The following is a 57,671-nucleotide window of genomic DNA, read 5'->3' on the forward strand; positions in this document are numbered from 1 at the left end:
TTGCGCAATACGATTATAATTAGGCGGAAGATTACCCAATGTTGGATGTTTCTCAGGATAGTCATAGAGACCACGCGCCAAACGACGAATATTACCTGAATTTGCTAAGCGCTCCAAAGTTTTATCTACCGTTTTGGGATGGCCTAAATCAAGAAAATTGCTTTTTGTAAAAACCCAACCCCTCTTCTTGCCATATATCCTACTAACTATCTTATTATAAATATATTGTGACATATTTACTCCATCTATCTTGTCGCAAATAATATATACTTTTTGCGACAAAAGTCAAGCAATTTTCAAGACATTCAATAGGAACAAGCACCAAGCAAAATACTAATTTAGCACTTTTTAGTACTAATTAGTATTTAATTAGATCTAAGCACGTCCCTTTCCCCCATTAGAGCTAAAATCCCGGTAGAAATATCAGAAACTGCCTGCGTTTCATTTTTAACGGGATAAAAAGCTTTTTAGCCTATTTTTCAGATATCGCTTTCCTATCCCCTCTCCCCCAAAACTCAGCCATAATCGCAGCGGTGAAGATGCAGGTGAAGACAAAGCAGGCGGCGGGGATTGCAACGCGTTCGTTGAAATGTTTCAATGCCAGCACTGTGCCGAGGCCGGCGTTTTGCATCCCTATTTCTATCGCGAGCGTCCGGCGGCGTGGTATGTTCATTTTAAAAAGTTTTGCAAGTCCGTAGCCGGAAGACATTCCCCAGACATTTAAAATCACAACCGCAAAAATTACCATCATTGTCAGCATCGCGAGGAATTCTTTATTTAAGGCAATCACAAGGGAGCAGATAAATATTATAAACGTGACGGATATCGCCGGGAATACCGGCTCTATTTTCTCTATTGCCTTAGTAAATTTATATTTTATAAATAACCCCAGTAAAAGAGGAAGGATAACCATCTTCATAATACTCCAGAACATCGCAAGAAAATCCACTCTCAGTATCGAGTTGGCAAGAAAATATGTCAGAAGCGGCGTCATTATAGGCGTGAGAAGCGTTGAAACTGTTGTCAGGCTCACGGAATAGGCAACATCGGCCTTGGCGACATAGCTCATCACATTGCTTGCCATAGCGCCGGGAGCCGCGCCCGTAAGAATAAGCCCCAGGGCTATCTCGGGCGGAAGGTTTAAGAGTTTCGCAACGGCAAACGCCCCCAAGGGCATAAGGGTAAACTGCATAACGGAGCCGATGGCCACTATCCAAGGTTGTTTCGCTATTTTTTTGAAATCTTCTATGTTAAGAACACACCCTATCCCAAACATAGTTAGCGCAAAGAAAAGGTCCATTCCCCCTTTCATCGCCACAAACGGCGCCGGATAGAAATAAGCAATGAGCCCGCAAATCCCAACCCAGACTGCCATATATTTAGTATAAATTTTTAAAACCTTAAGCATAAAAATTTAAGAAATCCTTACCTAAAATGGGTACAGACACCTTTTCTACGAGAAAGGAGTCAGTCCCCCATTTTATACAAACCCTAAATCCAAAATCCTAAACACTTGCCCGCCTCTGGCGGGAATCCTAAGCACTAAATCCAAAATTCTAAATAATATTAAAATCCTAATTTCAAAATCCCTGCCTACCGGCAGGCGAAACAAAAACATTTTATTTAATTAGGGACAGACACCTATTTAAATAGGGACTGACACCGCTTTTTTCTAAATCCTAAACTCTAAACCCTAAATCCGAAATACTTGCCCGCCTCGGGCGGGAATACTAAGCAAAAAAACGAAAGACGTGAGACGTGGGACGCCTTTGGAACGAAGGACGAGGGATGAAGGACGCGCAAATGTAAGACGAAGGACGTAGGACGCAAGAATAAATCAAGCATTTACGTTCTCCCGGTTTTCCTTTCGCCGTCCGCGCGGCTTCACCGTCAGGGGCCTGTTAAGCTTGACTTCAAGCATCTTGACAAAATCCACACCTGCCAGCGGCCTACCCCTGCGCGTCTGTTCTTTTATCTGCAAAACATCTTTTGATTTATCAGGATGGGAAAGAAAATCCTGCCACATCTTATGATCCAGTCCGATATATTGAAACAACTGATTAACGTTCAGAGAGTCATTAAGTTCCAAACCGCAATGCGCCCGGGCGCTTGACCACTCCCAACCGCACGCATCCTTAACAATCTTTGCCCGCACAGGATTCCTCTCTATGTAACGGGAACACACTATTGTGTAAACTTCGTCCATAACACACGAATGGAACCGGCTCTGGAACAGGTGTCCGCCCTGCCCCATCCTGGAATTATAATGCCGGGAATATTTCATATTCAGATATTTGAAAACGTTGCCCATAGAATCTTCACGTTCAGGGACAACTATGAAATGGACATGGTTTGTCATCAAACAGTAGGAAAGGATTTTTAAGCCGTACCGTTCACTTTCTTCCGCCAGCATGGAAAGATATTTTCTTCTGTCATGGTCATCGGTAAATATATTCTGCTGATAGTTGCCACGCTGTGTTACGTGGTGAGGATGGTCTAAGGCTACTACTCTGGCTATTCTTGGCATGGAGATATTTTAAGAAAATAGCATATTCAAGTCAAATTAAATAGGTGTCTGTCCCTATTTAAATGTCTGAACTATGACTTCGTAGATGTTGGACCGGCGTATTTTTCTCGTTATAAAAGTACAGTTGCCGTAGTTTATTCTCTCCTCCGCCCGAGGCACTCTGCCGAAAAGCCCGATGAGCCACTGGTTAAGATTTTTCTCGTCCCCGGGCACGCTCCTGCATATTACATTTCCGAGTTTTTTTAAATCCACCCCGCCGCCGGCAACATACCTGTCGTCGGCTATCTTATAAATATAATCGGGCATAATATCGTATTCATCTTCTATATTATCACCCATTACGGCCTCAACTATGTCTTCAAGTGTTATAATACCGGATATTTTACCGGACCTGTCGCGAACCACGGCTATATGCTGATAGCTTTTTTTAAGCTTGCCGAGCACAGACGGAATCGGCTCGTCACTCTCTGTCTCAAGTATAGGCCTGCATATTCCCTTAAGCGACGGGTCCTTGGGATTTGTCTGCAGGGCGCTGACAATATCTTTAAAATTCACATACCCTATCACATCGTCTTCATTGTTCCCGTTAATCAGAGGAAAACGCGTATGATGGTGTATATGGGCTTCGATTAAAGCTTCGCTCAATGACATTTTGGTTGAAAGGACCTTTATTTCCTCTTTAGTAACCATAACATCGCTGACTTTTATGTTAGCCAGATTCACCGTATGGGAAAGAATCCTTTGCTGGTCCCTGTTTATAAGATTGTTGAGCTCCGCGAAACGGGCAAGGACAGATATTTCTTCAGCCGCGGCCGTTTCCGCCTTCCCTCTTTTTTTACCCTCAAACGGCTTGTTCAGAAACTGGACAGCGTTGACAAAAGGGGTAAATACGCGTATAAGATATTTCAGCGGCAGGGCGGTAATTCCCGCCACTTTCCTGTTATACCTTACTCCAAGCGTCTTGGGAAGTATCTCCGTCCACTGTATCATTACCAGCGAGAAAATGACCGAAAACGCTATAATCCATTTCGGCCCGAAAAGCTCTTCGAATTTAGCGCCGGAAAGCGCCGCTCCTATCGTATGAGCGAGAGTATTGATAATAAGTATAACCGTTATCGGCTTTTCTATATTATCCTTGAAGTGTTTCCATATATTCGCCGCCACCGGTTTTTTCTCGGATAAGCGGCCTATGTCAGCAAGCGACACGCTCAAAAGACACGCTTCCATAACCGAACACAAAAATGATATTCCCAAAGCGATAAATACAGTGAACAATAATATCGTCATATTTTTTCTCCTTTAAATAAATACGCAGAGACGAAGGATGTGGGACGCAATTAAATAGGGACAGACACCTATTTAAAGGAAATTCTAAGCACTAAATCCGAAATCCTAAACAAAAAAAATAAAGAACGTGGAAACGTAAAAAACCTATCGTCTATATTCTGTCTTCCTCATCCTTAACCTTATCCTTATCCTCAACCTTAACCTAGTTACTTTATACGCTTTTTCAGGTTTTCGTTCAGTATCTTAAGCCTTGAAGAACGGTCGTTTTTATTTATTTTCACATCGATAACTGTCGGAGATGTTTTATTCTTAAAAGCCGCCTTAAGAGCGCTTACAAATTCTTCTTCTTTTGAAACGGTGAACCCTTTCCCTGCGCCTATAATATCAACTATACCGGCATATTGCCACGGCTGTACATCATTGAAGCAACCGTCCAGCATAGCGCGGAATGTCCCGTAGCCGCCGTTATTTAAAATAATCACAATAGGGCTCAAACCGTAACGGGCCGCGACTGAAAGTTCCATACCCGTCATCTGAAAAGACCCGTCCCCCACAAGCACAAGTGGACGCCTATCGGGAGCGGCAAACTGAATTCCTACCGCGGCGGGAACAGAAAAACCCAAAGAAGCGTAATAGGCGCAGGAAACAAATTCGTTCATAGCGTGCACCCTGAGATCCAAACCCGCAAACAACGGGTCTCCGGGCTCGGCAATCACCGTTGTATCATCCCGCAAATATGTATCTATGCACTCAATAAGCCGTTTCATAGTCATATCTTTATTTTTTACCGGAGTAAACGGAGGAAGAGTGTGCCTGTTTATCTGTTCGGCAGACACTTCAGGCTCGGGCAGCGCGTCAACAATCGCTTTAAGGAAAGATTCCATATCAATACCGGGACACGAAACTTCTCTGTCTATAAGCTTATCCGGCATTAACAGTATTGATTGTTCAGGTTTAATATGGGCCGTAAAAATCCCAGTCGATAAATCCGTAATCAGCGGGCCTACAGAAATAACGCAGTCGGCGCTCTCCACTTCCTCGCGCACATCATCGGGAGTCATCGCCCCGGTATACACACCGACAAACTGTGGGTGGTTCTCCGAAACCACGGATTTTGCGAGCACCCCCGTCACAAAAGGGAAACCTGAATGTTCCAGGAATTTCAAAAACAATTTCTGTATCCCGAAACGATGGATTTCAACACCGGCTATGACAAGCGGCTTTTTAGCGGAATTTATAAAATCCATAACCTTCTTCAAAGGGCTCTTAACAGCAACTTTTTTTGCCTGCAGATGTCTTTTGGCGGGTTTGGGCGGTTTTTTTATTTCAACATCCACCATATCACGGGGCAGTTCGATATACCCCGGGCGTTTTGTCCTGTGAATAGCGTCAATAACACGGTTAATATCGGAAGCTGCTGTCTTCGGGTTATCCAAAACCGCCTGGTCTGAAGTCATTTCACGGAAAACATTAAGCTGTGTCTTAAAAGAACGCACCTTATGATGAAGCAAAGGGTTGCCCTTGCGCTCGGAGAGGCCGGGCGCGCCGCTCACTACAAGGACCGGCGAGAGTTCGGCAAAAGCCTGCGCCGTGCTGTTCGCAAGTTTTAGGCCGCCGGGACCGTATGTCACGCAAACTACTCCGAAACCTGTTATCCTCGCATAAGCATCGGCCGCAAATCCCGCTCCCTGTTCATCACATGTATTAATGACTTTAAGAGGGCTTTTGCAGAGCTGGCTGTAAAAATTCAGGACATAGTCGCCCTGAATGCCGAACACGTGTTTTGTTCCCGTTTCCCGGATTGCCTTAATCAGGTATTCTGCGATTGTCATCTGTTTTCCCCTGTTAAAAAACCAGAAATATTTTTACTGAACTTCAACTGACGCATTTTCATCAAAAGGGTTTGTCCTCATCGCGAGAGAGAAAAGGTAAGGATAATTGGATTTTAAATGCCGCATGTAATCCAGCCATTCCGCTATTAAAAGATGATAAACCCTTTTTATATCTCCCTCCAGATGTTCGTAATCGCGCCCGGGTAATCCATGCAGGGTTTTCCTGTGAATAAGTTCTTCCGTTAAATGAAACACTGCCCAGAGAAGATTTGTGAATGCGTCATGTTCCAGCAGGTTGGGGTTTTCCAGAAGATTCAGCAGAAACTGCCTTTTATCCTTTAAAAATTTCTTAACATGCTCTAAGTCGCCTTTTTTACTGTCAATATTATAACTGTGCTGTTTAACATGTCTGCACATCTTCAAGAATTCCTTTTCAGACCAGTCATTTGTTACCACCAGTTTCTGTGTAATCTTAAAAGCTTCCGTATCAAAAGCGGAAAAAGCTTTAAGCAGTTCCGTTCCGACTTCGCTGAAGAAAGCTCCTATAACCATATTCAGTTTATTAAGCATCGCTTTCTTTTCCCTGTGGTGCAGTAACTGGTGCAAGACCATGGTTACAAGCAAAACTTCAATGAAAACAAACCCTATATCCCCGATAAGATATAAAAAGATATGGTGAGCATCCCTGAAAATCAAAAAATGGGCGTAATAAACAAGCGCGGATAAAACTATCAGCGCAAGCCCTAACAAAACCTGCCAGGTTAAAAGCTTTTTCATTTTAATTCCCTTCTATCCGTCTACTTTAGGCAAACCTCTCAACGATTCCAGCGATTTTTGGATTTCCGAATCGGGAAGGTGGTATTCAGTCAGTTCCCCGTCTAAAAATTTTTTATAACCGGCCAGATCCATTAAACCGTGACCGCTGAAATTCATTAGTATAACTTTTTCTTTTCCCTCTTCTTTGGCTTTCTTCGCTTCATCAATAACGCAGGCCACCGCGTGACTGGTTTCGGGAGCGCATATTATACCCTCGGTTTTAGCCCACGTAATAGCGGATTCGTAACACTTAATCTGGTCAAACGCTCTCGGCTCAAGCAACCCTTCTTTTACCGCATGGCTCACAAGAGGCGCCATGCCGTGGTACCTTAAGCCGCCCGCGTGAATCGGCGGAGGCACAAAATTGTGTCCCAGCGTATACATTGCAAGTAACGGCGTCATGCACGCGGTGTCGCCGTGGTCGTAAGCAAAAGGCCCTTTTGTCAGGGTCGGGCATGCCGTCGGTTCGGTGGGAATCACTGTAATATCCTTGCCGTTGATCTTTTCATAAACAAAAGGAAATGCCAGACCGGCAAAATTACTTCCGCCGCCGGCGCATCCTATAACTATATCGGGCAGTTTTTCGCCCACTTTCTCCAGTTGCTTTTTTGCTTCCAGCCCGATGATCGTCTGGTGCAGCATAACAAAGTTAAGCACGCTTCCCAGAGAATATCTTGTTTCCCCTGTTTTATCCTTCACAGCTTCTTCTATCGCTTCGCTGATAGCTATCCCCAGGCTTCCGGGCGTATCGGGCATTTCTTTTAAAATCTTTCTTCCGAATTCTGTTTCATTGCTCGGGCTGGATACACATTTGCCGCCCCACACCCGCATCATAGTCTTACGCATGGGCTTCTGGTCAAAACTTATTCTGACCATATAAACTTTACATCCGAGGCCGACGATCTTACAGGCAAAAGAAAGCGCGCTTCCCCACTGTCCGGCGCCTGTTTCAGTGGTAAGTTTTTTAATGCCGAACTGTTTGTTATACCACGCCTGGGCAACAGCCGTATTCGGTTTATGGCTTCCCGGAGGGCTGACACTTTCATCTTTGTAATAAATGCGCGCGGGAGTATCCAGATGTTTTTCAAGATAAACAGCTCTTCTTAACGGACTGGGCCTCCACCTGTAAAGAATTTCAAGTATTTCTTCCGGAATATCTATCCAGCGCTTTTCGCTGGCTTCCTGCTCTATCAGATTCATTGGGAACACGGGAGCAAGCATATCCGGAGTTAATGGTTTACCATCCGGACCTACGGGAGGTTTAGGTTTATTAGCGAAATCTCCTATAATGTTGTACCACTGCCGGGGAATATCTTTTTCCTCCAATAAAATCTTTCTGTCAACCATAGTTGCCTCCTTTATATAATGTGTGGATTTAAACTTTTTTAAACAAATAAAGGCATAAAAAAATACATACCATGCTTAGAAGGTTACCCGGATATTTTATCACAGGAAGGAAAAATAATCCTGTTTTTATCGTTCTAAAGTTCCTAAAAACTCACATAATTCGATGCTTTTTGCAGAAGTTTATTCACTTTTCCTATATCTCCCATATGACTGATGCGGTGTTTGTTCGCGCGAAGAGAAAGTATGCGGTTGACGGTAATTTCCCCCAGGCCGGGCACGCGGAGAAGTTCGTATTTGTCGGCTTTGTTGACGTTAACGGGAAACTTATCCATATTACTCAACGCCCAGGCTTCTTTCGGGTCATTCGCAAGGGGAAGATTGCCTTTTGAATCGAACGGAATTTCACCGGATTTAAATCCGTATTTTCTCATCAGCCAATCCGCCTGATAAAGGCGGTGCTCTCTTGTCAGCATCTCGGCGTTGGATAAGGCGGAATTTTCGCCCGATAACGAAGGTTCGCCGAGCCCTCTCTGGTAGGCGCTGAAATATACGCGGTGGAAATTGAGCCGCCTGTAAAGTCCCCACGAATAGGATACAATATCCCTGTCGCTCTCACCCGCCGCGCCGACCACAAACTGTGTGGTCTGTTTTACATGGCTGTAGCGCGAACCTTTCTGAGTCAGGCTGCTTATAAGTTTGATGGGGCGGATAATATCTTTTATATAATTTTTCGCTTTTGAAAGCTCTTTGAAATTTTTTTCGCCGGCGGTTTCTATGTTAAGCGAAACAGCATTTGCAAGCGCCAGCGCCTGGCGAATCGCTTCATCGGACGCGCCGGGCAGTATTTTAAGATGGATATATCCCCTGAAATTTTTTGTCCGGAGCATACGCGCCGTTCCAATAAGCATATCCATCGTCCTGTCGGGTGTGCCTATAACGCCGCTGCTTAAAAAAAGGCCGCTCACTTTTCTCTCGCGGTAATAATCAAAAAAGACACTTACCAGCTCTTCGGGTTTCAGGCGGCAGCGCCGGGGGTCCATCCCCGCTCTCAAAGGACAATATCTGCAGTCGTTAACGCATTCATTGGAGAGAAGGATTTTAAAAAGATAAGTCGTCCGCCCTGCCATAGTCGTTACGGGATAAATCCACCTGTCGTCTTTAGAGCGGACCCTGTGTTCATAGTCGTTTGTCCCGCACGCGCATGCGAGGTCATACTGCGAGTCGCGAGAAAGAATCGAGAGTTTATCGGACAAACTCGGTTGTTTTATGATTGCCGGCAACGTTTTTATCCTGTTTTTTATTTAAGCTCAGATTCATATCTTTTTAAAAAAAGCTTGTCTTTTTCTCTGCCTGCAATCTTTTTCGACAGGAGCAGATCTCTCAAACTTCCGGTTTTTACAGGAATATTTTCTACATTAAAAATTTCAGCGTTGTTATTTATCTCCGAAAAACTTAAACCGCTTATCTGAAGAAGTATCTCAATAACAATTCCATACGGGTCACTTGCCACAATAACCTTTTTATTTCTTATAATATCGCGCAAATCTTTGTCGGCATATTCTTTCATATTGTTTTCATCTTCTTTAACGGATAAATTCATATCTATCCTTTTTAAACACCGGCAGCATTTCTTTACATTCTCTACAACAGGTTCAATAAAAATATCAAGGTCGTTAGTCGCAAAAGAATTTTCCGCGGATTTGGAATAAAAATTTATTCCGAACAGTCCGACTACAACATACCTGACACCTTCCTTATTAAGGTTTTTTAAAGTTTCAAAATATGCATTCATTTCATCCTGCCTTTTTTAACCTTATCAAAAAATTCCCGCCTTGCAAAAAAGACATTAAAGACCCAGGCTTTGTCTTCCTTCTGGTATGGAGCATTCTGTATAAGAGCGATTTTGCGATTCATCTCCGGGTTATCATAGGGTTCCCGATAAGTTTTTGAAGTTGATATAACATCGTTAAAAGAACACCCCAAAAACTTGACTACTCTTTCAAGCTTACTAATTGACAGACTCCTTTTACCTGAATCAATAAGAGATATATTACTCTTATAAAAACCCAGTTTCTTACATAACTCCGCAACCTTATATCCCCTGGAATGACACGCTTCCTTTATCCTGTACTGCATAACTAAACCCGCCTTTTGATATAAAGTTATCATATAGTGATAACTTTGTCAAGAGGATAGAAGAAGACTTATTCCCCTGTTCTTCAGCCCAAACTCTCGGCGCTGTAGCGCGCGATGAGGCCTGTGCGCACCGCGTGTTTATAAGTATGGGTAAAGAACAGGCATGCCGCCAAAATATACACCACAGCGAGGATAACACTGAGCAGCAATGACATCCACGAAACCTGTCCGCCTTCAACAACCGCCCTCATTGCCTCAAAAACATAAGACGGCGGCAGGATTTTTGATACAAGCTGCATCCATCCGGGCAAAATAGAAATGGGATACAAAACACCTACAAACGGCGAGACTATCGCCGGTATCGGCCATATAAACCACTCCGCCGCAGGCCCCATACGCAGTACAAGAGCGCTGGCGGCAACACCCAACGCTATCCCGAACATAAAAAGTATCAGCAGTATCGGTATAATCACTATCCCGTAACTGAAAAATGAAAGCCCGAAAATAACGATTGCCAGGAAAAACATCACTATAATACCCACGGTGCTTGTCGCTATGCTCGATGTAACAAGCCCCGTTACGTATTCATATATAGAGATAGGCGTGGAAAAAATATTGATAAAGTTACGCGACCAGACGTCTTCGAAAAAAGCCATCGTAACGCCCTGCATAATACGTATGAAAAAATCCCACAGCAGGACCGCGCCCAGCAATGCCGGAACAAAATTGAAACCCGCATTCGACACAGAATTAAGGTACCGGGTCAGAAACCCCCAGAGGATAATATCCACCGCCACCCAGATAAACAGGGGGAAAACACGCGTAGTGCTGCTGCGTATCAGGTAAAACTGCCTTAAGACTATTGCGCCTACACGTTGAAAATTCATAAATTACATCCCCTCCAGGGAAAGCGGCTCGCGGGCGACTTTGATAAAAAGGTTCTCCAAGGTATCCTCGCCGTGCTCGCGGGGCAATGTTTTGGGATCGCCCTTCAAAAGGATTTTTCCGCGCGAAAGGAAAAACACACGGTCGCAGACGACTTCGACTTCATACATATTATGGGACGTCCACAACACCCCGCATCCCCTGCCAGCGACAAATTCGCAGATGTTCGAACGGATATCACGGGCAATCGAAGGGTCAAGAGACGCCGTGGGTTCATCCAGCAGAAGCAGGTCCGGGCTGTTTATCATAGCTTTTGCCAGGCTGACACGGGTTTGCTCTCCCGAAGAAAGCACGCCGCATTTGGTGTCGCGGAACTTTTTAAGGTCAAAACGTTCTATAAGCATCTCAACCTGCCGGTCGACATCTTTCACGCCGTATAACATACCGAAAATACGCAGGTTCTGATGAACGGTCATATTGCCGGGCAAAGGGGCGTACACGGCGGCAAAATTAGCGCGTTTCAGGGCTTCCGTGCGATTGGAATTGATATCTATACCGTCTATGGTTATGGAACCGCTTGTGGGCTCGAGCACTCCGAGTATCATATTTATCGTCGTAGTCTTCCCCGCGCCGTTCGGCCCGAGCAGGCCGACAATCTCGTTGCAGTCCACTTTAAACGAAATATCATTTACCGCAAGCGTATCGCCGTAAACTTTCTTTAAATTGCTGACCAGAAGCGCTTCTTCGCCCATAACTATCCTTTATTTCATTATCCTCGGCGTCAGTATTATATCAAGGCTCGAGGATTTGCTCGACTTGAAAAACGTCCCGGAAAAATCCTTATCCTGAATAAGCCCGCCTATGGAAATGCTCTGTCCGTCAACCGCTATCACGGTCGTGGAAAGGCTTTTTACATCTATGATTTGTTTCTTTCTATCTATAACGGCGCTTATCTCGGGCACAAGTTCTATCTCTATATAATTCCCTTTTATTTTAGGCGTGACTTTCAGGCTTGTGCCGACCTTTTTAAATGTTATGTCTTTAGACACTATATACCCGTACCGGTAAAAATAATCTATGTAATAAGTCGCGAACGGGACATCCTCGCCCACCCTGATGGTAGCCGTCAGCCCGTCCGATACCACTACAAACTGCTTTGAATATTTCGAACTTGTCTGGTTGCGCACCACAATCTTATTCTTGGAATACTGTACGCCCCCGCCGGACTCTTTAAACTCCACCTCTATGGAAATATTGCGAGGCAGGGCGTAAGCAGATACACATGAAAAAACCAGGAACAGATATATAAGAAACTTAATTTTTCTCATTTGATTTTTCAGCTTTTACGATTTTAGCTCTTGACAACATTTTCACATATGATATATTTCTATTGAATTACGATAAGAGGCTATCCAAAGGGTTCCGTCCCGCGGTAATGCCTCTTTTTTTATCCCTGACAACCCAATTTATTTCTTAGCCCATTCATAAACAGCATATACGGAGCAAACCTCCTCAGCAAGGATGAGAAACTATATCTATTTGGAATAACAAGTTTCAACAGTTTATCCCGGCTCTTAAGATATTCTATCAAACAGTAGAAATCTCCATCTCCTGAAATTATAACCGCTTTATCATAATTAGGATATTCTATCATAGAATGAAGCACTAGTTCCGCATCTATATTACCTTTGGGTTTTCCATCCGGAAGAATCAATGTCGGCTTAAATATTAAAATATACCCATAGTTCTGCAATCTGGCATAAATGCTCTCATTCGTAACAACATATCCTATGAATATAAATGCTTTTGTGATGTTATATTTATCCTCCATGTATTTTCTAAATCGTTTAAAATCAAGTCTCCAATTCTGTCTCCGAATAGAAAGATTTAAATTCTGGCTGTCAATAAATGCGTAATTATTTCCCTTCTGTTTCACGCGTTTAATTCCCTTTTGCTTTGCGCATTAAATCAAATCACATAGACACAGATATATTACTAATCAGCCTGATTTCTTCTTAGCCACAGCAGAGATAAAGCTTACCGGGCCGTAAACATTTCTCCTGACAATACACACGGCGTTGCAAACCCGGCAAAGCTTATTCTCTTTTTCTGTCCTGGGAATGAAGTAACCATTGTTTCTTAAGTACATACTACCCTCCGTTTTTGGGAGAATAGTAACATACCCAAACGACATCGTAATGTCGCTGGAATAATTATTTTTATTTAAGCTAAAGAAGAGCTATTGAAAAGATAGGACTTAAAACTCCAAGACAACAGGCTCATCTCTGTAGCGCGACTTGCCGAGTATGACTTTATTCTCTGCGGGAAGGAGCGTTACATCGCCGTCGTCTCTGTCTCCCAGGGGGCACGTGCGGACAATTGTCATAAGCAGGCGGTTATATTTTTCCCCTTCAGCGGTATAACCTGTATCCTTATCAAAACGGACAAAGCAAACGTCCTTGAAAACCCCGGAGCCGCTGCCGCCCGAGCCTGTAATAAGCACGTGGATGCCATTATCCAATTTTCCGCACCATTTATAATAAAAATACTCGGGGCTATCAGCATCCTGGCATACGACATAGCCGCTGTCTTCGACCTTAACATCGGAATCATTATACTCATTACTATGCGGGGCGCTTATATCCACGGAAATCGTTGTGGGCAGTCCTCTATCCGAATACCAGCTTTCGAACTCCTGAACCAATCCGGGGTGAATGGGCTTACCCTGATACATAAATCCCGGTTCAATCTCCGCAAAAAGACCGGATGACAAACAGCATAACGCGATTAAATAAAAAATAAATGTCACTTTCACATAAACTCCCGTTTTTTGTTATCCTCTTTTAATTCTTCTGCCGCAGGAAGGACACTCAACCTCATCGTCAAGGAAAAGGCTGGAAGGTATCTCTTCCCCGCAATCAGGGCACTTCATACTGTCCGAACCCATACCTACATCATATTCAAGAAAATCATCCAGTAAATCGTCATCATCCCCAAACATATTATTTCCCCCTTTTTTTGTTTAAAGCCTCTTCAATCATTGCCAGGTCTTTCTGTATTTCCTTTTCATCCGGTTCAAGCTCTATAGCTTTTTTTACACATTGATATGCCTCTTCGTATCTCCCTGTTTTATAAAGCAATTCAGCTTTTGTGCTGATTATAATACCGTTATCAGGACTCAAAGCTATTGCCAGCTCTATCAATTTCAAACCTTCCTCAATGTTTTCACCGGATTTATAATAATTATAGGCCTTTGTATTATAGGCTTTGCTTAAACCATCAGTTACGCGGCTGTCCTGCAGTCCCTTTTCATAAGCAAATTCCAACCGTTCAATTGCCTTATCATTATTATATGTAAGAAAATAAAACATGCCTTCCGCATAAGCAAGCCTCACATTGCCGGGGGAAACTTCATATCCTTTTTTGAACCACTCTAAGGCCTTTCCATACTGAACTTCATCTTTGCTTTTAGCATAAAGGTACATATAGAGGTTAGCTATACTTACATATGTCAATATATAATCCGGATCCAGTTCAAGAGATTTTTTATAGTATTTCATAATTAAACCCAGATTTTTCTCTATATTTGATAAGTCTGCATTCCTTATAGCTCCTGCTAACACTCTATAACCACGTGCATTATCGGGCTCAAGCTTGATGACTTCCTGAAATATTTTTATTACATTGTTTTCATCAGGGACAGCTTCACAAGCCCACAAATAGATTTGATAATAAACATCCATTTCATCCTTATTATTCTGGAGTTCGCTAACCTTTTTGAGTTCACACGCTGCCTCTTTATAATTCTGTTTTAAAATGTTGTAATGAACTGAAAGCCATCTGTTATAAAAATTATCGGAATTTACTTCGTCCGCCCTGTCAAGCCACATTTTCCCTTCGACCATACGGTCGTTAAGCATATAAGTCCTCGCAAGGTTGCCGTAAACTACATCTTTCTCCTCACAATCATCAGGTAAATACGCTACCTGTAACTCCGTCGCCTTTAGCAGATTTTCATAATCCCCAACGTAATCAAAACAATATGCCAGACACTCATAAAGTTCACTGTTATAAGGATCTTCTTCCAACTGATATAAAAGAGCATTGATGGCATCTTCCGGAGTTCTCTCTTCTTCAAAATCAGCTTCCGCAGGTTTATTCGGCCTATCTAATTTCAAATTTGTTTTGGCAATTGAACCAAAACACGGCAGGATTAAAAACACCGCAAGAATGGCTATAACAGCGTTTCTTTTCAAGGATATCCCTTTTTTGAGAATATTAACATGCTCTAACGACAAGGTAATGTCGCTATGATAAAAATTAATAAAAAAACCCTCCGCAGAAGATATCCGCGAAGGGTTCTATTTTTAACTGTCATATTATGCGGACATTCCGCTTTTATTATTACCGGACTCTCTTGCTTTCAGGAAGAGGTTTCGGATGTTCTTCAACAACTGTCGGAAGACCTATCCTGTTCAGTATCTCTATGAACGGGTCAGGGTCGAGCTCTTCCACATTTGCCATAGTCTTCACATCCCACGGGCCTTTCGCTATAAGCATCGCGGCGGCTACCGGCGGGACACCGGCCGTGTAAGAAATCGCCTGAGATTCCACTTCCCTGTAACATTCGGCATGGTCGCAGGTGTTATAAATGAATATTTCCCTGCGCTTGCCGTCTTTCTCCCCTTTAACATAATTGCCTATACAGGTCTTGCCCGTATAGTTGGGCGCGAGAGACGACGGGTCGGGCAGAATCGCCTTAAGCACTTTCAGCGGCACGACTTCGACTCCCTCGGCTGTTTTAATCGGCTTCTCGGAAGTCAGGCCCAGGTTAGTCAGAACGGTAAACACATTTATATAGTGGTCGCCGAACCCCATCCAGAAACGTATGCTGTTCGCGTCAATGTTTTTCGAAAGCGAGTGCAGCTCGTCATGGCCGTTTAAGTAAACCGGCTGTTCCCCGACAACCGGAAAATCATACATCATCTTTATTGAATGGACTTTCTCCATAACCCATTTGCGGTCTATCCATGTCCAGACTTTCTTGAACTCGCGGAAATTGATTTCGGGGTCGAAGTTTGTCGCGAAATATTTCCCGTAACTGCCGGCGTTAACGTCCATTATGTCAATAGTGTCAATCTTATCGAAGTAATGTTTCACCGCGAGCGCGCAGTAAGCGTTGACGACTCCCGGATCGAATCCGGCCCCGAGTATAGCGGTGATATTATTCGCCTTGCATTTATCTTTGCGTTTCCATTCGTAGTTAGCGTACCAGGGCGGGTCTTCGCAGACTTTATTGGGATCTTCATGTATCGCAGTATCCATATAGGCGACTCCCGCCTGAATGCATGCCTCAAGAAGAGACATATTCACATAAGCCTGCGCGAGGTTGATAACGATTTCAGAGCCGGTATCTTTTATCAGTTTTACCGTCGCGGGAATATCAAGGGCGTTTATCTGCTTCGAATACAGTTTTTTTGACTTATCTTTAAGGTGATTTTTCTTTTTTACGCTCTCGATAATCTTATCGCATTTTTCTTTTGTCCTTGAAGCAATACAGATATCGCCGAGAACATCGTTATTCATAGCGCATTTATGGGCAGCCACATGCGCCACTCCGCCCGCTCCCACAATTAAAACATTCTTCTTCATCCCTTATATCTCCTTTACTATCCCGTCATATTCCTTCGGAATGCCGGCGGCGGAACTTCACATTATAAATCATCCACAAAATCTTTATAAGTAAATTTCCTGACCACATCCATTCTGCCGTTAAGCCGCCTGACCACTATAGAAGGCATCTCAAGCCCGTTAAACCAGTTCTTTTTAACCATTGTGTAACCTGCTGTATCAGAAAATGTTATTACACCGCCGATTTTAAGTTTTGATTTGAAGTTGTATGTCCCGAAAACATCACCGGCAAGGCACGAGCGCCCGGCTATCATATATTTATGCTTTCCCGCGCCTGAGTTTTTCACCTTGGCCGGAAGCCTGTAAATGAGCAGATCAAGCATATGGGCCTCGGTTGACGCGTCAACTATCGCGATATCGATTTCGTTACGCACAATATCAACAACTCTCGTAACCAGTTCGGCCGATTGCGTAACAGCGCTTTCGCCGGGTTCAAGATAGACCTGGACGCCGAAGCGTTCCGCAAATTCTTTCAACTTGCGGCAGAACCTGTCAAGAGGGTACCCTTCCTTCGAAAAATAATATCCCCCTCCAAGGCTCACCCATTTGAGTTTTTTAAGCACATCGCCGTACGCGCGGCTTACATAATCAAGATTATCCGAAAAATCCTTAAAACTATCGTTCTCACAGTTGAAATGGAACATAGCGCCGCTCAGAAAACACAGGACGCCGGAAAGCGACTTTTTATCCGACACGCCAAGGCGCGAATACCTGCGGGCCGGGTCGGCCAGGTCGAAACGGGAATAACTGATTTTCGGGTTTATCCTTATGCCTATATCAAGGCCTTTAACATAAGGGCGGAACCTTTTTAACTGCGAGACGGAATTAAAAATTATCTTATCGGAAAATTTTGCCAGCTCTTTTATTTCTCTTTCGTTATAGCCGACGGAATAAGCATGGACTTCCTTCCCGAATTTTTCGCGCCCGAGGCGGGCTTCATAAAGCGAGCTTGAAGTGGTCCCGTCCATATACTTTTTCATCAGGTTAAAGACGCTCCACGTCGAAAAACATTTAAGGGCAAGGACGGATTTCGCGCCGGAACAGTCTCTGATATGCCTTATTATCTTCAGATTTTTAAGCAGTTTTCGTTCATCAATGAGATAGTAGGGAGTCTCAATCATTTCTTCTGATAATATTCTCTCAACAGATTAATATATTAATTTTAAAAAATACCCATATATTAATAATCAATCCTGAATTTGTTTGCAAGTTATTTTTATATTTTTCCGGGTCTGAACGTAAAAAACGGGAAAGCGGCGGCTTCAGGAATTCTTGCGGCTTGTATGCCTGAAGCGCAAATGTGATCTGGCTGATTTAAGTTTTTGAGAAAAAGAACCTTTTTTGAAATCGGCAACCCAGCCTTTTAAAATAAACCAGCCTCCGAACCTTATCAAATGGCTTCTCCAGTAGCGGTACCATCTTCTCCATCCCTGCTTGATATTGTGTAAAAAGAAAATCACCGAAGGGAAAGAGATTATGTGAAGGCCTATCATAAACATATATTTAAACTGGTAAAAAGCCCCCATTATCTTCTTCACGGATTTCTGCATCTCTTCCGCGCTCAACGGGGCGTCGGGCTCGAACAAAGGGAAATTGCCGTCATAAAACTCCCAGCCGACATCTTTCAGCGGATATATCCTGTTCTGTTTTTCAAGCCTTGCCCGGAGTTCCGTTCCCGGGAGAGGAACAGGTATCATAACCTGGATTGTATCAAGCCGGGCTTTTTTAATGAATTTTTTAAATCTCTTTATCCTCTCATCCGAAGACATCCTGAACTGCTCGTTTTCTTTCATAGGGTATCCGAATATAAACATCCCGTGTATCAGAAATCCCATCTTGCGGTATATTCCCGCCAACAACAGCATATCTCCGGGAGTTATGGCTTTGTTCATCGCCTTTAATTCTTCTTCGATAGGCGACTCAAAGCCTATCGCCACGGATGATATACTCGCTTTGCGCATAGCAGACAGGAGTTCCGTGTCTTTCGCCTTATCGAGACGTATCTGGACGGCAAGGTCAAGCCTCTTGCTTATTTTTTTCTGATACTGTTCAAGCATATTACAGAAGCGGATGGTTTCATCGCGCTGCTGGCCGAACAGGTCATCGACAACAAAAAAATTCCTCGCATTCTTTGTTTCGACAAGGGAACTTATCTGTTCCATAAGCCGCTCGGGGGAAGAATACCTTGGCTTACCTTTAACGGTGCAAAACTCGCAGTTCATCCCACAGCCGCGGATTCTCTCAACGGGGTAAAGTGTTATTTTAGCGTAGCGGACAAGAGCAAAATCGGGAACCGGCAATTTGTCGAAATCCGTTATCGGTTCCCTTTCCGGCGTAAAAACCGCCTTACCTTTTTCCAGATAAGCTATGCCTTTGACTTCGCTTAATTTCAACTTTCCCTGTAATGCCAGAAGAAGTTCTTTGATGGTCTCTTCGCCCTCGCCGATAACAACATAATCTATGGAAGAGTTCAGCGCTTCAACAATGTTTTCTCCCGCAAAATGCTGGCCGCCGGCAATTGTCGCCACACCCTGTTTTTTATAAAACTCAGCCAATTCATAGACTCTGGGAATTGTGCTCGTCAGCCCGCCGTAAAAACCCGCGGCATCGGCAAACCTTATATTCTGCAGGAAATCGTGGTCTGCTCCGGTATCCTCGCCTCTGGGGCCGTAGAGCCTGAGATTGTTTTCGTCTATGACCTCGGCATCCCATCCTTCCATCTCATTGACAGCGCTTGCCACCGACACGGGGCCTAAAGCCGTGGTCCTTCTCGCTATGGACGAATAAATATTGAACGCGGGATAAGCCGGAATGACGATCCTTAACCTGTATCTTTTTTTATCTGGGGCTAACATATTTTCCATAAATTACCGTTAATTATAACACATTTGCGGAATTATTCATACCTCAACGCGTCCACAGCGTTAAGCTCGGCGGCCCTTTTGGCGGGCCACAGGCCGAACCCGACTCCGACAATCACAGAAAACGTGCTGGCAAGCACAACAGAATATATTGATACTTTTGTGGTCCAACCGGCAAAAAGCGAAAGCAAAAATGCCGTTCCCGCCCCGATAACTATCCCGAGCAGGCCGCCTGTCAGAGACATAACAATCGCCTCTATAAGGAACTGCATCATTACATCCGCCCTGCGGGCTCCTATCGCCTTGCGAAGTCCTATCTCACGTGTTCTTTCCGTGACGGAAACAAGCATGATGTTCATTATTCCTATGCCTCCGACCAGAAGCGATATGGCGGCAATACACCCCAGCAGCAGGCTCATCGTCCTGGTAGTGCTTGATATCATATCCTGTATCTCGCTCATATTCCGGATATTAAACGAATCTTCATCCTCATACAGGCGGTGCCTCTTTTTTATAATCTCTTCTATCTTTTTCTGGGCTCCATCCATAAGTTCCTGGTCCGAAACTTCAACATAAATCCCCTCAAGATAATTTTTTCCCAGCACCCGGTACATAGCCGTCGTAACGGGAATATATACAATATCATCCTGGTCGCGAAACCCGCCGAAACCTTTCTGCGGCGCTATTCCTATAATACGGAAATTAATCCTGTTTATTTTTATGGTCTTATTGATAGGATTTTCATCGGCGAAAAGTGTTTCAAGGACGGTTATTCCCACAACCGCGACCTTTTCCCTTTTCCTGATTTCTTCTTCGTTAAACCATCTGCCCGTTTCAGGGACAGCGGCTCTCATCTCGGCGTAATCCAGGCCGACACCTTCAATCCTGGTATTCCAGTTTTCGTTCTTATAAACAAGCTGAACACTGCCGCTGATGATACCCGACACTTTACGGACATCGGGTTTCAGCTCTTGAATCGCCTCAACATCATCGAATGTAAACCTTGTTATCGCGCCTGTACCGCTCGCGGCCCCGTGGACCTTGGCCGAACCGGCCCTCACCGAAAGAAGATTCGAGCCAAGGGATTTTAACCTTTCCTGCATAGAACTCGTCGCCCCTTCGCCAAGCGCCAGCATGGCAATTACAGAAGCCACACCGACCAGGATCCCGAGCATGGACAAAAAAGACCTGACTTTATTCGATAAAACGGATTTCACAGCCTGATGGAAATGTCCGAACAATTCGCCGCCCTGCCAGATGGAACGTTTTCCGGAAATAATTTTATTTAAATCATAAACCGCTTTTTCACTTTCGGGCCCGGATTCCTTTTTCTCATCCGAAATTATCTTCCCGTCCCTCATCGAGATAATCCTGCTCGCGTATTCGGATATTTCCTGCTCGTGCGTTACCATAATGATGGTTTTGCCTTTTGCGTTAAGGTCTTTCAGGATATGCATTATCTCGTGTTCGCTCACCGAATCCAGGTTGCCTGTAGGCTCATCGGCGAATATTATCATCGGTTCTTTGACGAGAGCCCGGGCGATGGCAACGCGCTGCTGCTGCCCTCCGGAAAGTTCGTTCGGCCAGTGCGAAGCCCTGTCCTCAAGCCCGACAGAACATATCCTGTCATAAGCGGCTGAGCGTATATTTTTAGCGTCCTTTCCATAAATAAACGGGAGTTTGACATTTTCAAGAGCGCTCACCCTCTTTAACAGATGAAACTGCTGAAAGACAAAACCGACAAGCCGGTTTCTCAAAGCGGCAAGTTCATTGTCGGAAAGGTTGCTTATATTCCTGCCGGAAATGATATATTCGCCTGCATCGGGCCTGTCCAAAAAACCAAGTATATGGAGAAGAGTTGATTTTCCCGAACCGGAAGGGCCCATTATCGCCACAAATTCCCCGCTTTCGATGGAAAGAGAAACATCCCGGAGAGCATGGACCTCGACTTTTCCCATACGGTAAACTTTAGATATATTTTTTAAATCTACTATCGTCGCCAATTATTTTTTCCCTTTTCTCCCGGGCGGCATAAACGGACTGCTGACCGATTTTTTCTGCGGAGGCCGGTAAGAACCGTTTTTGACAAGAACCGTATCATCCTCTTTTAAGCCGGAAAGAACTTCTATGTTTTCGGAATCGCTGAGACCCGCCGAAATGTCTGTTGTCTTGATTTCGCCTGTTTTTTCATTTTTCACCGTCACTGTTTTACGGCTGCCTTCGGCCGTCACGGCTTCCGCGGGAATGAGCATGACATTTTTACGTTCAGCGACTATAACATCCACATTGGCGCTCATGCCGGAACGGAAAACTTCCGGTATGCTTTCAGGAAGTATATCGACTTCATAAATCGTCACATTGTTGACAACTTTTGATTCATAAGATATATGGTCAACAACCGCATTAACCTTTATTTCGGGATACGCGTCAAGGCTGACAACCGCTTTCTGCCCGAGGTTTATTTTCCCGACATCGGTTTCATCAACATCAGCCTGGACGATAAGCCTGTCGGAAAGGACAATCACCGCATCCCCTGTTGTCACCGTCTGTCCGGGTTCAACCGAGCGGACAATGACTTTGCCGTCTATGGGGGCAATCAGGGGCGCCGCTTTGTAAACTTCCTGCCAGTATTCCATTTCCGTTTCGCCTTTCAGCCTCGCGGAATCGAGCAGAGCAGCCCTTTCCGTCGAACTCATAAGAGCCAGGATATCCCCTGTTTTCACGGACTGCCCTTCTTCTACCAGTATCTCGTCCACCCTTCCGGCAATAGGAGGTTTTATCTCAAGCCGGTTCTGGGGTTCCACTACGCCCGTGGTAGATACCGCGACTTTTATATCCCCGTAAAACGGTTTTACAAATTCGGATGTCTTTTCCATGTCCGAATTATTTTCCTTTATGAAACCGGGCAGAAAGAACGCCGCGGCCGCCAACACACCAAGCACAATGATTATCTTCAAAATTTTTCTACTCATAACCCAAAGTTCCCCCTTTGGCCTGAACCCATTCCGCTTCGGCTATTAACATAGAAGCCTGCGCGTTGAGATAAGATTTTTTAATGTTAACGAGATTATCTTCTATTATTATCCAATCATCAAAATTAATTATTCCGGTGGAATATTCCGCTCTCGCGATTTTCGCCCTCTCTTCGGCGGCTAAAAGAAATTTCTCCTGCACGGAAACATTATCAAACGCATCCTGGAAATCGACCCAGGTCCGCTCAAGCGTCACTATAATACTGTCGCGCCCGCTCCTTTCCTCGGCAAGCGCTTCCTTAACCTGCGCTTCCGCCCTGGAAACCTCGGATATTCTCCGGCCGCCTTCGAACAGAGGAAAAGAGACGGAAAAACCCACTGTCCACTCCTCTTCTCTCGGAGGCCACTTAGGGCCGGTCCTGCCGGCGGAAGAACTCAGGTAAACTTCCGGGAAGAAATCCGATTTGGAAGCTTTAAGCCCGTAACGGGCGGCATCCTTTTTCGCGGCAAGTTCTTTCAGGAAAGGGTTATTATCCGCCAGATATTCGAAATCAGGCGTATCATCAATTTTTTCCGATACCCGGAAAAGGCCTTCGACCTCCACGGGTATCCTTTCTTCCCATCCCATCTGTTTAATCAATTTAATCCGGGCAAATGAAATGTTGCGCCTTGCCTGTTTTACTTCAAACTCAGCTTCCGCCAAATCCGCCCGGGCAGTCAAAAGAGAGCCGCGGTGCTCGCGCCCCGCTTCATACCGGAGTTCGACCAGGGAGAGGTTCTGCTTTCTTCTTTCCGCAATTTCTTCGGTAATATAGATAAGTTCCTGGGCCCTGAGAAGCTCGGAGAAAGCCGTTTTCAGATTTAAACGCACATTGGATGAGACAACGGAATAGTCATATTGGTTAGCTATCAGGTTCTGGTTCGCTTCGGCGACATTATTCGAAGTTTTGAACCCGTCAAATACAAGCTGGCTGCCGGTGATGGAATAAGCGAATGTGTCCTTCTTTTCCTGTGTCCCCACAGGTTTGGTTTTCTTTCCGCTCAGGTCCGTGCTTACCTGCGGAAGCATGGGACTTCTTGCTATGCCTTTATCGGCAAGAGATTGTTTTATTTTCGCTTCCGCCGAAAAAAGGTCCGGATTCATGGTAGCGGCTTCCCTCACACAATCTTCCCATGTAAGGCATTCCGCCGGCGCGATACCGCAGGAAAAGATGCAGGGAAAAAGGATAAAAACGAATATAAATATAGACCTCTTCATCGAGAATTATTCCTCAATATCAAGATTTAAGGATTCAGAAAATCAAACTTCTGCTTACTTAGACACAATACAGCCTGTTTTATTCCCTTCAGAAAAATAATTTTCAAAAGAATAATTATTAAGAATGGTATTTTATCACATGTTAAATGGGGGCAGACACCTTTTTTACAAGAAAGGAGTCAGTCCCCCATTTAATACGCGGGCAGAAATATAAATAGAGTTTTTAATTTTTCTCCGACCGGTGCAAAAAATCACGGGCCACACTGATAAATTCACCGGTTTTTTCGCTGATATGGATGTGCGAGGCATCCTCAAATATATGGATTTCAGAACCGGGAAGCAACCTATGGTAATACTCCGTGGCTGAGGGAGAGGCTTCATCATATCGTCCGCAGGTAAATAACACAGGGATACTTATATCTTTAAGTTTATCCGTCACATCAAATCCTTTCAACGTTCCGGTAACCGTGAATTCGCTGGGCCCCCACATATAATTGTAAACATCCGCGCCCATTTTTTCGAAAGTCCTGTTAAGGCACCCGGGCCACGGGTCAAGACGGCATACATGAAGCCTGTAAAAGTTCATCATCGCATCCGCGTATTCTCTGGAATCGTATCTGCCTTTTGCCTCGCTCTCGGCTATCACCGCCCTGTCTTTTTCCGACAGTTCGGATAGATAACTCCGGGCATCGGACGCGAAGCGTTCCGCGTTCAGAGCCGGGCCCGAAAGAATTAAACTTACGACGCCTTCCGGTTTTAAATCAATAATGTAACGGGCCGCAAGCATCGTCCCCCACGACACGCCGAGCAGATGAACTTTTTTGAGCCTCAGCATTTCCCTCACCTGCTTTAACTCTCCGACAAACCTTTCGACCGTCCAGAGAGAATTATTTTTAGGCCGCTCTGAATTGCCGCCCCCCAGCTGGTCATAAAAAATAACGGGCCTCTCATCGGCAAGTTTTTCCAGCGGCTCAAGGTAATCGTGGGTCGCGCCGGGACCGCCGTGAAGGGTTAAGAGAGGAATGCCCTTTTTACCAGCGCCCTCAATCTTATACCAGACTTTACCGCCCTTAACCGATATATAACCTTCAGTTTCCATAAACGTTCCCGAAATATCAACTCAGGATCAGCATTATGCCTTTCCTTATCATCATCACCGCAATCGACGCCAGCAGGAGAGCCATTATCTTCGACAGCGCTTTGCTTCCGGCTACCCCCAGTCTTTCTATAAGAATATCCGAAAGCGAAAATATCAGTCCCGCGAGCAGTATATTAGACAGAATAGATATCAGGCTCGCCAACAGGCCGTATTCCGCGATTATCACCAGCGATGTGGTGAGGACCGCAGGGCCCACTATAAGCGGAGTCCCTATCGGGACAGCTCCCATCTCCTGAGAAGGCACCCGCCGGCGTTTTCCGGAAGTGAGAATATCCATAATCGCTATACAGAAAAGAATGGAACCTCCGGCTATCATAAAATCGGACACCGTAATCCCGAGAAACCTGAAGACGAATTTGCCGAGAAAAACAAAACTTACAGCGAGGCATCCCGCGGTAACCATAGACTGAATAATTATAGATACCCTCTCTTTTCTGTCGATATCCCTCGTCAGCGAAACGAATATCGGAAGGACTCCGATAGCGTCAACAGCTACAAACACCGGAATAAAAGCCAGTAAAATATTTTTCAACATACCAGTATCTCCCCATTTATTCCCTGCATGCCGTTTATTTTAATAGATTTTCGATTTCTTTAACAGCGGAATTTTGCTTAAGGAACACTTTGCCCGAAGGTCGGGAATATGCGCTGTTTTATTTAAACCACCCTTGCGTCTTCAAACATACCTTCACCAGCATCAGCATAACCGGAACTTCAATCAATACCCCGACAACTGTAGCCAACGACGCGCCTGAAGACAGTCCGAAGAGGACAGTCGAAGTGGCAATTGCCACTTCAAAATGGTTACTCGCGCCGATAAGGGCTGAGGGCGCGGCGTCCCGGTACGATAATTTCAGCCATTTAGCCAGGCCGTAAGTAATGGCAAAAATAAGGCATGTCTGGATAAAAAGCGGAACGGCAATAAGAAAAATCACCTGCGGCTGCCTGATAATCAAATCCCCCTTAAATGAAAACAGCAGAACAAGCGTCAGCAATAAAGCGCAGATTGAAACAGGAGTAAGATAATGCAGAAATTTCTCTTCAAACCATTTCAGCCCTTTTTTTGCAATCAACAATTTCCTCGAGTAATACCCCAATAATAACGGCAAGCCGACATAGACCACCACGGACAACACAATCGTCTGCCACGGGATAGGCATCCTGTTCACTCCCAACAGCCAGCCGCCCAGAGGGGCGTAGAGAAACAGCATCGTCAGCGAATTAATCGCCACCATCACCAGCGTATGTCCGTCGTTTCCCCTGGATAAATGTCCCCAGATAAGGACCATAGCCGTGCACGGCGCGATACCCAATAAAATACATCCTGCGATATAAGACCTGAATAATTCTACCTGCGCGCCGCCTTTAACGATTTCCGTTCCCGGAAGCCATCCTTTAAACAATAAGCCGAGGAATAACCACGCAATGGCAAGCATGGTGAATGGTTTTATGCACCAATTCACTATCAGCGTAAGGATAACCGGGCCGGGAGTTTTGCCAGCCTTAACGACTTCCGCGAAATCAATTTTCACCATTATGGGATACATCATAAAGAAAAGGCATATCGCAATCGGAACAGATACCTGATAAATCGAAATCCGGTCAAGCGCGACAGCCGCCTGAGGGAATAATTTCCCGAGTAGAATTCCAAAACAGATGCAGGCAATCACCCAAAACGTAAGGTATTTCTCAAAAAAAGAAAGCTTTTTCTCCTCGTGGACTATCCGTTCCATAACATATTTTCTCCTGAAAAACCGATCTGCGCCGGATTCAATGAACAGCAGATACCGCAATATAAATCGCGGCTATAATAATAAGGACACCGCATATCTTTTTCAAAATATAAGGGCCCTTCGAGCTTTCATTCCATTTAAGGTACCTTTCAACAACTTCCGTGAAAGTGCCTGCAAATACAATTATTGAACAATGCCCTATGCCATACATAGTTAAAAGTAATACCCCGTACAGAACCCGTGTTGATGAGATTGAGAAAGTAATGGCAAGCATCGGCGCCATATACGCAAATGTGCAGGGCCCGAGCGCGATTCCGAAAACCAGGCCTAATATAAACGCCGCAAAAAAACCTTTTCTTTTCATGTCGCCGCTACGGGCTCCGCCTATCAACGGCAAAGGAATAATCCCCAAAAGATGCAGGCCGACAGCCAGAAAAATAAAAGCCACAAAATAATTCCCCCACACGCCTATATCTCCAAGCATTCTCCCCATGCAGGCGGTGATTATTCCTATAGCGGTTATAGTGACAAGAATACCCGCAGAAAAAAGCAATGATAAGATAAAGGCCTTTCTTTTTGATATTTGCCCTCTGTTGCTTATAAACCCTACAATAAGAGGAATGCTCGCGAGATGGCAGGGACTCAACAGGATACTTAAAATGCCCCATATAAATGCCGCGCTTAGCGCGATGACAGGCGCATCCTGTAACGCCCCGGTAAGTAAATCAAAAAGCCGTGTTATCACTTTTTCACTCCCGCGTTTTCAAATATCTTTTCTATTTCTTTCTTAGGGAAGAAACCTTCATGCCGGAATATCTCATTGCCCTGTTTATCAAGAAACACCTGTGTCGGGATGAGCCTGATTTTATATTTGTCAGCATACTGTTTCCCGTCCTTTGTCCAGACATCATAGAACACGACTTTCACTTTTCCTTCATATTCATTTTCAATGGCATTAATGATAGGCTGCATCTGCTTACAGGGAATACAATTAACTGAACCAAGTTCAATAAAAACAACCTGTTCCCCGCCCGCAGGCAAATCACTGTTATTATTTCCCGTAACATCCTGTCCCTGAACACATCCCGCTAACAATACCAGGACACCTATAAATAAAACCGGGTACACTGTTCTTTTTGACTTATTTCCCGTTAAATTTATTTTCCATATCATTTAATTCACCTGTCCTTTAATCCATTTTTCGATTTCGGATACCGGAGGTATTGTACCTGATGTTTTAACCTCTCCGTCAATAACCAAAGCAGGGGTAAGCATAACATTGTAATTGCTGATATCGCTTATTTTCGTAACCTTGACTATTTCCGCGTCAACACCGGACTGTTCAACGGCCTGCCGGACATTTTCATACAGTTTTTGACATTTCGGACAACCGACACCTAATATCTCGATTTTCATTCTATCTCTCCTTTTTTATCTTTTCATCGCCGAAACTTTTATGCTGGTTACCGTTTCCTGAGCGGCATTAAGATTGTCAAACATCGCATCCACCGGATAGCTCGATTCGCTGAGCACTTCAATATTCTGAAACCCGGCGGTTTTTATAAGTTTTAAATAATCGTCTTTTTTTATCGCCCCGGCAAGACAGCCGACATATGCCTCAACCGAATTTTTGATTTCATCCGGCAAGTCCCCGGTAAGCGCCAAATCCGAAACCATCAGTCTCCCGCCGGATCTCAAAACCCTATACGCCTCTTTAAATACCGTTTCCTTGTCAGGCGACAGATTAATAACACAGTTTGATATAATCATATCGATTGAATTGTCCTTTATCGGTAATTTCTCGATCTCACCCAAGCGGAACTCCACATTGCTATAGTTGCCCTTCTTGGCGTTTCCCTGCGCTTTAGCGACCATCTCCGGCGTCATGTCAACGCCGATGACTCTGCCGGTTTTACCGACACACTGAGCCGACAAAAATGCATCGAACCCTGCGCCGCTCCCTAAATCAAGCACGGTATCGCCCTTTTTCAACAAGGCAAGAGCCACCGGATTCCCGCACCCGAAACCTAAATTCGCCCCTTCGGGAACAGCGTTCATCTCAGAGTCGCTATAGCCGACCTTCCTGCTGATATCTTCCGCCCGGCTTGTTCCGCAACAACAAGAACCCGCGGAACAGCAGGATTCTTTTTGTGACAACGCTTTCGCATAGCCGGCTTTGACAATTCTTTTGATTTCTTCAGTATTTTTTTCCATTCCGCAACCTCTCTACTTCGCGATAAAACCGAATACTATACCTGTAATTGTCGCCATAATGACGACAAGGCTGACATACACGACAGTTTTCTTTGTGCCGATAACACCGCGTATCACGAGCATATTAGGCAGGCTCAGCGCCGGGCCGGCAAGCAGTAACGCAAGCGCCGGGCCTTTGCCCATACCTGAGCCGATGAGACCCTGCAGTATGGGAATTTCTGTCAGCGTCGCAAAATACATAAAAGCCCCGACTATCGCCGCGAAAAAGTTCGCCAGGAAAGAATTTCCCCCGACAGCTTTTTCTATTATCCCTGAAGGTATAAAACCTTCATTGCCCGGACGGCCGAGCAGCAGTCCCGCGACAACAACACCGGCCAGCAGAAGCGGCAATATCTGCACGGCAAAAACCCAGGATGCCGAGACCCAGCTCTTAAGTTCATCCTTTTTAAACCACTTTAATATTATCACTGCCAGTAAAACCAAAAACCCGAATGATACATACCATTTAATTCCGTAGATATACGTCCATAAACCCGATGCGCCTTCCTCCGGCTTCGCCCAGTTCGCGAACACCAAAAATCCGACCATAGATGCAAAGTACAGGGCGTTTTTAGACAAAGACCTCTCCTCTTTAGCGGCGGCGCCTGCAGGAAAATCCCCGCCCGCGTGCCGCGCCCGTTCTTCTTTAATGAATATGATGTGCATCAGGAATCCGATAACAACGCTGAATAAAACCGCCCCGACAGCTCGCGCGAGCCCGAGTTCCCATCCGAGTATCCTCGCGGTCATTATAATCGCCAGCACGTTTATAGCGGGACCGGAGTAAAGAAACGCCGTCGCGGGCCCCAGTCCCGCGCCTCTTTTGTATATTCCTGAGAAAAGCGGCAGGACAGTGCAGGAACACACCGCAAGAATCGTCCCCGAAACGGAAGCAACGCTATAAGCAAGGAATTTATTCGCCTTCGCGCCGAAATATTTAATGACAGAGGCCTGGCTTACAAAAACGGAAATCGCACCGGCAATAAAAAAAGCGGGCACCAGACATAAAATAACATGTTCTCTCGCGTACCACCTGACCAAAGCCAGGGCCTCAAAAACAGGGTTCCTGAACGGCAGGAGTTCGACAGGCATATAAAAACAGCCCAAAAATACCGCCGCTATCAATAAAAATTTATTTCTCTCTTTCATTCTTTTTCCTCTTCTGTATTATCTCGCAGCAGCCGCCTTCTATGCGGATTGCCTTAATATTTACCAGGGCATCCGCGACTTTCGCTCGGGCGGATTCAAGTATCCGGGATATTGTGGAACGGTGGACTTTCATCTTATGCGCAACCTGCTCCTGCTCCAACCCCTCAAGATCCGCAAGCCTGACAGCTTCGAACTCGTCTATCGTCAATGTAACGCCTTTCAGCTTATTCAACGGCTTGCACTGCGGCCTGAAACACCTCTCGCCCGGCTCGCATTTGACCCACCTTGTTTTTTTCGGCCTCATATCATCCTCCCATTATGCACATATGTGCATAATACACCGGAGTCCGGAATCTGTCAAGCGTTGATTTTCGGCGGAAATAAAAAACAGCATGGGAAAATAAATGTTTTGTATAATTACCGTTTATTAATTTTAAGCGGACGGGTATGTATACCGCATTCCCCGCCGTGCTTGGCCGTCCCTATCCACCGGCCCGAGCGCTCATCGTCATCCGTGGTTATATGAGAACACGGCGCGCAGCCGAGGGACCTGTACCCCTTTGCGTAAAGAGGGTTGACTTTTACCCCGTAAACCGCCAGATACTGCCACACTTCACGTTCTTTCCAGATAAGGATAGGGTTCAGTTTTATCAGTCCTTCATCCCTTTCCTCAACTTCCTTAAAATCGGTTCTGGTGCGTCCTTCCGTACACCTGAGTCCCGTAACCCAGCAGCTGACTTTCATTTCCTCTATAGCGCGTCTTGTAGGAAGGACTTTCAGCAGGTCACAGCATTGGTCCGGCGCTGTTTTGTAAAGTTCATCCTCAATCTTATCATCATTCTTATATACCTTTAATTCAGGATATCTTTCCAATGTTTCTTTCATAAACAGGGTTGTCTCTTCGGGTTTGAACCTGGTTGTTACAATAAAACCCCGTATCCCGGGATTTACCCTTTTTGCCAGGTCCCACACGCAGACGGAATCTTTTCCGAGACTGTTAGCTACAACTAAACCGTCGCCATATTTCCTGTAAGCTTCCTCAATAAGAGCAAGAGACCTGTCTACTTTTTCCTTAAAATGCAGGTTATCGACAAGAGATTTCAAATCATCGGTGTTTTCCGGCAAACTCATTTGTCCTCCTTTTATTTATTATTCAAAGAGTTTCTCATATTCCCCGTAACCTTCTTTTTCAAGGTCTTCCCTGGGGATAAAACGCAGTGAAGCGGAATTTACGCAGTACCTTAAGCCTGCAGGTTCGGGCCCGTCGGTAAAAACATGTCCAAGATGCGAACCGGCTTCTCTGCTCTGAACTTCCGTCCTCCGCATATTACCGCTGTTATCTTCTTTCTCAACAACATTACCGGGTTCAATAGGTTTTGTAAAACTGGGCCAACCGGTGCCGGAGTCGAATTTATCTTTAGAACTGAAGAGCGCCTCTCCGGAGACAATATCCACATATATTCCCTCTTTTTTGTTATTCCAATATTCATTATCGAACGCCCTCTCAGTAGCGCATTCCTGGGTAACCTGATACTGTAAGGGTGTTAATTTTTTCTTCAGCTCTTTCCTGTCCGCCGCGGGTTTTCCGGCAGGTTTAATATTTTTATCTTTAAACTTCTTTTCCATTTCTTTCACATAAGATGCCCTTCCCGAGCCCTGTTTATACAGGTTATACCTGACGGGATTTTTTTTATAATAATCCTGATGATACTCTTCTGCCTTGTAAAAATCACCCGCTTTAAGGATTTCCACCGACACAGGTTTATCATAGAGGCCCGATTCATCAAGTTTTTGTCTTGATTCTTCGGCGATTTTTTTCTGTTCTTCACTGTGATAATAAACGGCCACTTTATATTGCGAACCCCTGTCTGCAAACTGCCCGCCCGAATCCGTCGGATCGACATTCATCCAGAAAATATCCAGCAGTCCGGCGTACGAAATTTTAGACGGGTCGTATGTTATCCGGGCAACTTCCCTGTGTCCGCTTTTTCCCGAGGAAACTTCCCCGTAAGTCGGGTTTTCTGTTTTGCCTCCCATATAACCCGCCTGCACATCCACAACCCCGTTTAACTTATCAAAAACCGGTTCCATACACCAGAAGCATCCCCCCGCGAATGTCGCCTTTTCATACCGGGCCTGAGCAGACAAACAGGAAGCGGCCATATAAATCACCGGAAATAAAAATAGACTTTTCAATAACGTCATATTCATAAATTTTTCCCTTCCTCTGACAAATGACCTATAGCTTATTTATTAAAATGTTTTTCAACGTAGTTTTTCAGAAGTTTTTCGGCTTCATCCTTACATTGCCCGCAGACAGTTCCCAGTTTAGTATGTTCCTGGAGTTCCAGAAATGTGCGGGCGCCTTCCAGAACGGCATTTTCGATATCGTGGTCGGTAACATTCATACACTGGCAGACAATCCTTGATTTTTCTTTTTGTATTTTATCCCGCATGCCGTTCTTCATATAGTAATCATCTATTGCCGAGCGCAGGGCCTTATCGCCCAGAACGGAACAGTGGATCTTATGTTCGGGCAGTCCGCCCAGTTCTTCCGCTATATCTTTCGGAGAGATATGATAGGCTTTATCCAGGCTCATCCCTATTACAATCTCAGAAAGCAGGGATGTGCTTGCTATAGCGCTCGCGCATCCGTAAGTTTTCCATTTGCAATCTGTTATGATGTTTTTCTCTTTATCTACTTTAATAACCATCATCATCTGATCGCCGCATTTTATATTGCCCACAATTCCCTTTCCGTCGTATTTATATGAAGCCTCATCCTCAAGTATGTTTCTCGGATGAATAAAATGATCTTTTATTTTTTCGGAATATACCCATTCTTTATTTTGAGACATTATTCCCTCCCCTTGAATACACCGAAGACATCTTCCTGATTTTCTTTATAATGCCCGGCAATATATCCAGAACATATTCAACATCTTTTTTATCTGTAGAACGCCCCATGCTGATCCTTATGGAACCATGCGCCAGTTCGGGGCCGATACCCGTGGCAAGCAGGACATGTGAAGGGTCAAGGGAACCGGACGCGCACGCGGAACCCGTTGAAACCGCTATACCCGCAAGATCAAGATAAAGCAGGATAGCTTCCCCTTCGGCGCCTTTGAAAGAAACATTAAGCGTGCCGGCCAGGCAATCTTCGGGATGCCCGTTAAAATGCGCATCGGAAATACTTTTTTCAATTCCCCTCTTCAAAATATCTTTAAATCCCTTCAATCGCTTTTCCTCTTCCTCCATCTCTTTCTTTCTCATCTTTACGGCTTTTCCGAGTCCTATGATTCCCAGTGTATTTTCCGTTCCGGCGCGCCTTCCCATCTCCTGATGCCCGCCCCTGACAAAAGGGCAAAAGGGAGTCCCCTTCCTTACAAACAAGACCCCTATTCCTTTAGGCCCGTAAATCTTGTGTCCCGAAATCGTCAGAAAATCGACATTTAATTTTTTTACGTCAACAGGGATTTTCCCCACAGCCTGAACAGCATCCGTATGCATCAGCGCTCCGTTCTTATGCGCCATATCCGTTATAAGCGCTATATCCTGCAGTGTGCCTATTTCATTATTAGCCATCATCACCGATACAAGCCCGACGTTTTCATCCAACATTGTTTCAAGCTGTTTAATATTTACTTTCCCGAATGAATCTACCCCGAGATACTTAACATCGAAGCCCCTGTCTCTCAGGCACTTCGAGCTTTCGATAATACAGGGGTGTTCAATTGCTGTGGTTATAACCACTCTTTTCATTTCAGAATGGAACATGCATCCTTTTGAAGGGCACGAAAAAATAGACAATACGGTGTTGTTCGCTTCGGAACCGCTGCCGACAAATATGATTTCATCCGTATCCGCGCCTATAAATGAAGCTATCTCACTCCGTGAATCTTCAACATATTTCTTCGCCTCTCTCCCGAAACTGTGCATACTCGACGGGTTGCCGAATTCATCCATCGCCTTACACATCGCTTTTTTCACTTCAGGGTGCAGGGGCGTTGTCGCGTTGTGGTCCAGATATATTTTTGTTTCAGCCATACGGTCTCCTTGGTTCAATCTTTATATTTAAGCATTTTATCAATGCTTTTTCCCGCTTGCAAAAGTATTTTCCGGGGAAGCGCAACCTCATACTCCAGAGTTTCAAGCGACCTGAGGATTTTATCCGGAGTGATAAGTTTCATATTCGGGCATACCGATATCCCGCTTGCCGGCCAGAATCTTTTGGAAGGGTTTTCTTTTCTAAGCCTGTGTATTATTCCCGGCTCGGTGGCGATTATAAATTCTTTTACCCCCGATTTTTTGACGTATTTACACATTCCGTCGGTAGAAAGCACCTTGTCAGCCAAAGATATGACAGGCGACGTGCATTCCGGATGGACAAGTATTTCGGCGCGGGGATGCAGCTTTTTTTCCCTGTCAATATCCTCTTTAAGGATTTTAATATGCGTGGGGCAGTACCCGTTCCACAAAATTAAATTTCTGGCGGTCTGCTTTTGAGCGTAAGAAGCAAGGTATTTATCAGGAATAAATATTATCTCGTCTTTTTCCTTAAAAGCTTTTTCGATAACACTGACCGCGTTGGATGAAGTGCAGCAGATATCGCATTCAGCCTTCACCTCCGCAAAAGTATTCACATAACAGAGTATTTTGGCCTGAGGGTACTGCTTCTTCAGTTCCTTTAATTCCTGAACCGTTATCATATCAGCCATCGGGCAGCCCGCATTTTTGTCGGGAATTATCACCTTCCTGCCGGGAGACAGTATCTTCGCGGTTTCCGCCATAAAATATACGCCGCAGAAGATAATAACATCCGCGCCCGTCTTTGAGGCTTCAATGCTTAAGCCCAGAGAGTCCCCTACATAATCGGCAATATCCTGGACTTCGGGACGCTGGTAGTTATGGGCCAGGATAACCGCGTTTCTCTCTTTTTTAAGATCTCTGATTTTTTCAAATACATCCATTAAAATACGTCTTTCATACCGGTGAATAAATCCGTGCTTAAATACCGTTCACCCGTATCGGGAAATATCACTACGATAAGCTTATCTTTATTTTCCGGTTTTTCCGCCGTTTTCAAAGCCGCCCACGCCGCCGCCCCGCTTGAGATACCCGCTAATATCCCTTCTTCTTTAGCAAGCCTTCTGGCGGTATCTACAGCGTTTTCGCTGCTGACTTTCACGACTTCATCTATTAAATCCGTCCTTAAAACACCGGGAACAAATCCCGCCCCGATACCCTGAATCTTATGCGGGCCCGGCTTCCCGCCCGAAAGAACGGGCGATTCCGCCGGCTCAACAGCTATTGCTTTAAACGAAGGTCTCTTTTTCTTTATTATTTCGGATATTCCGGTAATCGTTCCTCCCGTTCCCACGCCGCTCACCAGTATATCCACCCTGCCTTCCGTATCCCTCCAGATCTCTCTGGCGGTGGTTTTTTTGTGTATTTCGGGATTAGCCGGATTTTCAAACTGCTGGGGCATATAAGAGCCGGGCGTTTTTTCAACCAGCCGTCCGGCCTCTTTTATAGCTCCGGACATTCCTTCGCTTCCGGGAGTGAGCACAATCTCCGCGCCGAGAAAGGCCAGGAGCCTCCTTCTTTCCAAACTCATGGTATCAGGCATTGTAAGTATCAACTTATAACCTTTGGTAGCGCTTACAAAAGCCAATGCTATACCGGTGTTTCCGCTTGTAGGCTCTACAATAGTCATTCCCTTTTTAAGTAATCCTTTTTTTTCCGCCTTTTCAATCATTGAAAGCCCGATCCTGTCTTTCACGCTCGACAGGGGGTTAAAGAACTCAAGTTTGGCAAGGATATCCGTGTTTCCGCCTTTATTCAGGCGGTTTATCCTGACCAGAGGAGTATTCCCGATAGTTTTAGTGATATCTTCAAAAATCCTCATAACATCCCCCTTTAAGGTTTAATTTTATTTAAAGCCTGTTCGATATCGTCAATGATATCATCCGCATTTTCAATCCCGACCGACAGCCGGATGAAATCAGGCGTAACTCCCGCCGCCAGCTGTTCTTCTCCTGACAACTGTTGATGGGTCGTGCTCGCGGGATGAATAGCCAAAGTCTTTGCGTCTCCTATATTGGCAAGATGCGATATCAATTTCAATGAATCAATAAACTTTTTTCCGGCGCAGGCTCCGCCCTGAATGCCGAACCCTATTATGGCGCCGGCTCCTTTCGGCAGATATTTCTGTGATAACCGCCTCTGGCTGCTTGAGCCAAGTCCGGGATAATTAACCCAGTCCACTAATTTATGTTTTTCAAGATAAGCCGCGACTTTAAGGGCGTTTTCAGAATGTCTCGGCATACGAAGATGCAAAGTCTCAATGCCCTGCAGGAATAAAAACGCGTTAAAAGGAGACATCGCCGGGCCTAAATCCCTCAGTAATGTCACCCTTGCTTTGATTATGTAAGCAAGGTTGCCCAGAGGTTTCAGCGCTTCGACAAAATCAATGCCGTGATAACTCGGGTCAGGGCCGGAAATCAAAGGAAACTTCCCGTTTGTCCAGTCAAATTTTCCCGAGTCGACAATAAGCCCTCCGATAGAAGTCCCGTGACCGCCTAAAAATTTTGTGGCGGAATAAACGACAATATCCGCCCCGAAATCAACCGGTTTCAGGAGGTACGGCGCAACAGTATTGTCAATCACAAGAGGGATGCCGTTTTCATGGGCTAAAGCCGACAGTTCCCCGATATCCGTAACATCAAGCTTCGGGTTCCCTATTGACTCCGCGTATACAGCTTTTGTTTTCGGGTTAATCGCTTTTTTAAATCCATTTAAGTCTCCTGATGAAACAAATCTCACCTTAATTCCCAATCGCTTGAATGTATAATGGAAAAGTGTATAGGTTCCTCCATAAAGATTATCCGCCGAAACAATTTCATCCCCCGCCCGGGCAATATTAAGCAAAGCCAGTGAAATAGCCGCCTGGCCGCTTGCTGTCGCAAGAGCGCCTATGCCTCCTTCAACAGCCGCAATCCTCTTCTCCAGAACATCAGTGGTGGGATTCATCAGCCGCGTATATATATTTCCAAATTCTTTCAGGGCAAAAAGGTCAGCCGCATGGTCTGAACTCTTAAACTGATAGGATGTAGTTTGATATATCGGAACCGCCCTTGCGCCTGTAACCGGGTCGGCTACCTGTCCCGCGTGCAGTAATTGTGTCTCAATTTTCATTTTAATTGTCCTCCTTTTTTCCTGTATTTTTTCTTTTTATTCTTATCAACCAGATCTTTCAATGTCACGGCATTCAGGACGTCATCCATTTTTTCTTTAACATCAACCCATATATCCCTGCTTAAACAAAACGGCGAACGCTTACAGATGCCGGGGTTTTTTACACATTCAACCAGGCATAAATCCCCTTCCAGTATCTCGATTATATCTTTTATTTTTACCTTATCGGGAGCTTTAGCCAGAGCATAACCCCCGTGGGCGCCCCTGCTCGAGCTGACCATACCGCATCCTTTCAGGGGAATAATTATATTGCTGAGATATTTTTCCGAAATATCCTCCCGCCGGGCGATATCCTTTAAAAGCACAGGCCCGCCGCCGTAAGAACACGCCAGGTCATACATAAGCCGCACACCATATCTCGAACGGGTTGAAAGCCGCATAAAACCTCCTATTTACTACTAATTCAATTGAGTTAATAGTGAATGATAAAACAGCGCCGGATATAAGTCAAGTTTAAATTATTTCCGCAGAGAACCCGCTTCAAATTTTTGGAGTGAATTCCTATCGGCAACGCCGTAATAATCATCCTGCCAGATGAGCAATCCTATGTATCCGTATTCTTTCGCTTCGGTAAGGACGCCGTCAACTTCTCTGTCGCCGGCTTCCCTGCCCGCGCCGTCCGAAGCCCTGACGCCCCATTCACCGACAAACACCGGTTTGTCTATAGTTATACCCATTTCATCCGCAATATCATACGCATCAGGCAGGGAAGAGGAACCTTCCTGGTAGAAGTGGAACTGAAGGATATCAAGGTCTGACCCGGCCCACAAAGCAAGCATATCGTCAACCGTATTGCTCCCCAATGTAACCTTTCCGCCTTTATTGCGTATCCTGAGCGCCGATTCCCTGACGAAAGAGCGGATATCATCCATATCCACAACAGTCAGCTCGGGTTCGTTGAATAAATCCCAGGCAAAAACAGCTTCATTATCCCAGTACGGGCTGAACAGCCTGTCAATTTCATCAACAAAACGGGCTCGAAGTTCGGGCCGGGTGAAAAGTTCCGGATGCTCTCCCACCGTAATACCGTTTTCGACAGAAGTCCCGTCGGCTATCTGAAAACTCAACAGCACCGGTATCACCTTTAAATCAGGATAATCGCGCCTTACCTTTTCAACAATTGCAAAGAACACCGCGATATCCTCTTCCGCCGACTTATCAAATGTAATATAACCGTCATCAAATTTTGCGCCTGACCTCAGGTCCCCCAGCACAGGCATATAACGCACCAGTTTCGATCCCCTTGAGGCTTCATCCCTTAATCTTTTTTCCAATTCCATGGCGCCTTCAGCCGTTGCCCAGCCAGTCCTCGCGTGGCCGGTCCAGAATCCCACATCGTGGAATGACCCTTTTATATTAAACCCGATATTATTATTAAAATTGCCGGGCGTATAAATATCAACCGCGGCGAAAACTTTTTTCTCTTCTTCAGTTAAAGCCCAGAGAGGCGTCTTAAGGCCTATAGCCTGTATTCTTTCTGTCGGTATCCTGTAGCTGTTGTACGAAAAGGCCAATATGGTTATTAACACAAATACTGCGGTTGCGGTAACGATCCTGTCCAGAAAATCCACAATTCTTATCTTCGGTTCCCGCTCGGGTATCCAGGCTTGTTTCATATGGAATTCTTTCCATCTGCCGGTGACAAACCTGAAATTATAAAGAGATTTCCAGGCAACGATAACAAGGACTATCGAACATATTACGACAAGATTCCATGTATACGAAGCATTCCTGCCTTTCACAAGAGAATTTATAACCATTTCATTGAACAAATGGACCTGAAAACCGAAACGAAGCCCTACCATCAGCACCCATGTCATCAAAAGCATAAACCCGTAATTCCGGTACAGGCGCAGGTCAAGCCTTAAATTCTCAAGGCTTCTTTCAATATCTTCGTAAATAAACCAGGACCTGAAACCGGACAGTTTCTTTTTCACCAGACCGGGAATATCCGTTTTCCTGAGTTTCTTTTCGTTTCTTTCCACCGCCTCATTTAATATGTCCACGGCTCTCGGCGTCCTCCACCAGTAGCCGATGTTTGCGCCTTTAATCACTTCCTGCCAGGCGATCTTGTTCCCGGCTATATAGAGCATATGATAAAAATCTATAAAGAAATTCGGTATCGCGGCCCTGAACCTCATGGCCCTTACGGCTTTTTCTTTTACCCCGTTTATAACCTGGTTGCCCGCCGCGTTTATATATATATGCCCCAGCATCATCGTCAGGCAATAGATAATGAAAGAAAACACGGCCGTAAAAATGAATAACCGGAAAATATTTCCCGAAACCAGAATAGAAAAACAGGAACCCATGAAAAGGCCTATTGCCAAAAGAAACTTTCTTGCGGAAACAACGCCCGCGGCTTCTTCCAGGCTTCCTTCCTCAACAACTCTTTTTCTTTTTTCCATTTCTTTCAATGCGTTCAAAAGCGCCCGGTTATCAGATGAATATCCTGAACTGATTCTGGACTGCAGGGTATCAATCATATTGTCGTATTCGTCTATAATCGCCCTTAATCCGAGATAATCGTCCACTCCTTCCTTAACTCCTCTCATAGTAAAATACCTGTAAATAAAGATTGGTATAAGAATAAGACAGGGCCCTATCACCCATGCCCATCCGCCCACAGAAAAGAAATTAAGCACTGTGGGCGTATATATTCCTATGGATTTTCTCACGCGTTCAAGAAACTGGACTATGCTGGAATGCCCGTTGATAAACAACGCGATGGGCGCGATCCGGGATGAAAGAGCCATTTCCCACAGGGATTTTACGGGAATAAAATATATCCACCAGAAAATACACAGCATCCGGGCAACGCGGAATAAAAACGGCTGGACCGCGCTGAAAAGAGTGGGAATACAGAACGTCGCGCATCCCCATAACCCTTTTCTTTTCCAGAGTTCGGAAAAATTGCTCCAATTTTCGGTAACAATAATAAGGCCCATTATATAGCCCTTCATCCATCTTGACATCTGCTTGGGCCTGAATTTGAACCCGACTTCAGACTCAAAACCCGACGGGTCTTCGGGCGTAAGGCTCCAGAAACCGGAAACATTGAATCCGTACCACCAGAGCACAAGCCCCACCATATAATCTTCGGCGACCTGGAATTCATCCCATCCTCCCAGAGTAAGCAGGCTGTTTTTCAGATTATAGTGGTGTTCAATTTCTTTTGATTCGCCTTCTATGTTTAATTTCCCGGAAACTGTTTTATCTTTCCAGTCGATTTCCTCAACCGGTTCGGTCGAAAAGTAACCCGTAGTCCCGCCCAGAGGCTTAAACGCGTCGTTTGAAGCGTGAAGGCCGTCCCATCCGGCGGTATACCAACTCGCGTATTCACCGAACATAAACGCGGCTATCTGTCCTTTTGCGGCATGCAAAGCGTTTGTTATTTTAGCGAGCCGCCCCTGCCCGTTTCGGGGTTCGTTTATCCTTTTATACTCGGCGATAATCAGGGATTTGACAAACCTATCAAATGTTATCCTCCCCGTGATATAATCCGTCGCGCAAACGCCGTAGCCCGGCATATTGCAGAGAGTCACGTATAAATTAATCATTTTTCTCAACCCGGTTCTGGCAGTTTTTTTAACCGGCCTGCTCCTGTCATTCGCTTCCGCGTCAAGGCGTTTTATCTTTTCCCATAACATGGCTGTCGAAAAATATCTTCTGTCGCCTGAAGTAATCTCGAGCAGGGATTTCAGTGTATTATTACAAAAATATCTCAGGTGCCTCGCAAGAACACGCCCTCTCTTAAAATTAAACCTGTTATATATTACTTTATCCTCATTTTTCAGCAGGTTGGCGTACCGGCGCAATATGCCTTCAATAATCCCCGATGTTTTTTTCAATGTTATTCCGACGGCATCTTTTTCAGACAGGGATTCGGGCGCTTTTTCGATCTGAGGAGCTATTTTCGATTCGACTAACTTCCTGACATTCAAAATACCGTCCGATGTTCCCAGAACAAACTGAAGCAGCTGGTTTTGGTTGGGAATATCTTCAACGTCGTAAATTATTCCGGCGATACCGTCGGACTCGTGCAGCACCGATGTGTTGGCTCCCGGTTTTGTGTAAGGCTGGCTCGGTTCTTTGGGCAGCCTTACAAATAATAACCAGTGAAGTTTTTGCAGGAACCCGCTGTGTTTTATATTTTCCGGCATGGATTCTTCCTTCCTGCCGTCTTCCCTTACAGCCATTCCCCTTATAAACATCTCGTATTCCGGCACCACACCTTTTACTTTTAGATTATTCAACACATTTTTAGACCAGTTTTCCCCGGCAAATATGAATTTCACTTTCTTAAGAGGGTATCTCAGGGCAAGAAGCGATTTTATTAATTTGAAAACCGTCTCTTCGCTCCCCACAGCGACTATCCACGGAGTCATACGCGGAATGATGTCATAACAGAAGATTATTTTCCTCTCATTATGGGATATTTCCAGAAAACTCCTGATTTCATACGCGGTAACATTTTTAAAATACTTATCTATATCTTCCTGCGCTTTCCATAATTTCAGGCCGGCATCCAGGGATATGCCTTTACCATGCAGAAAAACCTTCAATTCATCGAACCCCGGGCAGGACATCCTCTCCAGCAGGCCGTTTTTGCCAAGACTGTCATAATTCTTTTTCAACCCGTCATAATCAAGCATCTCATAAACCGAACCTGACGGCGCGGCCCCCTTGCCAAAAAGCTTCTCATACCGCATTTTTTGCCGGTTTGAGAGCCTTTCCTTCCATCCCGCCGGATCCTCTTTCCTGAATTTATTCGCGAGAATTATCAAATCCCTGTCTTCCCTCTCAATCCTGCCTAAAAGGGTATCAACAAAATTTCTGAACGATTTTTCCCTTTCATCCTCATCCGCGCCTTCGTATAACTTGTCATCTTCGCATATCGCTTTAAACCTGTGCCTGGCATGCAGAACAATTATCAGCATATACATCGACCTGATAATCTCCGCCGCGAAAAGCATCTTCACTGTCAATGCGAGTATTCCCACCGCCGGCATAAGCAGGAAAAGGCATATAACGCATACGGCAATCGAGGCTATATAACGTTTATGGCATTCTTCATTCCGGGTTTTCTGTCCGGGATACAACTTTGCGAATCTTCCCAGATAGTAAAATGAAAACTTGCCTATAAACAGCGTGGCGCTGCCGACCATAAGTATTCCGAAGAATATCTGAAGGATAAAAATAAAGAGTTGGAAACCGACTTCCGGCGACCATAAAGGATATCCTTCGGCATTAAGCCTCACAGCCTCGAATACGGCAAACCCTTTCTGAAACAGCGTGCCTATATTCCCGGTAGAAAGTAAATTGTACGCCGCTGTAACCAGGGCTATGAATAAAGTGCCTATCAGATAAAACACGAATCCGACGGCCGTAAGGAACAACACCGTCTTTGAAAGGGTAAATATTTTAAACGGGATTTTTTCGATCCTGGTAAGGTGAAAAGCGTTCAGGAAGTTACGGACTATACCGCTGTCTCTCATATTCTCCATTCCCGGTATCTCTATATCGAGAGCCCTCTGCAGGGAATCATGGTTGAGATTATGGGGTTTCAGCCTGTAAAGGGCAGCCCTTATCTGGATAAGAAACCTTCTGACATCAATAGCTTTAAGGTTCTTCTGCGTGTCCGTGCTGTATATCAGCCTTTGATAATCCCTGTAAATCCCCCTCATATCTTTAGCGGGGTAAATAAGCACAAAATTATTCTTAACTTTTGAACCCAGCAGCGTTGAGAACAATCCCAGGGCAAAGACGTATACCGAAAAGACGGAGAACACTTTTACCGGGAAACTGAAATCAGCCGCGGCAAGCAGCAGCACAATTATAACGGCGGGTATAAATACAACCATCCCGTATACGCTTTTGAACTTATCCATATCCGATTCGCTGTGTTCTTTCTGCAGGAGTTCCTGTATCTGGGATATAGCCCCGTCCATAGTCGCCCCGAACCTGTCCGACCTTCCTATATTCCCCGACTCATGCAGTTCCCCTCCTTTTATGTTGCGCGCCCTGACCGGCCTGTCCAGATCTTTCAATAATTCAAACCATCTCCCCCCGGAGGCGCAGACAAGATGCTCCTTGAACTCATGAACGTCTATATATTCCTTCCTGTAAAACCTTGATGTATATACGACATAATCCTTAGCGTTCTCGTCAACAAGTTTTACAACCTCTTTGATAAAGTCCTTAAGTATTTTTTCTTTCTGTTCAACAGCGGCGTCCTTACTCGGGGGAATATCGATTGCAGAGACAAGTTTAAGGCTCTCATTCCCGAACCTGACAATCCAGAGTATAGATAGAAGCCTTTTGAGTTCTTTCTTCTGTTTATCTATGAATCGCCGGGGTTTTGCGATTCTCATATAGTACCTGATGAATAATGAAGAGTTCCACACCGAAAACAACAGCACCGTTAGCAGAATACTCATATCAGGGCCTGCTATTTCAAGGGGGTTATAATACTGCAGGAAGAAGAAAACAACAGACAGCGCAACCCCCTTCAACAACTGCAGCCAGTTAACACCGGCAAATATAACGAAAACAGCAAGATACGGCAGGAAATTAACTATTTTGGGAAAACCCGCCATATAAGAAATAACCGCTATAACAATAAATTTAAGGGTCTTATACGCAATATCAAGATTATATCTCGGGTTCGCGTCAAAATTATAATTCCACCAGGCATCGCTCTTTTTCAGTTCCGGAGGGAAAATACCCATATCATCCTGCTGGGAGCCCATACGGGTAAAATCAACACCCATGTTCTCAACCCATTGGTCAATGGCCCTGATATGGAGACTCAATAAATTTTTAATGTCAGATATATTTTTTTCCAATTTATAACACCTCCGCGCCATTGAAAGCAATACACGGCGTTAATTCGCCTGAAATAAATTTACCGGTGACGGAAGCCCGCAGATAAGCTTTCTTCCTGATCTCGAATTTTAACATTACAACCCTGAAAGCATTAAAATCGCCGGTTGACAGGCACCTGCTGTTGAAAACAAGACTCCCTTTATTATCGGTGTAAAGGACCGAATTCCTGACATTGCCGAATACATCCACAAACGAAACTATGATTTCTGTCTTTTGTTTTCTGAAATCATCGGGTATCTGCCAATTGATAAAAACGTTTTTCCCGTCAAGATTAACAGGGTTCCCTTTTGCATCGGTCAGGTCATAATATACGGCATAAGTGTCGCTCAGGTACAGGTCGGAGAGTTTCCTGGAATCAGGCTGCATCTTTCTCGTTATTTCAGGCGGGGCAACCATCCTGCTTTTCAGGTCTTCAGTTTTAAACTCTACTATTCCTTCCTGTATTTTTTCCTTCTGCTCTTCAAACCTCGGCTTTTCAAGCCTCGCGTTATCTATCTCATATTTTTCCTTATCTTTAATATCCCTCAAAGAATCGGATACTATCGAGAAACTTACTATTTTATCCGGCATAAAGTTCTCGGCGGTAAATATGTTTTTCTCCAGGTCAAGGGAATCAGGGGCAAACACAACCCGCGTAAAGAATTTACCTTTTTCCTTTTCATTCAGGGCGTCAAGGTACTTCTGCCCCTCTATGACTCTCTGCATTATCCTTCTTTTTCCCGTAGCATCCTCAAAAATAAAACTCAACACGTGCCTTCCCGGCATGCCTGTGGCAATCAGGAATACAACTTTACTGCCTCTCAGGTCAAAGGGAGAGCCTTTTTTATCCTTAGCGGAAACAAATTCATACTTAATTATAGTGTCAAGCCCTTCCGAAGAAGATTTAACAAGAGAGATAAGTTCCTTCTCTCCGGGGTTTAAATCATTATACAAATCTATAAAGTTATAGGCTTCCGCCTGTTCAAGAAGCATGTTCCTTGTAAACAGTATGTCATACTGGTAGTTTTCGGGCTGTTTTTTGATTTTCACAAATTCCCGGAAGTAAATTTTCCTGAACAGGTTAAACAACATCGATATATATTTGCTTCTGCGCCTTATCTCTATCTCGCTGAAATTAGAGTCGTATTTCCCGTCCACAAGATCTTCCAGTTCCTTGAAAAGCCTGCTCCTGAGCATTGTGGAAAGAGAAAACGGGTCATGGATTTCCCATATCTTTTCAACACCGGAAAAATCCACGCCGCTTTCCAGCGCCTTGCTGTATTCAACAAGCATCGCATCCCCTATCATATTTATCAGTATATCATCTATATTCTTTATCTCATCTTCAGAAAACACGCCGCCGATAGCCCCCATTACTATCCATGCCTGCCTCGCGAATTCTTCCGAACGGATATCAACAGGCTCATCCGGATTTATTTCGGCAATGGGTTTTTCCTTTGGAAGTTCTTCAAATGTCAGCCTTTTATCATAAATATAGAAGGAACGTCCCCTGTAATAATTGCCGTTTTCGTCCATGGGTATCAGCACAGAGTAAACAATGCCTCTTTCATCCATCATATTTACAATTGCCGTATTATCCCGATAGTAATATTTCCTGCTTACTCTCTCCCTGTCAAGAAGTCCGCCTTTCTCCACAATTTCGAGAATAGGCCCGACTTTCATCTCGGGGCTTTCAAAGAGCAGTTTCTTGCCGGTTTCGGTATCATAATCGACTTTTTTAATGAGTTTCCTGCCTTTATATGTCTTAACTTCACTTACTTTCTTTGTGTCTCCCTCATAATCGATCTCTTTCCTTATTCCCGTGGTCATATCTATCTCTCTGGAAAGCCTGTCCATCTCATCATATTTATATTCGGACAGCATCTGAATCTCGTCAGTCAGCCTGCCTACATCGGTTATTTCGCCTGTAACCGGGTCTATAAGGTTCTGGGGTATATACACCTTTACGAAATCCCTCACGCCGTCAAAAAATTCAAATCCGCCTTTTCCGTAATATGACTGGCTGATCGAATAAAGTTTTGTCTCGGGATTCCTTTCCAGGTATATAGTCACATAAGAGTCCGTATCCGGGATCTTCACTCTTCTTACATCCGGCTCATCTTCCGGATATTCAAACGTCCACTGGCCTCTTTCCTTGCCGCTGAGAACCACTTTCATCCTGTTAAACGAATAGGAATCTTCCGCAAGATCGGTTATATACGCTACACATTTCTGCCCTTCCTGCAGGGATTCTTCGGGAGGAACCGGTTTGCCGTCCCTTCCGCTTCTTGTGGTCATCTCTATTATAACCTGCCGGTCGTTCACGGGATAATATAGGAATTTATCGTATTCCAGCAGTTTTCCCTGTGTGCCGTCTTCATTCATTTCCCATTTCTTGCTGGCAAGAGGCATCCTGTTATAATCTATACCCGGGTACCTGGCTTCCCCGGCCCCGCTCAAAAATGCCACCGAATCCCATAATTCATTACCTTCCTCATCAATTTCATAGGTAAATTTCTGTATTGTTTTTTTAAGGAAATACCTGTTTTCCGTAACAAGGTAGATATCTTCCTCTTCAGGGCTGTTTTGCCTGATCAATATAGAAGTTTTTTCCGCTACCGGCGTTACGCCGCCTGTTTTCGGGTCAATCATAGTAAAATATTCCGTAACCGTGCCGTCTTCCTCATTGAACATCAAAGCGTCACACCTGTATTTCAGCCCTTCTCCCTTCGATAAAGGCACAGTAAAGATTTCCTGATAAAGAGGCTTGGCGTATATATCATAAAAGCCGAATGATTTATTTATCTTTTTCGTATCCTGTTTTGTCTGCACTATCCAGTTAAACCTGTCCGGCAATTTTAACTGATATACCCTTTCATAGCATGCCGAACAGTAAAATTTCGATTTTATGGAATCTGTCTCCCTGTCATAATATACTTCCGCCGCTTTCTCGTCATTGAAATCCATCAAAGACACCGGCTCCTTGTTTTTTTTCAAAGCATTCTTATCTATAGTCACGAATTTATAAGACTGAGGGACAAAATGTTTTTCCCGCCCGTTTTCATCTTTATAAACCCCGTTCGAATCAAGGGATATCACATCGCCGAGAAAATCTTTGTGGACTAAATAATTTTCGGTGATTTCAGGCTCTTTCCCGTCGACAGTAGACCATTTTTCAATTACGGTGGTGCTGCCGTCTTCATGATAAAGGATGCCTTTGTCGACTATAAATATCCTTATTATCTGTTCCGCCTGCCCGTAATCGTAGAGAGGTTTTTCCAGCAATTCGTCCGATTGAAGGAAATACCAGACGTCTTTGCTTCTGCTGTACCTGTCATAGACTATCCTGTGATACCTTTCCGCCGTAAGCTCTCCGTCCTTGTCATAAATCAGTGATTTCATCACGTTTTTATGGCTTTGCCTCCTGCCGTCGGACATCGTCACCTCAGCTTCAGGCAAAAACTCATAAACCTCAATCTCCTTTTCAACGGCGTCAAACATTACCTTGTAATAAAGTTTTTCCTCCCTGTCCTCTATAATCCTGTGCTCTTCGGTAACAACAAAATCTTTCTTCTGCTCGTCATATTCCTGTTTTACATAGAATTTGTATAATACTTCTTTGGGGAACCGGCCCGGGTCGGGCTTATAAGAAAAATTTCCGGGAAAAATAAATTTTTCGCCGTCAAACACGGTTCCGTCCCGCATAACCCGCGGTTCCGTCCTTTTTATCTCTTCTCCGTCCTTTTCGATAAGACTGCTTTCCATCCTGATGGGCTTGAACTCTTTCGGCCCGTCCGAATATTTAAATATCTCTGTCACGGAAGAATCCCTGTCATATACGACTTTGACATCTCCCCACGGGAGCATTTCCTCATAACGTATTTTATGAAGAGGCGTAGGCACAAATGTCGGGCTCCCTTCCGCCCCGTACTGTATAATAGTGCCTCCGACTTCCGTATAATTATGCCCGAGCCTGTCTCTTCCCGAACGGGTAATCATTTTAACACCGTCAACCATAACAAATCCGCCGAGTTTCATCCACGCGCCGGTGGAATAATCATGGTACTCGACCTGTTCCCACGCATCCAGGCCCGTTTCCTTATCTACGCCCCTGTATATGTAACTGCTTGTCATCATCAGGCGTTTCTTCTCATCTTTTCGGCCCAGGTTGGAAACTATGTATTCTTCTTCGCCTATCTCTATTATTTTTCTTCCCCTCTCATCTTTTTCCCCGGTTTCACGGGATTTATAAGCAGTCATGAACGTGTATCTCTCGGAAATACCGGAATCTTCTATAACCGATTCAACCAGGACATCCTTTCCGTAATCGGGCTGGAATTTTGAGTGCAGGCTCTGCCTGAACATCACTTTTCCGGACAGTATGTTATACCTTTCGCCTTCCATCCTTGTTACGGAATATGTTTTACCTCCGGCATCGGTATATTTATAGTTCGGCTCGAATTTATAGTATTCTTTCAGCACGGGTTCCGCAAACCCTTCGGTTGAAACCAATCCGTTAATCGATTTATTCAGCCCGGCTATCCAACCCTGAGAAAGTATTATCTCGCCTCTCTTATCAAAAAGGCTTACCCACGTCTCTTCGACTTTCCTGTTGGGCACTTCATCTATACTTACCATCTCGCGCGAAACAGTAAGTTTCTCCTTATTCCTTTCCTTATAAAGGTAAACGTCTTTTATTTTTTCGCCGAGTTTGTTGAATTCGCTTATTTCAAGCCTGTCGCCGAGCTTTACCATGACGTTTGTCCCGTCCGGCACTTCGAATTTATAGTCGCGTATCTGTTTCGGCTCATTCCACTCCTGAAACAGCCACCCCCTGACTTTATGCGCAACAGGGTCAAAAAGGCCCTTATAAATTTTCCGGGGATTCCTTTCATCCCGGTAAAAAAGCATTATTTCATTCGTCCTTTCGTCAACATAATAAATTATTTTTCTGCCTTCGGCGTCTAGGGAAGGAAAAGCTTTTAAATGGCTGTTTGCAAGGTGCACAGCGTCAAAGAGAGGATAATCGAACCCTTCGATAAATTTCCCGTCAGGGCCTTTCATTATAGGTATTATCTCTTTCTGCATAAACGCCAGGTTTTCCTCAAAATCATCCTCTTCTATAATGCCTTCTGTAAGGCCGGTAAACATATCGAGCACAGCTACCGCGGTTATAGCCTCATAAGTAATCTTTTCCTCGACTTTTATCCTCTTTTCCAGTTCTTCGATCCTTATCTCATCGCTCAAACTCCTGTTCTTTTTCTTCAATAACATTTCACGCTGCCGAATAAGATAACGCAGATATGCGGCCATCTCATTCCGGTAAAAATCTTCTGTTCCCGGTTCGGGGACAAAATTCTGCTCGCAAATTCCCTTGATCTTTTCAAGGCGGCTTAAATTGCCGTCGAGCTCCGCAGGGGAGATATTCTTCTCGTATATATACCTGAAAAACAAATCAAGCGCTATCGAATCAGTTCTGCTGTCAGGTTCATACGGCCTGCCCATAATCGAAGAAACTGTCTGGACGACTTCGACCCTGCTTGCTCTTTTCTGCTCATTGGTCTGCGGCAGGCATACCCGGTCAATAAGGTTCTCAAGCCGGACTCTCCATATTTCATAACCGGCTCCTCTCCTGCTTAACGTTTCAAACAACTCTTTAAGATGTTTCTCCACCTTATCGCCGGCCGTCATCCTGCTTCTGTATCCGGCCCATGTGATGTCTAAACTCCTTTCAAGGCAAACAAGATAATCGGCCATCCCCAGGACATTGAAAAGCAGCGGATAAGAACCTTTCTCGGGGTTATTAACCTGCCCGGATTTTTCCTGGGTCGTAAGAGGATAGAAGAATGTGCCGAAAAAATCGGGAAAAGCGGTATTAAGTCTCTTGTAATCTTTGCTGCCCTTAACCTCAAGGGCCAGATCATTATACCTCTCTAAAATCACCGGGAGCCGGTTTATCGCCAGTTTCATATGTTCAACGGCATCCGCCGTGTTTTGAATCTTATGTATTCTGCATATGCCGGCAAAAATCCGCACCCATTCATTTTCCTCGATGATATCCACCGAAGACGGCCCGAGTATTTTCAGTATCTCCTCAACCGACGAAATAAAAATACTGTCTTTTTCCCATTCCATTTCAACAGTCTGAGCTTTTAAATCACTGCCGGCATACGGCTCGATTTTAATATCCAGGTCCGTCTCTTCCACCCGGCTGACAGCCTCATCGCCGGTTTCCCGCGCGGACACCAGGTCTATTCCCATGGAGTTAAAAATCTCAGCCATCGCAACGCATCTGGTAAAATTATCTGCCGCGGCATCCATGTAAGAAGCATACGCCTGCTCCCACTGCTCGAGAGAAACTATCAATTCATCCTCGGTCGTATCAAAACGCCTATACCTTTCCAGCACGGAAGAAATGTTCGCCTGCGCTTTATCTAAAGCGTTTTTCCTGATATTGACGATCCTCATCCGGGTATCAACAGATTCCAGCTCTATTTCCAGCGTTCTTTTTACGGAATTCGACTGGGAATCCAATATTCTTATATTTTTCCTGTGCTCGACAGTAGCCTTTATGTTTTCCGAAGCCCTTTTACCCGCATCGAATATCGTCCACATCGCCGTCGCGCTCACATCTTTATTTTTTTCACTGCCGTCGTAAGAAACCCATTCGTCTTCCCTGTTTGTCACTATATCGGGCAGTGAAAACCATATCTCCACCGTAGGAATGAAGAAATTCAGGAACGGATCGGTCGCAACGCAATTTGCGCGGGATTCATCAAGATAAGCATTCATCATCTTCAGAGAAGGGTGTTTTTTCCTGTACTCTTTCCAGATATGGTTAAATTCCTTTTCAGTGACGGAATGGAGCTCAACCGGCTTCAGTGTCCCGTCAGGGAGTATATAAGCAAATTCACCCGTCTTTATCATATTGCCGATAATATGCTCTTTCAGCTTCTTCAGCTCAGTCTGCACATCGGCGAATTGCCGTTCTTTGTTGAACAGGAACAACTGCGCCCTGAAGAGTTTATCCTCCATCGATGAATCTTTCGCGTCGACAAGCATGGAAGAGGCAATATCTACGGCTGAGCGTAAAATATCTATTTCTTCCTGTATGCGCTCCAGTCTTGCGCTTTCATATTCATACCTCACAGCCAGGCTGACTATATTGTTTACTTCCTCAATAAAAGCTTTTCCGGATTCGGCCTCAGCCGCGCGGTACCTGCTGTCAGCGGCATACCACCTGCCGATATCTTCGGCTATATTCACCCTCCATTTGCCGACCGCCTGGAATGTTTCATCCCACTTTTTCCTGTCCTCAGACCTGTATGATAATAATATTCCGAGCCCGTCGCCGAGCCCGCTGATAAGGCTTTCCCATCTCTTAAAATCCTCCACGGAAGCCAGTTCGGCCGCGGACGCAACATCGGATTGGCGCGCGAAAGCCCCGAGTAATTCGCCGGCATTTACAAAATAATCATTCTCAATCAGAGAACAGATAAATTCGTTATAAGCATTTCTTAAACTGTCGCCGGCATCTATCAGCCTCGCTTTGGAGAAAAGTATGTCATAAGGGCTGATCATGCCTTCATTCAGGATATCAGCGGATTTCTCCTGGGAGCTTTTAAGCATTTCCGATGAAAGGCCGAAATAATCTATACTTACCCTCAATTTGTCCATTGCGTTGCGCAAATCATGCTTCCCGTCGTTTCTCCTGTGGTAAAGACCGGTCATTTCCCGGTTTATCATGTTATCCCATTTGCGGATTATATGTTTCTCCTTCCATACGTCGAAACCGAGTTTGCGCACCGTGTTCATAACGTAATCGCTGAAATAAAAACCAAGGTCGAGTTTCTTTTCTTTCTTGCCGAGTTCGGACAGGGAAAAAAACGATTCAAGGCCGATTGTTCGGTCCCATTTAATCATGTTAAGTATCATCTCCGCCTGCAGTTTCCTCAGCCGCAATATCTGAAGCCTCAGAACAGGATCAGGTTTTTCGACCGGCATATTGAAAGAATCCCTGTCCAATTTCTCAAATTCCGTTCCGGTAAGATGGGCTAATGTCTGTTTCGATATTTCAACATCTTTTTCAGCCTGAGACAGGTTAATCCTGCTCACTTTCAGGCGCGACAGGCAATCCAGCAAAGTCTCAGTGCCCTTATAGCGGTCATTTTCCAGCGCTTTTAACGCGTCTTCCCATGCGCCGGAAGCAGCCGAAGCATTTTTTAATTTAAGTTCGGCATCTATATAATTCTGATACGCCTTCAGCGCGTCATACCGGAGATTCTGCCTTATATACTCGTTTTCCAGTTCGCTCACCCTGACATCAAGTTCCAGGAACTCTATAAGATACTTCCATCCCATGCCTTTTGTCTGGACCGAAGCAAGCGAGTTAAAACTGATGTCTCCGGCCTCAAAACTGACATAAGGCGTGATTTTGGACAATAAAACCAGGGGTTTCTGCTTTGCTTCCCATAATTTCAGGCGGGCTTCTTCAATATCTATTTTTGAAAGCGCGAGGTCTCCGACTTCTTCGGATTCCCTGACAATATCATCGAGGACATCAGCCAGTTTATATTCCCCGACAAACCTTTCTTCTGTTACCGGCAGATCGAGCAATTTCAGGTCCCGGAGCCTTGCCTCATAATACGCTTTAGTCTCATTTAACGCGCAGACAGCCTCATCGCGCGCATTCCTGGCATCCATTACCTTCGAAGAATAAAGCACGGTGAAATCGGGAGGTAAAGAACCGGCCGCAAGTTCATCTTTTATTTTTTCGAGGCTTTCGTCAAACATATCCACATAAGAATCCATATCTTCTATAAGTGATTCAATCCGCGGTAAAGCGGTTTCGATAAGCTCTTTCTCTTCCCTGTATCTTTTTGAAGTCTCAAGATACTCCACCTGATGCCTTCTCATCGCCGTTCTTGCCATTTCAGCCGTAACTTCAAAATTATCAAGGTCAGTCTTCCTGTCTATCGAAATAATAGGTTTTATAAGCTGGGGCCATCCTAAACTTACACCGAACACATATACCCACGGGCCTGCCAGCGCCTCATCAACAACATGGCCCGACCATATGATACTCAGTTTTTTCTCAAGGATTTCACGGGGAATCCTTTCATCAAGGATTTCAAGCCCGGACAGGATATCTATAAATTCCTCAGGTGTCACCGGGTTTTCCGCGAGTTCATAATCCCTGTTAATATCCAGCCCGGTCGCTATAAAATCCCGTTTGATTTCTTTTTCCCTTATTTCACAGGCTATCACCCGCGTCTCGGCGATTTCCAGAGCGGCTTCCAGGCTTTTCCTGTTTTCGGATATTATGCTTCCCTGTCCCTGAAGGCTGCCGGTTTGCTCGCGGAACATTTCCGCTGTCCTGCGGAAAAACTCTTTTTTTCGCTTATTCGTAATGAATTCATTGTAATTAACATATACTTCCAACGCCCGGTTTAACTGCCATCTCCGGTACGCTGATTCATCCCTTTCGGCGGCTGTTTCCGCCTGTTTTACCCTGGCTGATTTTGAAGGGTCATACTTATAAAACAAGTCAAGCCCGTAAATTTCGCTGAAACCGGGGTTTCTTTTCAAATCAAAATCAAGCCCGAATTTAAAGATTACATTTATATCCCCCGATTTTTGCACATCTATTTCCGCAACACTCCTGAGCCACTCCAGAAACGCCGCCTGAGCCTGTTTCCCGTTTATAACACTGACCGAAATAATATCTTTCAGTTCTAAGGGTTGTCCATTCGGCTTGTCCAGGACCGCGTCCGCTCTTGACTGTTTTTCCCGAAGGACCGCTTCCAACCCCCTTTTAACGTTGGTGATGGCAAACAGCCCTCCTTCAAGTCTGCATTCTATGCCTTCTTTCTCGCATATTTCCTTCAGCAGCAGCTGTGTCCGAAGCAGTTTCTCTTCTTCTTTCTTCCTGTCATCGGCTTTCTTCACTTCCTGAAATGCCTGTATCCTCCGGTTCAAAGCGAAGAAATCCGTTTCTTTAAATTTATTCAGGAAATCGCGCCTGTCGAACGCCACTATATACTCGTCATCTTTCCTGACCGCAAAATAGATCTGTCTTACAGACCATTTATTTCCCTTTTCATCCGCCGCCGTTACGGCGCTGTCGATGAAACCGGGGCTGTCACATCTGAGCATAAAACCTTCTTTATTAAAAAAGACCCAGCCCTGTTCCAAATAGCTGTCTTCATCCGAAAGGGTTATGATCTTTTTCCCGGATTTAAAAAACCCGCTTTCCGCTAGCGCTACAGGTGAGTTTGAACCGAGCCCGGCCCCGATATAAATTTCGCGGTATTCTTCGAACGGTTTCTGGAAAAACATATAATCTATTCCCATATTCCCCATATCCGCGTCCGGCTTGACATAAGTCTTTTCCGGTTCCGCGCAAAACGCGTAAGAAAGATTGCCGTCTTCATCCGTAAAATTATATTTGAGCTCCGCTCTTCTTTTTTTGGCCTGCTTCAATGTAGGGTAAACACATATCCCGGACACCGAACCTTTGCCGTTAAACTTCAGTTCCACCATATAAACTTCTGCCAGCCTGTATAGCATACTTTTGCCCCGGTTGATTTTTTCATAGAGGGTTGAATTGAATATTCCCGGGTCCCTCCTGTCAAGTTCAAACCTGTTCCCTTTGATATCCGTCGAATAGTATCTATGCTGGTTTAACTCGCTGTCCCGGCAGGGAAAAGTGAAAACAGGAATAATATTCTCTATATTATGCCGGCCGGTAAAGACAGGGCCGGAACCCTTTGAAGGCAGGGCGCAGACAAATGTTTCCTTTCCTCCGGACGCAACTATGAACTCGGAGAATCCCGGCTTTTCTTTAGAGAAATACCTTTCTATATCGGGAAAATCTGAATCCTGCCGGGTTCGGGAAAGAAGGACATAAGGCGTATAACCCATCATCTGCCTGTAATAAATGATTTCTCCGCCGGAATTAAAAAACTGCCAGCCTTTGGCGTATAATCCAGGGATATTGCCGGCATCAAGAACTATAAATTCCTGTTTTTCATCATCAGACAGGACAACATAAACGGGGCCGTGCTTAACTTTATATTTCCCGCCTGTTTCCTTATCCCGGGCGTCTGTCGAAAGATAAAATTCTCCGGTGTCAGGCGCGACACAGACTTTCCTGCCGAATGATTTTTTATAGTAAAAATCATAATTATCAGGAATGTTTTCCCTGTTTTCAAACATTACCGGAGGCCCTTTACCGTCGCTCAGGACAGCAAAAAAACATCCCAGCGATTTGAAGGCCCGCCCTTCGGCATCAACCATATACGCCATCGAAGAGGCTTCGCCGACATCATAAGCTTCACGCTCAAAATCGGCATACTTGCGTTCGGCATCACTGGCCCGACTATCTTTCAGGAAATCGGAAAAAATATTTGTTTCGGGCAATACCTCTTCGGCAAGGACAAAAAGAGGGCAGGACAATATCGAAAAGGAGAGGATAACCGGTATAAGAAAACTATTTTTGGATAAAGTAAACCTGTCTTTCAAATTGTAAACCTTTTATACATCTTCCGGATAACATTTAAGGCAACTGGGTTTCGATTCAGGATGCATTAACAAAGATGTAATTAAATACAAATAATATATGATTTATATTTTTCTTAATTTTAATATAAACAGAGGATTTCTCAAAGACTATTTTTACGGCAGCAAAATGCGGAATATAGAAGAGGAAATATTTTAACTGTTATAATAATGGGAATGGTAGTAATAGCCGGCTGATTCGCCGTTCTTAATCGATACCTTATTCAATATCACCCCCAGAATATTGATTTTAGAGTCTTTCAGGGTCTTTGCCATGCGGTGAAGGACCTTGCGCGAAGTCTTGCCTCCCTGAATGACTATAATCAACTGGCCGGCCAGTTTGGAAAGCATAACCGCGTCCGTAACGACCGCCATCGGGGATGAATCGAACAACACGATGTCAAAACTGTTTTCCGCGGCGCTTATAAATTCCTTTATCCTTGCCCCCGACATAAGTTCGGAAGGGTTGGAAGGGCTTAAGCCGCAACTGACCAGATAAAGGTTATCAATATCCGTTTTCTGCACCAGCCCGTCAAACGGCACATGAGCAACAAGAAAATCGCTCAAACCCTTTACATCTTTCTTTTTAAAAATACTTTTTTTGTTAAAAAACTCCTGTAACCTCGGCCTTCTCAGGTCGGAATCAACCAGCAGGATTTTTTTGCCGCTTTTGGCAAGGACAATGCCTAAATTGCACAGATTTGTTGTTTTCCCCTCCTCAGGCCCCGGTGAAGATACAACAATGCTTTTCGGAGACCCCCGCTCTTCCAGAATATTGAATATTTTGGTCCTTATATGCTTAAAAGCCTCTACCGAAGGCCCTTTTGGAGTAACATGAGCCAGCAACCCCTTATCGAATTTCCTGAATCCTTTTTTTACTTTTCCTATCTCGGGCACAACACCGAGCAGTGTCCAGTCTATACTCTTCTCAAGTTCATCAACAGTCTTGATGTTCTCATCGAGATATTCAAAAAAGAACGCAATCCCTATTCCGCCGAAAAGCCCCAGGATAGCCGCGAGCATAATATTCAAACGTTTCTTGGGTTTTACAGGCAGCAGAGGCACTTCCGCGGGATCCTGGATGCTGACATTATTGGGCTTTAACCCCTCAAGAGGATATTTTCCGCTGGAAGCAAAATCGTTTTCTATCACTTCAAAATCAAACGTTGAATTCTTAACGGCTTCTATTTTTTTAACAACTTCGTTTATTTCTTCATGAAGCCTTATCATTGCCGGATGTTTATCTTTATAAACCTTGCTGTATTCCGATAATTTCGCTTCCATTTTCAGGTATTCGTTCTTCAGCAGGTTCATCATCTCATTGCGGCTTATGTAATAAAGGTTTCTTCTTACATACAATTCGGCAATCCTGTTTGCGATAGCCGCCGCCATAACAGGGTCGGGGTTATCAACATTCAGCGATACCAGCCTCGTATCCCTTATGGGCTCGATTTTTATGGTCTTTAAGAAGGATTTAACAGGGTCTTTGGCTTTCGTGTATTTTTTGTTTTCCCCGAGCCTGAATTCATCGAAGACTTTTTTCGCGAGCAGGCGCGACTGGATAATCTCTATCTGGCTCTGGTAATACTCCTTATATGTGTAATAATTTCTTGAATCCAGGGAAACCATCCCCGAGGTCGTTAACACATCGGGGCTTTCAATATCTATAAGAAGTATTGCCGTGGCCCTGTAAACGGGCTTCATCAGGAAACTGCCTATAGTTACAAGGCATACCACAGTAACAAAAAACAGTATAATAACGCCTGAGTGCCTCTTTATCACCCTCGCGTAATCTTTAATATCAACCTGCTGTTCCATAATCCGCCTTTAGAAAAAGCTTTCGGGCACAAATATAACATCGCCCGGCCTGATAACTATATCTTTTTCTTTCTGACCTTTCTGGGTTATATCCTTAACGGGAATAATAATTGTTTTCTTCTCCCCGTTTTCCATTCGCATTATTCTCGTGGTATTGACGCTCGCGTCTTTGGTGAAACCGCCCGCCATGGCTACCGCTTCCAGCAGGGTTGTTTCTTTCTCATCCGGCATATCATACTTCCCCGGGTTTTTTACCTCGCCAAG

The 57,671-nt window shown here is 44.7% G+C and carries 45 protein-coding genes (2 of these 45 only partly in view); all 45 read right to left on the reverse strand.

The window, feature by feature from the left end:
- Positions 1-282: the 5' portion of a DUF6088 family protein gene (locus tag M0R36_01110; GenBank protein MCK9554408.1), read on the reverse strand. 366 nt of this gene lie to the left of the window's left edge; only the first 282 of its 648 coding nucleotides appear in the window; the start codon lies at positions 280-282; the stop codon falls past the left edge of the window.
- A 190-nt stretch (positions 283-472) separates the two neighbouring features.
- Positions 473-1,375: a bile acid:sodium symporter family protein gene (locus M0R36_01115; protein MCK9554409.1), complete on the reverse strand. Its 903-nt coding sequence runs from the start codon at positions 1,373-1,375 to the stop codon at positions 473-475.
- A 462-nt stretch (positions 1,376-1,837) separates the two neighbouring features.
- Positions 1,838-2,527, reverse strand: a complete 690-nt coding sequence (locus M0R36_01120) for a transposase (GenBank protein MCK9554410.1) — start codon at positions 2,525-2,527, stop codon at positions 1,838-1,840.
- 54 nt (positions 2,528-2,581) lie between these two features.
- Positions 2,582-3,814 carry a hemolysin family protein gene (locus M0R36_01125; GenBank protein MCK9554411.1) on the reverse strand — a complete coding sequence of 411 codons (1,233 nt, stop codon included), beginning with the start codon at positions 3,812-3,814 and terminating at the stop codon, positions 2,582-2,584.
- Positions 3,815-4,020: 206 nt separating this feature from the next.
- Positions 4,021-5,646, reverse strand: a complete 1,626-nt coding sequence (locus M0R36_01130; GenBank protein ID MCK9554412.1) for a thiamine pyrophosphate-binding protein — start codon at positions 5,644-5,646, stop codon at positions 4,021-4,023.
- Between the two features lie 33 nt (positions 5,647-5,679).
- A complete protein-coding gene (locus M0R36_01135) occupies positions 5,680-6,423 on the reverse strand; it encodes a hypothetical protein (GenBank protein ID MCK9554413.1) in 744 nt (247 codons plus the stop codon).
- A 12-nt stretch (positions 6,424-6,435) separates the two neighbouring features.
- Complete coding sequence (locus tag M0R36_01140; GenBank protein MCK9554414.1) at positions 6,436-7,809, reverse strand: TrpB-like pyridoxal phosphate-dependent enzyme; 1,374 nt, start codon at positions 7,807-7,809, stop codon at positions 6,436-6,438.
- Positions 7,810-7,952: 143 nt separating this feature from the next.
- Positions 7,953-9,089 carry a helix-hairpin-helix domain-containing protein gene (locus tag M0R36_01145; GenBank protein MCK9554415.1) on the reverse strand — a complete coding sequence of 379 codons (1,137 nt, stop codon included), beginning with the start codon at positions 9,087-9,089 and terminating at the stop codon, positions 7,953-7,955.
- 17 nt (positions 9,090-9,106) lie between these two features.
- Positions 9,107-9,601 carry a hypothetical protein gene (locus M0R36_01150; protein ID MCK9554416.1) on the reverse strand — a complete coding sequence of 165 codons (495 nt, stop codon included), beginning with the start codon at positions 9,599-9,601 and terminating at the stop codon, positions 9,107-9,109.
- Positions 9,598-9,945 (reverse strand): helix-turn-helix domain-containing protein, encoded by a 348-nt coding sequence (locus M0R36_01155; GenBank protein MCK9554417.1) that lies wholly within the window; start codon positions 9,943-9,945, stop codon positions 9,598-9,600. The genes M0R36_01150 and M0R36_01155 overlap by 4 nt, the downstream gene beginning before the upstream one ends.
- 83 nt (positions 9,946-10,028) lie before the next feature.
- A complete protein-coding gene (locus tag M0R36_01160; GenBank protein ID MCK9554418.1) occupies positions 10,029-10,832 on the reverse strand; it encodes an ABC transporter permease in 804 nt (267 codons plus the stop codon).
- Positions 10,833-10,835: 3 nt separating this feature from the next.
- Entirely contained in the window at positions 10,836-11,582 is a 747-nt protein-coding gene (locus tag M0R36_01165; GenBank protein MCK9554419.1) for an ABC transporter ATP-binding protein, read from the reverse strand.
- 9 nt (positions 11,583-11,591) lie between these two features.
- Positions 11,592-12,158, reverse strand: a complete 567-nt coding sequence (locus tag M0R36_01170) for a type II and III secretion system protein (protein ID MCK9554420.1) — start codon at positions 12,156-12,158, stop codon at positions 11,592-11,594.
- A 119-nt stretch (positions 12,159-12,277) separates the two neighbouring features.
- Entirely contained in the window at positions 12,278-12,766 is a 489-nt protein-coding gene (locus M0R36_01175; GenBank protein ID MCK9554421.1) for an NYN domain-containing protein, read from the reverse strand.
- 63 nt (positions 12,767-12,829) lie between these two features.
- Positions 12,830-12,979: a hypothetical protein gene (locus M0R36_01180; protein MCK9554422.1), complete on the reverse strand. Its 150-nt coding sequence runs from the start codon at positions 12,977-12,979 to the stop codon at positions 12,830-12,832.
- 108 nt (positions 12,980-13,087) lie between these two features.
- Entirely contained in the window at positions 13,088-13,645 is a 558-nt protein-coding gene (locus tag M0R36_01185) for a hypothetical protein (GenBank protein MCK9554423.1), read from the reverse strand.
- 18 nt (positions 13,646-13,663) lie between these two features.
- Positions 13,664-13,831 (reverse strand): hypothetical protein, encoded by a 168-nt coding sequence (locus tag M0R36_01190; GenBank protein ID MCK9554424.1) that lies wholly within the window; start codon positions 13,829-13,831, stop codon positions 13,664-13,666.
- 1 nt (position 13,832) lies between these two features.
- Entirely contained in the window at positions 13,833-15,086 is a 1,254-nt protein-coding gene (locus M0R36_01195; protein ID MCK9554425.1) for a tetratricopeptide repeat protein, read from the reverse strand.
- Between the two features lie 148 nt (positions 15,087-15,234).
- Positions 15,235-16,482: a saccharopine dehydrogenase family protein gene (locus tag M0R36_01200; protein ID MCK9554426.1), complete on the reverse strand. Its 1,248-nt coding sequence runs from the start codon at positions 16,480-16,482 to the stop codon at positions 15,235-15,237.
- A 62-nt stretch (positions 16,483-16,544) separates the two neighbouring features.
- Positions 16,545-17,642: a carboxynorspermidine decarboxylase gene (nspC, locus tag M0R36_01205; GenBank protein ID MCK9554427.1), complete on the reverse strand. Its 1,098-nt coding sequence runs from the start codon at positions 17,640-17,642 to the stop codon at positions 16,545-16,547.
- A gap of 141 nt (positions 17,643-17,783) precedes the next feature.
- Positions 17,784-19,385 (reverse strand): B12-binding domain-containing radical SAM protein, encoded by a 1,602-nt coding sequence (locus M0R36_01210; GenBank protein MCK9554428.1) that lies wholly within the window; start codon positions 19,383-19,385, stop codon positions 17,784-17,786.
- 32 nt (positions 19,386-19,417) lie between these two features.
- Entirely contained in the window at positions 19,418-21,385 is a 1,968-nt protein-coding gene (locus tag M0R36_01215; GenBank protein MCK9554429.1) for an ABC transporter permease, read from the reverse strand.
- Complete coding sequence (locus M0R36_01220; protein MCK9554430.1) at positions 21,386-22,354, reverse strand: HlyD family efflux transporter periplasmic adaptor subunit; 969 nt, start codon at positions 22,352-22,354, stop codon at positions 21,386-21,388.
- Positions 22,347-23,612 (reverse strand): TolC family protein, encoded by a 1,266-nt coding sequence (locus M0R36_01225; GenBank protein MCK9554431.1) that lies wholly within the window; start codon positions 23,610-23,612, stop codon positions 22,347-22,349. The genes M0R36_01220 and M0R36_01225 overlap by 8 nt, the downstream gene beginning before the upstream one ends.
- A 223-nt stretch (positions 23,613-23,835) precedes the next feature.
- Positions 23,836-24,711 carry a proline iminopeptidase-family hydrolase gene (locus M0R36_01230; GenBank protein MCK9554432.1) on the reverse strand — a complete coding sequence of 292 codons (876 nt, stop codon included), beginning with the start codon at positions 24,709-24,711 and terminating at the stop codon, positions 23,836-23,838.
- A 16-nt stretch (positions 24,712-24,727) separates the two neighbouring features.
- The gene (locus tag M0R36_01235) at positions 24,728-25,306 is read right to left on the reverse strand and encodes a MarC family protein (protein MCK9554433.1); all 579 of its coding nucleotides are present in this window, start codon (positions 25,304-25,306) and stop codon (positions 24,728-24,730) included.
- 118 nt (positions 25,307-25,424) lie between these two features.
- Positions 25,425-26,504, reverse strand: a complete 1,080-nt coding sequence (gene arsB / locus M0R36_01240; protein ID MCK9554434.1) for an ACR3 family arsenite efflux transporter — start codon at positions 26,502-26,504, stop codon at positions 25,425-25,427.
- Positions 26,505-26,541: 37 nt separating this feature from the next.
- Entirely contained in the window at positions 26,542-27,249 is a 708-nt protein-coding gene (locus tag M0R36_01245; GenBank protein ID MCK9554435.1) for a cytochrome c biogenesis protein CcdA, read from the reverse strand.
- Complete coding sequence (locus M0R36_01250; protein MCK9554436.1) at positions 27,246-27,677, reverse strand: thioredoxin family protein; 432 nt, start codon at positions 27,675-27,677, stop codon at positions 27,246-27,248. The genes M0R36_01245 and M0R36_01250 overlap by 4 nt, the downstream gene beginning before the upstream one ends.
- Complete coding sequence (locus M0R36_01255; GenBank protein MCK9554437.1) at positions 27,678-27,920, reverse strand: thioredoxin family protein; 243 nt, start codon at positions 27,918-27,920, stop codon at positions 27,678-27,680.
- A gap of 15 nt (positions 27,921-27,935) precedes the next feature.
- Complete coding sequence (gene arsM, locus M0R36_01260; protein ID MCK9554438.1) at positions 27,936-28,718, reverse strand: arsenite methyltransferase; 783 nt, start codon at positions 28,716-28,718, stop codon at positions 27,936-27,938.
- Between the two features lie 12 nt (positions 28,719-28,730).
- The gene (locus tag M0R36_01265; protein ID MCK9554439.1) at positions 28,731-29,906 is read right to left on the reverse strand and encodes a permease; all 1,176 of its coding nucleotides are present in this window, start codon (positions 29,904-29,906) and stop codon (positions 28,731-28,733) included.
- On the reverse strand, positions 29,890-30,210 hold the full coding sequence (locus M0R36_01270) for a DUF134 domain-containing protein (GenBank protein ID MCK9554440.1): 321 nt from the start codon (positions 30,208-30,210) through the stop codon (positions 29,890-29,892). The genes M0R36_01265 and M0R36_01270 overlap by 17 nt, the downstream gene beginning before the upstream one ends.
- Before the next feature lie 113 nt (positions 30,211-30,323).
- On the reverse strand, positions 30,324-31,037 hold the full coding sequence (locus M0R36_01275; GenBank protein ID MCK9554441.1) for a phosphoadenylyl-sulfate reductase: 714 nt from the start codon (positions 31,035-31,037) through the stop codon (positions 30,324-30,326).
- A gap of 18 nt (positions 31,038-31,055) precedes the next feature.
- Positions 31,056-32,069 carry a peptide-methionine (S)-S-oxide reductase MsrA gene (msrA, locus tag M0R36_01280; protein MCK9554442.1) on the reverse strand — a complete coding sequence of 338 codons (1,014 nt, stop codon included), beginning with the start codon at positions 32,067-32,069 and terminating at the stop codon, positions 31,056-31,058.
- A gap of 83 nt (positions 32,070-32,152) precedes the next feature.
- Positions 32,153-32,764, reverse strand: a complete 612-nt coding sequence (locus tag M0R36_01285) for an iron-sulfur cluster assembly scaffold protein (protein ID MCK9554443.1) — start codon at positions 32,762-32,764, stop codon at positions 32,153-32,155.
- The gene (locus M0R36_01290) at positions 32,751-33,953 is read right to left on the reverse strand and encodes a cysteine desulfurase (protein ID MCK9554444.1); all 1,203 of its coding nucleotides are present in this window, start codon (positions 33,951-33,953) and stop codon (positions 32,751-32,753) included. The genes M0R36_01285 and M0R36_01290 overlap by 14 nt, the downstream gene beginning before the upstream one ends.
- A gap of 14 nt (positions 33,954-33,967) precedes the next feature.
- A complete protein-coding gene (gene nadA, locus M0R36_01295; protein MCK9554445.1) occupies positions 33,968-34,876 on the reverse strand; it encodes a quinolinate synthase NadA in 909 nt (302 codons plus the stop codon).
- Entirely contained in the window at positions 34,876-35,814 is a 939-nt protein-coding gene (gene cysK, locus M0R36_01300) for a cysteine synthase A (protein MCK9554446.1), read from the reverse strand. The genes nadA and cysK overlap by 1 nt, the downstream gene beginning before the upstream one ends.
- Before the next feature lie 11 nt (positions 35,815-35,825).
- Entirely contained in the window at positions 35,826-37,103 is a 1,278-nt protein-coding gene (locus M0R36_01305) for an O-acetylhomoserine aminocarboxypropyltransferase/cysteine synthase (protein MCK9554447.1), read from the reverse strand.
- Positions 37,100-37,543 (reverse strand): Rrf2 family transcriptional regulator, encoded by a 444-nt coding sequence (locus M0R36_01310; protein MCK9554448.1) that lies wholly within the window; start codon positions 37,541-37,543, stop codon positions 37,100-37,102. Before M0R36_01310 ends, M0R36_01305 begins: the two co-directional genes overlap by 4 nt.
- 78 nt (positions 37,544-37,621) lie before the next feature.
- Positions 37,622-44,011: a hypothetical protein gene (locus M0R36_01315; protein ID MCK9554449.1), complete on the reverse strand. Its 6,390-nt coding sequence runs from the start codon at positions 44,009-44,011 to the stop codon at positions 37,622-37,624.
- Between the two features lies 1 nt (position 44,012).
- Positions 44,013-55,553, reverse strand: a complete 11,541-nt coding sequence (locus M0R36_01320; protein ID MCK9554450.1) for a hypothetical protein — start codon at positions 55,551-55,553, stop codon at positions 44,013-44,015.
- A 192-nt stretch (positions 55,554-55,745) separates the two neighbouring features.
- Positions 55,746-57,407, reverse strand: a complete 1,662-nt coding sequence (locus M0R36_01325; protein ID MCK9554451.1) for a polysaccharide biosynthesis tyrosine autokinase — start codon at positions 57,405-57,407, stop codon at positions 55,746-55,748.
- Between the two features lie 9 nt (positions 57,408-57,416).
- On the reverse strand, positions 57,417-57,671 hold the 3' end of the coding sequence (locus M0R36_01330) for a polysaccharide biosynthesis/export family protein (GenBank protein MCK9554452.1). Its footprint extends 324 nt past the window's final position; the window shows 255 of its 579 coding nt (coding positions 325-579); its start codon lies off the right edge, out of view; it ends in the stop codon at positions 57,417-57,419.

It is taken from the genome of bacterium, from assembly GCA_023228325.1.
Taxonomy (GTDB): Bacteria; Auribacterota; UBA6266; order UBA6266; family UBA6266; genus UBA6266.

Excerpts from the sequence above, each read along its gene's own strand:
- arsM (MCK9554438.1), bottom strand. The coding sequence starts at position 28,718 with ATGGAAAAAAATACTGAAGAAATCAAAAGAATTGTCAAAGCCGGCTAT.
- msrA (MCK9554442.1), bottom strand. The coding sequence starts at position 32,069 with ATGGCCGCTTCCTGTTTGTCTGCTCAGGCCCGGTATGAAAAGGCGACA.
- M0R36_01305 (MCK9554447.1), bottom strand. The coding sequence starts at position 37,103 with ATGAAAATTGAGACACAATTACTGCACGCGGGACAGGTAGCCGACCCG.
- M0R36_01225 (MCK9554431.1), bottom strand. The coding sequence starts at position 23,612 with ATGAAGAGGTCTATATTTATATTCGTTTTTATCCTTTTTCCCTGCATC.
- M0R36_01265 (MCK9554439.1), bottom strand. The coding sequence starts at position 29,906 with ATGAAAGAGAGAAATAAATTTTTATTGATAGCGGCGGTATTTTTGGGC.
- nadA (MCK9554445.1), bottom strand. The coding sequence starts at position 34,876 with ATGGATGTATTTGAAAAAATCAGAGATCTTAAAAAAGAGAGAAACGCG.
- M0R36_01170 (MCK9554420.1), bottom strand. The coding sequence starts at position 12,158 with ATGAGAAAAATTAAGTTTCTTATATATCTGTTCCTGGTTTTTTCATGT.
- cysK (MCK9554446.1), bottom strand. The coding sequence starts at position 35,814 with ATGAGGATTTTTGAAGATATCACTAAAACTATCGGGAATACTCCTCTG.
- M0R36_01190 (MCK9554424.1), bottom strand. The coding sequence starts at position 13,831 with ATGTTTGGGGATGATGACGATTTACTGGATGATTTTCTTGAATATGAT.
- M0R36_01285 (MCK9554443.1), bottom strand. The coding sequence starts at position 32,764 with ATGTCTCAAAATAAAGAATGGGTATATTCCGAAAAAATAAAAGATCAT.
- M0R36_01220 (MCK9554430.1), bottom strand. The coding sequence starts at position 22,354 with ATGAGTAGAAAAATTTTGAAGATAATCATTGTGCTTGGTGTGTTGGCG.
- M0R36_01135 (MCK9554413.1), bottom strand. The coding sequence starts at position 6,423 with ATGAAAAAGCTTTTAACCTGGCAGGTTTTGTTAGGGCTTGCGCTGATA.
- M0R36_01200 (MCK9554426.1), bottom strand. The coding sequence starts at position 16,482 with ATGAAGAAGAATGTTTTAATTGTGGGAGCGGGCGGAGTGGCGCATGTG.
- M0R36_01155 (MCK9554417.1), bottom strand. The coding sequence starts at position 9,945 with ATGCAGTACAGGATAAAGGAAGCGTGTCATTCCAGGGGATATAAGGTT.
- M0R36_01150 (MCK9554416.1), bottom strand. The coding sequence starts at position 9,601 with ATGAATGCATATTTTGAAACTTTAAAAAACCTTAATAAGGAAGGTGTC.
- M0R36_01160 (MCK9554418.1), bottom strand. The coding sequence starts at position 10,832 with ATGAATTTTCAACGTGTAGGCGCAATAGTCTTAAGGCAGTTTTACCTG.
- M0R36_01255 (MCK9554437.1), bottom strand. The coding sequence starts at position 27,920 with ATGAAAATCGAGATATTAGGTGTCGGTTGTCCGAAATGTCAAAAACTG.
- M0R36_01140 (MCK9554414.1), bottom strand. The coding sequence starts at position 7,809 with ATGGTTGACAGAAAGATTTTATTGGAGGAAAAAGATATTCCCCGGCAG.
- arsB (MCK9554434.1), bottom strand. The coding sequence starts at position 26,504 with ATGGAACGGATAGTCCACGAGGAGAAAAAGCTTTCTTTTTTTGAGAAA.
- M0R36_01120 (MCK9554410.1), bottom strand. The coding sequence starts at position 2,527 with ATGCCAAGAATAGCCAGAGTAGTAGCCTTAGACCATCCTCACCACGTA.
- M0R36_01210 (MCK9554428.1), bottom strand. The coding sequence starts at position 19,385 with ATGGAAAATATGTTAGCCCCAGATAAAAAAAGATACAGGTTAAGGATC.
- M0R36_01180 (MCK9554422.1), bottom strand. The coding sequence starts at position 12,979 with ATGTACTTAAGAAACAATGGTTACTTCATTCCCAGGACAGAAAAAGAG.
- M0R36_01275 (MCK9554441.1), bottom strand. The coding sequence starts at position 31,037 with ATGAGTTTGCCGGAAAACACCGATGATTTGAAATCTCTTGTCGATAAC.
- M0R36_01290 (MCK9554444.1), bottom strand. The coding sequence starts at position 33,953 with ATGGCTGAAACAAAAATATATCTGGACCACAACGCGACAACGCCCCTG.
- M0R36_01310 (MCK9554448.1), bottom strand. The coding sequence starts at position 37,543 with ATGCGGCTTTCAACCCGTTCGAGATATGGTGTGCGGCTTATGTATGAC.
- nspC (MCK9554427.1), bottom strand. The coding sequence starts at position 17,642 with ATGATTGAGACTCCCTACTATCTCATTGATGAACGAAAACTGCTTAAA.
- M0R36_01235 (MCK9554433.1), bottom strand. The coding sequence starts at position 25,306 with ATGTTGAAAAATATTTTACTGGCTTTTATTCCGGTGTTTGTAGCTGTT.
- M0R36_01325 (MCK9554451.1), bottom strand. The coding sequence starts at position 57,407 with ATGGAACAGCAGGTTGATATTAAAGATTACGCGAGGGTGATAAAGAGG.
- M0R36_01230 (MCK9554432.1), bottom strand. The coding sequence starts at position 24,711 with ATGGAAACTGAAGGTTATATATCGGTTAAGGGCGGTAAAGTCTGGTAT.
- M0R36_01125 (MCK9554411.1), bottom strand. The coding sequence starts at position 3,814 with ATGACGATATTATTGTTCACTGTATTTATCGCTTTGGGAATATCATTT.
- M0R36_01250 (MCK9554436.1), bottom strand. The coding sequence starts at position 27,677 with ATGATATGGAAAATAAATTTAACGGGAAATAAGTCAAAAAGAACAGTG.
- M0R36_01165 (MCK9554419.1), bottom strand. The coding sequence starts at position 11,582 with ATGGGCGAAGAAGCGCTTCTGGTCAGCAATTTAAAGAAAGTTTACGGC.
- M0R36_01130 (MCK9554412.1), bottom strand. The coding sequence starts at position 5,646 with ATGACAATCGCAGAATACCTGATTAAGGCAATCCGGGAAACGGGAACA.
- M0R36_01270 (MCK9554440.1), bottom strand. The coding sequence starts at position 30,210 with ATGAGGCCGAAAAAAACAAGGTGGGTCAAATGCGAGCCGGGCGAGAGG.
- M0R36_01115 (MCK9554409.1), bottom strand. The coding sequence starts at position 1,375 with ATGGCAGTCTGGGTTGGGATTTGCGGGCTCATTGCTTATTTCTATCCG.